This window comes from Lentilactobacillus kosonis (assembly GCF_003864335.1).
Taxonomy (GTDB): domain Bacteria; phylum Bacillota; class Bacilli; order Lactobacillales; family Lactobacillaceae; genus Lentilactobacillus; species Lentilactobacillus kosonis.
The window spans coordinates 173,015-230,685 of record NZ_BEXA01000002.1 but is presented as its reverse complement, the minus strand read 5'-3'; the positions used below and the strand labels follow the sequence as shown (position 1 = coordinate 230,685).

Below are 57,671 nucleotides of genomic sequence, written 5' to 3'. Positions count from 1 at the left end.
CTTTTATAGAAATATTCGTTCTCATATCACATTACTCCTTTACTAATATTATTATGCTTTTAATCTGGCGATAATTCGTTTTTTAAATGGTTGCATAAACTCATGAACTGCTTCGTAGTCATCAACTAAAGACACAATGACACTTTCCCGATACTTGGGTCTTGCCAACGTGACTCCCCACATATGCTTGAGGATAATATCCTTTTCAATCTCATTTAAATCCGTAATCTTTTCAGCATTTCTCAATGCAACTCGAGGGTGAATATATGCGTGAGATCCTAGGTCAAACTTAGTAGTTCGCCAGTCATAAAAGAATAAGTCATGTAGCAATCCCGCTCTAGCAACAGAACGGTAGTCCAAGTCAGCCCGTTTAGCAATTCGATAACTATCAAAAGATACCGATAATGAATGCTCTAAGCGGGTAGAATTATGATGTTGCGTGTAATTAGCCAAACTCTGAACTAAGTCAGTATCTAATAAATCTTTGACAATTGAAACGTATAACTCGTCATTCTTCCACTCATCTCTTTGCATGCAATACCCCTTTTCTTAATGTCTAAGCAGATAATACTAGCATTATACCAAATAATCAATTAAAACGACTAACTTTTTATAAGTTGAAACATTACGATTCCTGCAGCAACGGCCACATTTAATGATTCAGCATTCCCTTTCATAGGAATATAAAGATTCTGGTCGGTTTGAGCAAGGGTCTCATCGCTCATTCCATTTCCTTCATTTCCCATGATTAATGCAAAATCCTCTGGGTGGCCCACCTCTTTATAGGACTTGGCCTCTTCGTTCAATTCAGTTCCAAATACTGGAACTTGTTGCTGTTTAAACGCTAAAATCCATTCGTTAAGATTGCCATTATAAAGCGAAATGTGGAAGTGACTTCCTTGCATTGATCTGATTAACTTAGGATTATAAATATCTACACTGCTTCCACCCAAGACAACCCCATTTATACCTGCTGCGTCAGCCGTTCGAATAATTGTGCCTAAGTTACCAGGATCTTGAACATTATCTAGCAATAGCCACCCACCAGTTAACTGATCAGGAATATCTTCATGGTATGAATCAAGTGGTAATACCGCAAAAATTCCTTGGGGAGTTTTCGTATCCGAAATATGAGCTGCAATTTCCGGGGTAATTTGAAACACTTCAGCTTCTGAATTAAAATTAAGGTCGTCTAAATCTTCAGGATCAACCACCATTACTTCTTTAAATTGCTTGCCACTCTTAAAGGCTTCATCAATTAAGTGCCAACCTTCAATGATGTAGGCATTTGATCGTGTCCTTTGTTTCTTAGTTTGTAATTTTTTCCAATCTTTGACCCGTTGGTTTTGGTTTGAAGTTAAAAATTCCATGTGTGTTTCCTTTCAAATATATCAATTATGACTTGAGGTTATCTTATGAAAAAGACTGTTGACATAGTAGTTTCTGGGTTAGTGCAAGGAGTGGGTTTTAGATACTACACCACTAAATTAGCCAACCAGCTGCTTATCCAAGGCTTTGTTGAAAACGTACCGGACGGAACCGTGCATATTGTAGCTTCAGGTGAAGCAATTGCCTTAAATAACTTTATTCAACAAATTGCTGCATCACCTAGCCCATATAGCAAAGTTACTAATATCAAGACCCATTATACAACCTTAGTTGTAGATAATGGGTTCTATGTTAAATATTAAATTGAAAACCTTAAATAAATCTAGTAATATTTAACCTGTTATGTTATTAAAGCTCAGAAAGGGTCTCAATTAATGAAAAAAACTAAATCACTCACGGTGTTTGGCCTAATCACCACGATGGCAATCTTGCTTAGTGGTTGTGTCCGAACTACCAAATCTGGTAAACCATATGGGTTTGTCTATGATTACTTAGCTAAGCCTGCTCAAGCTGTTATGGAATGGATTGCTGGCTTCACCGGCTCATATGGTTGGGCAATTATTGTATTAACCGTAATCGTGCGGATGTTCTTACTACCTATGATGGTTAGACAAATGAAGAGTTCAACCATCCAGCAGGAAAAGATGCAACTTATTCGACCACAGCTAAATGAAATTCAAAAGCGCCAAAAAGCTGCTAAAACTCCCGAGGAGCAAGCCGCTGTTAGCCAAGCTATGATGTCGGTTTATAAGGAAAACAATATTTCTATGACTGGTGGAATTGGTTGTTTACCATTGCTGATTCAGATGCCTATCTTCGCTGCTTTATATGCTGCCATTAGATATTCACCTGAATTATCTCACGAAGTATTTATGGGTATTAAACTGGGGCAAGCAAGCTGGATCCTAGCTGTGCTTTCCTTTGTAACCTACCTATTACAAAGCTACCTATCACTTTTAGGAATTCCTAAGGATCAAAAGAAGCAAACAGGTGCTATGTTATTAATGAGTCCAATCATGATTCTGCTGTTTACAATTAATTCCCCAGCTGGTTTGGGAATTTACTTCTTTATCGGGGGACTGTTCGCTTGTTTACAAACATTAATCATCAATCTTTACAGACCAAGAATTAGAAAAGATGTTGCTGCTGAAATGAAAGATATTAAGACTGTGAATGTCGATGATCTCATTCCAAAGCAACCAGAAACTCCGGCACAACCTGATGAGGCCAAAACAGATAAACGCCCTAGCAATAATCGTAATAGCCAACGCAATGCTGGCAAACAAAATCGTAACCACAAATAATTAGTTGTTGCGGTGTTTATCACATTGAAAACCAAAAGAAAGCCGTTAGATATTTAAAATATCTAACGGCTTTCTTTTTATTAATCGACAACTACTGATGATCGCCATCGTTGGAATCAGCTTCATCAGCTTGAATGCCACTTCTTAAAATTGGAAATTTAATTTGGAAAATCGATCCATAACCTAATGAACTCTCAATTGAGATGTCACCGTGATATGCTTCTACTAACCTCTGGGCAATTGAAAGTCCTAACCCATTACCACCCTTATCTCGAGATCTTGCTTTATCAACACGATAGAAACGATTAAACACTTTGGCGACATCATCGCTAGCAATGCCTTCACCAAAATCTTGAACGGCGATATTAACGGTTGAATCAGTACTAGAAATCGATGTGTGGATTTCCTTACGATCTTTAGAATATTTAATTGCATTATCAATTAAAATTACAAGAATCTGCTCTAAATGATTCCGATAGATTTGGACGGAAACGTCATTATAAGTATCATTATCAACGATAAACGTAAACTCTGGATGAATCATCTTGAAGTCATTGTTTACTTGATTGAATACTTCGTTAACATTCGTCACTTCATCACTATAATTAATCTCAATTTGCTCAGCCCGAGAAAGATCAAGCATCTCGGCCACTAAGCTTTGCATCCGCTTAGTTTCTTGTAATGAAGCTTTCAATGACTCATCTAGCACCTGCGGATCATCTTTCCCCCACCGTAACAACATTTCCATATGGCCTTGAATAACTGCAACCGGTGTCCTAAGCTCATGAGACACATCTTCAACGAATTGACTCTGTTGATTCATATATCTTTGAGTTTGGTCCAGCATGCTATTAAACAAGTTACCTAAATCAGCAATTTCATCATTTGTGTGTAATTCTGGAACTCGCTCATCAGAATCCGGATTTTCTTTAATCTCTGAAATGGTATTTCGAATTTCCTTCATCGGTTTAAGTAACTCAGCAGCTAGTATATAAGAAACTATCACAGCAATTAAGACTGATAATACTAATAAAATTGCCATAATCGCAACCAATTTTCTAACCGTTTGATGATAGTTGGCCAAAGTATCGGTAACCTGGATATACCCAACTAAAGAGCCATTCTTCTTGGATTGAACTGGCATTCTACCAACTAGAACTTGACTGCCATTTTCTCTCGTGAGAGCAATACTCTTTGTATCAGTTCTTTTAAACTTAAAGTTAGACTCCCTTGATTCAAATAATAAACGTTTATTATTGTCATAAACATTTACCACCATGCTATCTCGAGAAAGATTAACAAATAGTGAATCAGAATAGATACTTTGATGAGTTTGCCGATCAATCGGAACGTTATTATTACTTTTATCATCAATATCTGGTCGCAAAACCGAATTAGCATTTTTTTGATTGATTGGAGAATCAAAATTAGCGAGTCGACCCGAAACCGTCATTAAAGTGTCGTTAATGTAACCACGTTCTTGCTGAATTAACACGTTCGTAAAGCGGTTATAAATTAACATTGAAAATACTAATAAAATAATAAAAACACCAATAGACGTGAAAAAGGACCACTTAATAGTTAAAGAGATCCTTCTTTTTTTAGGACTAGTTTCTTCGATCATGACCGCATCACGTACCCTGTACCACGAACCGTTTGAATATAACTATTCTCACCGGGTCTATCAATCTTGTTACGTAAGTACCGAATATAAACATCCACAACGTTAGTTTCAACTTCGGAATCATAACCCCAAACTTTGGTTAATAACACATCCCGAGCCAATACCACATCAACATTTTCCATCAACGCTAATAATAGTTCGTATTCACGCTTGGTTAGGTTAATAACTTCATCGCCACGACGAACAATGCGACTTTCTTTTTCAATCGTTAGGTCTTTAAAGACAACCGTCTTCTTATTACCCTTTTGTTGATCATTTTCAATTTGGATTCTTCTCAATAATGCCCGAATTCTAGCCAGTAATTCTTCAATGGCAAATGGCTTGACGATGTAGTCATCAGCTCCATGATCAAATCCAGATACCCGATCAATTACAGAATCACGGGCAGTCATCATAATAATTGGCGTATTTTTCTTTTCTCGTAATCGGCGAGCAACTTCCATACCATTAAGTTCTGGAAGCATTAAATCAAGTAAAATTACGTCAAAATTATCATTTAATGCGGCATCTAGGCCCTTACGACCATCTAACTCCACTTGGGTTTCATAACCCTCATGTTGTAGTTCAAGCTCTACAAACCGGGAAAGATTTTTTTCATCTTCAATAATTAAAACTCGACTCATTTTACAATTCTCCTACGTAATCCTGTTAAGGTTCTTTTTTAATAATATTCTAATTTTAACATACTTAAGTAAAATACGAGGTATTTTCGTATAAACTTGTTTGGAAATAATTTTCATGTTTTAGCTATTTGTGCCTTTTTTCACTTGCTAATGCAACAGATTGTTTTATAATGAACAATGATTAGAAAATAAATTTCAATTACATTTTAAAAGGATGGTATTATATGAAAGCAGCTGTTGTACGCGATTCCGTTGATGGATATGTTGATATTAAAGATGTTACTCTTCGCCCAATTAAATATGGTGAAGCCTTAGTTAAAGTTGAATATTGTGGATTATGTCACACAGATCTTCATGTAGCTGCCGGTGATTTTGGTGCCGTTCCAGGTCGGATTATTGGGCACGAAGGTGTTGGTAAAGTTATCCAAGTTGCTGACGACGTTGAAAATTTAAAGATTGGCGACCGTGTGTCAATCGCTTGGTTCTTTAAGGGTTGTGGTCATTGTGAATACTGTAACACTGGTCGCGAAACTCTTTGTCGTAATGTTCAAAACTCAGGCTTCACTGTTGATGGTGCCATGGCCGAAGAAGTAATCGTTGATGCCAACTACGCTGTTAAAGTGCCTGAAGGTCTTGACCCAATTGAAGCAACCTCATTAACTTGTGCCGGAGTTACTATGTACAAGGCACTAAAAGTTGGTGACACTCGCCCAGGTCAATGGGTTGAAGTTGTTGGTGCTGGTGGTCTTGGTAACCTTGCTGTTCAATTCGCTCACAATGTTTTTGGTGCTCACGTCGTTGCCGTTGATGGTAATGAACAAAAGCTACAAGCTGCTAAAGAAAATGGTGCTGAAATCGGAATTGACCGTCATGATCCAGACGTTGCGGAACAAATTCAAGCAAAAGTTGGTGGCGTTCACAATGCACAAGTTACTGCCGTTAATGCTGCAGCTTTCACAACTTCAGTTAATGCTCTTCGTCCAGATGGTAAATTAGTTGCGGTCGCCCTTCCAAAGGGTGACATGGCTCTTAACATTGATAAAACTGTTCTAGACGGTATTCAAGTTGCTGGTTCACTTGTGGGTACCCGCCAAGACTTAGCTGAAACTTTCCAATTTGGTGCTGAAGGCAAAGTTAAGCCAATCGTTCAAACTAGAAAGCTTGAAGAAATTAACGATATCATTGATGAAATGAAAGCCGGCAAGATTGTTGGTCGGATGGTTGTTGATTTCACTAAGTAATTCTAAATAATATCAACTAATTTTAATTAGCTAGCGGGCATAAATGTTCGTTAGCTTTTTTATTAACTTTAATTCACCATATAAATCATCGTTATTATATTAATTACATGAATGCATATCTTGTATAACACTTTTAAGTCCACAAAATTATGGTAAACATTAAAGATTGCGAATACTGTGTTAACCACCCTATATTTGAAATTGTCGTAATTTATCAAGAATCCCACTAGGTTTAATAATTAACTCTACCAACTTAATTACAGCATAATAAAACGCTCTAAGCATTCGCTTAGAGCGTTTTAACAAACCGTTAAGAATCCATGGCGTTCTTAATAGTTTACAGACAATTACTTGTCGATAACCTTACGGCCATTGTAGTAGCCAGATGGTGACACGTGGTGTGGCATTCTGTACTCGCCAGTCTTAGGATCAAAACTAAGATTTGGTGTTTGTAACTTGATGTGACCACGGCGCATACCTTTTTTCGCCTTAGAGGTTCTACGTGCTGGTGTAGCCATTAAAAATCCCTCCTCTACTTTAAAATATCCACTAGTGAATTATTAATGTCCCACTAATCCTCTTGATTATCCTCAGGGAATAAATCTTTTAGTTTAGCAAGACGTGGATCAACAGTTTCTAATTCTGCCTTGTTCTTGTCAAAATCATCCGCCGTCATGACTTCCCAATCGTCTCCGCTAGGCATGTCTTCTTGGCCTTCTAGCTCAGATTCTGCAAGAACCTGCATTGGAATGTTTAAAATAACGTTGTCGATAACTGAATCAGTAATTTCAACTTTATCCTCTTCATCGAGAACAAACACGACCGTATCCTTAGGATACCTCGATTCAGCTGCTTTAGAAGGAACATAAAATTCCTCAACGTCAAATTCCATAGGCAGATCGACAGGCATTAATGATCTGGATGATGGCACGACAAGTTTACCAGTAACGTGATAATTCACGATTACATCTCCTTGATCAGCAAAAGCAGATCCTGAGACAGTAAACTTTTCGGCATCAATAACTTGATCAGCATACCTATCAAGAAGCTCTTGTTTTATATCAAGAGTTTCTTCAAATTTAAAAGGTGCATTTTCGGGATACTTTTGAAGTTCCCTAAAAAACATTTCCATGTTATTCCTCCAATGCAACACGACTTATTATACCGGCATCAAAATACCTTGTCAAGGCTAATTCCTTGATAGGCCCAGCTTTTATAAAATGATTTTGGGATAACGATGAACATCCTGGTTCTCGCCACTAATTAATTCTAGCATCATCGATGATTGGTAGTCTAAGACCAGCCAATCATCGACAACCTGATCAGTTACTTTAGTGATAATTGGCCATTCTGTATCGTGCTTAATTTGATTCAAATACCTTTGTCCCTGACCATTAAAAGCCAACGGTCGTAAATAATTAGGGTCAACCAGCATCTCATCAGAAAAAGCATGCACCAAGACATAGACGCATAACCGTTGAATCCTAGTATAAGTGTATCGCTTTGTCTTAACTGAGTTTAAAAAATCTGAGAATGACTGGGATCTCTTAGCAGCACTCTTTAATCGATGCTCGATTCCCTCAGACATTTGATATATTCGTTGTAATTCTTGAATTGGCGTCTTTATTAATTCATATCTTAAGAAAGGCCAAAACTGTTCCCAACTGTATTGAAAGCTACTGGCTACCATATGAAAGCTACTGTAAGGCATGAACTTAGTAATCTCACTTGAGTAGTTCACTATCCCATTTCGAATTGATGAAGCACTACTGATCCATGAGTCAGTGGTTAATTGCTGATCATTATGATCAGCTTCAATTCTTTGAATTGGCACTAATTTTAGCGGGTTTCCCAATTCATGATTAGCATTAGCATAACCAAACGCCAAAATATCATTTGGTTCACGTAGGGTAATTCCAGTCTGTCGCTTTAAATAGTTTTGAAAAGTTGATGCGTATGTTTGATTGAATTGCTTAAAAGAATCATCATGCTCAGGCTGATGATTGATCAATAAATCATAGTCCATATCTGGGTGTTCTGCCCCAAAAGCTAATGATTCACATGCAAGCTCTTGAGCAATTCGCACAGCATTTTTTGCAAATAAGTGTGATGGCTGAACTGCACCAAAAAAAGGCAATTCTACCACTAGGTCCACTCCGGCAGCCACTGCTGCTCGAGCCCGATTCCATTTATCGAAATGCTGGTTCGCCTCGTTGCATCCAATTACCGCTCATAATAGCAATAACCGTTGTCGCTCCAGATTGTTTGCGTGCTTGGTCAACTAAATATTGATGTCCGTTATGAAATGGATTAAATTCTGCAATAATCCCAACAGCCGTTTCCATCTAATTACCCCTTTTTACACTCAATGAACCAACGCTTTACCCTTTCTTGGTAAGGTTGATTACCAAAATCAGTAGTTACTTTGATATCTGTGAAACCAGCCTCAGTCAACATACGTTGATAGCTGGTAATATCAAATGACCGCTCATCATGAATCTCATTATAAGCATCGTAGGCATTCTTTTCTTCATTAAATAAGAAGAACACCAAGTCATGCTCAATTGCGTGCTCAGAGTCATCAGTTGAATATGAAGACCACATAAACGCAGAGTCATCAGTTCGATCATTAAACATGTATCCTGGGTAAACCTCATCGGTTTGGTATGGTGTAATCACATCAAACAAGAAGGTTCCCTCAGATTCTAAGTGAGCGTTAACCTGCTGAAAGGCTCTTAAAAGCTGGCCATCTTCCGTTAGATAACAGAGTGAATCGTCAAAACACGAAATCGTATCAAACTTCGTGAGACCATCCATTTCAAGCATATCCATTTGAATCAATGGTAAATTCACTTTAGCCGCTTCAGCATGCTCACTAGCTAGCTTCAACATATCTTCTGAAATGTCGGAACCAGTAACGTTATAACCACGCTTGATTAATTCGATTGCTAACTTTCCGGTACCACAAGCTAAATCCATTACTTTTGCTGACTTAGAGACTCTGTTAGCAAAATAGTCTCCCCATTTTACATACAAATCATCATCAAATAATTCGTCGTAAAACTTGGCAAACTTTTCATAAATCATGCTTCAAGCCAATCCCGCGTGTCAAGGAATGGTGCATCAGACCATAATTTTTCTAAATTATAGAAATCACGTTCATCAGTTTGGAAAATGTGAACAATAACTTCACCAAGATCAATCAAAATCCATTTGGCAGTATCTCTGCCGGATACTTGATAAATTTCAACTTTCGATGCTGACATTTGATCAGCAACTTCATCAGCAATCGCTTTAACCTGACGGTTTGAGTTAGCGTCAGCAATGACAAAGTAGTCGGCCATCAAACTCACATTTTGCATATCTAAAACAACAATATCATTAGCCCGTTTACTATCGGCAGCTCTCACTGCAATTTGGGCAATATCTTTACTATCCATAAATCCTCCTATTAATCCAGTCCACTTTTAGGTACCCAACTGTTGTACGTAACAACTGTTTGGGGAAATACTGGGCGGTTATTATCAACTAAATAAACCAAAGTTTGCTTAGTTTGATAAGCTACCGCTAAAGCTAAATCTTCATTGGTTAACTTTCGGGCTTGTTCCACTCCGGGAAAATTCCGATGGGGTTCAATATAGTCAGCCATGTACACAATTTGTTCCAGTTTAGTCATCGTTTCATGACCAACTGTATGGTATTCGACGGCCTTTAAAATTTCAATATCATTGATTCCTAATTCATTTTTCACTAAAATCCAGCCAACGACACCATGCCAAATTGCGTTACCATAATTTAACAGATTAGGATCTAGATGATACTTATGAATGGTTTCAATAAATTCCTTATCAGATCTTTGCTTGGCATAGTCATGAACCAAGCCAGCTACACTAGCTCTTTCTGGATCAACTCCATAACGTTCAGCTAGGTCAACAGCAGTTTGTTCAACTCGCAACACATGTTGAAAACGTTCATCTGTCAAAGCGGATCTTAGTTTCTCAACTAACTCCAATCGCGTTAATGGCGTGTAATGATGCTGATAAGTTAATTCTTTAGTTTGCATATAAACCATTCTCCTTAATATATTTTTCAACAAAACTTGGCACAAGATATCTAATTGAATGATTAGCTCTAACCTTAGCCCTGATTAATGTTGATGATATATCAATGAATGGTACGTCAACCCAAATGATTGGATACTTTGAAGTTGTCTTATAACCTGATCGTTTAACACCAACAAAAGTTACTAACTTGGCTAACTCATCAATTTTATACCACTTCGGCAAGTATTCAACCATATCCCCACCGATAATGAAATAGTATTCATAATTAGGATTTCGACGTTTTAAAGCCACCATCGTATCATATGAATAACTGGTTCCACCACGAGCAATCTCTTCCATTTCAATTGCAAAACGAGGATTGTCTCTAATTGAACCACTAATCATCGACACCCGTTCTTTGGCGTCAATTGCAAGCTTTCGATCGACGTGAGGTGGAGTGAAATCAGGCATAAACCTGATTTCATCTAACCCTAGTTGATCAATCACCTGCTCCGCGATAATTAAATGACCATTATGAATTGGATTAAATGTCCCACCCAATATGCCAATTTTTTTATGCTGGTTATTAGTATTTAATTGCGTCTTTGCGTAAGTTTGAACCGTACTAGCAACCTTTGCCATGGTTTACCACTCCTAGATCGATGTAACTTCGACTGATACATCACGGTTATCAGGATCGCCAGCTTCTTTAAATAGTAACAGACTACGGCCAATTACTTGAATCACCATGATGTCAGAATTTTCTTGAATATAGTTGCGAACATCTTCAGTCGTAACATCTGCATTTTGCAAAATGTTAATCTTCATAAGTTCACGTTTTTCAATTGCAGTATTTACTTCTTCTAGCCAAACAGGTGACAAACCATTCTTTCCAACTGAAAAGATTGGTTTCATTCTGTTTGCTTTTGACTTTAGTAGTCTTCTTTGTTTTCCTTTTAATTCCATTATTTACCCCTTAAATCATTGCTGGTCTAATTAAGACCGCCACTTGTTTGGTGCCCAACCACGGACAACAATTCCGGCAGGAACGGTAATCCAACCTAATCCCTCAATCACAATATCACTTTTGACAGTCGTTTTAAATTCATGCGGTACTAACTTGCCAAATTGTTCTACATTATCACTTGTGGGCGGAGTTAGTAAGTCCCCAACATGGCCTTCATAAAATTCGTCAGCGTTAGCTAACTTAGTACGGTGCAAGTAAAGACCGTTCTCTGCATAGACTGTAAAGCCGTGCTTCTTATCACCAGAGACGTAGTCAAACCGGCCTAAGCCACCTAAAAACAGTGTTTGTTCTGGATTTAATTGGTAAACTTTGGGCTTAATCGTCTTTTGTGGGGTAACTAATTTAAGTTCCTCACCAGAAAGCAAGTGCGCCATCTGTTCTGGTTGAATAATCCCTGGGGTATCGGTCAGAGTTTGACCATCAGCCAACGGAATCTCAATTTTGTCCAATGTAGTCCCTGGGAACCGTGATGTGGTAATTAAATTCTTAACTCCGGTTGACTGACTAATAATTTGGTTAATTAAAGTTGATTTTCCAACATTGGTTACCCCAACAACATAAACATCTTTACCATTTCGATACTTTTCGATACTTGCAAGTAAACTGTCCACATCTTCATTAGTCTTTCCAGATACTAATTGAACCCCAATTGGTCGAATACCAGCTCCGTTAGCTTGTTGACGTAACCAGTCAGCAACCTTCTTATGCTTGAAAGAAGTTGGTAAGATATCAACTTTGTTTCCAACCAAAAGTACTTTATTATCACCGACTAATCGATGAAGCCCTGGAATCAAACTACCGTTAACATCAAAAATATCAACGACATAAACAATTAAAGAATCAGTAGCCGAAATACTTGATAATAATTTCAAAAAGTCATCATCAGTTAGGCCAACTGGAACAATTTCATTATAGTGCCGTAATCTAAAGCATCGCTGACAATATACCTCGCCAGATTCCAATCCCTTGTTTAAAGCTGATTCAGGGGTATATCCTGGTTTAGTTTTATCCTCAGTTTGAATTGCTGCTCCACAACCAATACAGTGAACAACTTCTCCATCAATTATAATTTCGCTTTCAGCCATATATTTCCTCCTATTGCCAATGAATATCAGAATATTTTTTCTTTAGTAATTGAAACACAAATCGTTCAAGAAATCTATTAAACCACGTTGTCCAACCATCATTATTAACTAACGGCTTGACTAGAATGCTATTAACCCCACTATTATTAGCGGAAAAAACATCTGTTAGCAACTGATCACCAATCATCACAGTTTCTTTACGACTAAGTGAATATTGGTTAATTGCTCGATTAATTCCAAATGTTAGTGGTTTTAAAGCCCTAGAAACAAATGCAACATCATAATCAGTAAGTGCTTGACTAATCCGTGAATAACTATTATTTGAGACAACGATTACTTTGATACCATACTTTTTCATTTCCCGTAACCAATCTGCAAGCTTCGCGCTTCCATCACTTTGGTTCCATGGAATCAGGGTGTTATCAAGGTCAGTTAAAATATACTTAATGTGATTTCCCGCCAGAAATTCTGGGGACACGTGGTAAATATCCTGGAACATCCAGCTTGGTTTGAACTTAGAAATCATTGGGAAACTCCCTTTTACTAAATTATTTAAAAAGACTTTCACCGTTAACCAGTGAAAGTCTTGTTTAAGTCAAAAATTACTTGAGAGCCTTCTTGGCTTCATCTGTAAGTGCTTTGAATGCGTCTGCATCGTTAACTGCAAGATCAGCAAGCATCTTTCTGTTCATGTCAATGTTAGCAAGTTTCAAACCATGCATAAATTGGCTGTAACTCAAACCATTGATTCTTGATGCAGCGTTAATACGGGCAATCCATAATTTACGGAAATTACCTTTGTTAGCGCGACGATCACGGAATGCATAAGTTTGTGACTTCATTACTTGATCTTTAGCGGTCTTGAACAAACGGTGCTTAGCACCACGGTAACCCTTAGCTAATTTTAAAACACGTTTACGACGTGCGCGTGTGACTGTTCCACCTTTTACTCGTGGCATATCGAATTCCTCCTAATTATTGGCGATTAATTTTTTAATTGATTAGTGTGCTAATAACTTCTTGTATGTCTTCACATTAGTGCTGTCCATCATGTGAGTGCCACGAAGTTGGCGACGTTGCTTCTTAGTCTTACCATGGAAACGGTGACTAGTATAAGCGGCTCCACTCTTGAAACCACCGTTAGCAGTCTTTTTAAAACGCTTAGCAGCAGCGCGGTTTGTTTTTTGTTTAGGCATTATGTTTCCTCCTCAAAAATTTTAACTAATTTTTATCTGAATCTTTTGGTGTTAACACTAAGAACATGCTTCGGCCATCCATCTTAGCCTTTTGTTCGACATTGGCAACATCAGCAGTTTCCTTTGCCATTCGATCAAGAACTTCACGACCGATATCCTTATGTGTAATTGCTCGTCCCTTAAATCTAATTGACACTCTAACTTTTTCACCCTTAGCTAAGAACTTTTTAGCGTTCTTTAACTTAGTGTTGAAATCATTAACATCAATTGTAGGGCTCAAGCGAACTTCTTTGACACTGATGACTTTTTGCTTTTTACGAGATTCTCGTTCCTTCTTTTGAAGTTCAAAGCGGTACTTCCCGTAATCCAGAATCTTTGCTACTGGCGGCTTTGCTTTAGGAGCAACCAAAACTAAATCTAACTCTGCGTCTTCAGCGAGCTTTAAAGCATCTTCTTTAGACTTAACACCAAGTTGATCGCCATTGCACCAATCAGACGTACCTCACGAGCGCGAATTCCGTCATTAACCATCATATCTTTTGCTATGGTACTTCACCTCCGAAATTGATAAAAGCAGAATAAAAAGCGGGCGCAATATTTGCGCCCGCTCAATTACAAGACTATATCACATAGTGATAAGTCCTGACTCGATATCGTGCCCAGCAAACATTTTTACTTAGGCGAGAAGCGGGTCGCTTCTGCTTTACTTTCTTGTCAACTTTAATAGAATATCATCTATCAAATTAGGTGTCAAGGGTTTAACCTTAATCTTCGTTTCTTGAGTAAGTATCGATATCATGTCTGATTTCATCAACGAATGTATCGACTGATTCGGATTTAGAATCATCCTCACCATACTTACGAACTGAAACTGCTCCAGAATTGACCTCTTCATCCCCAACAACCAAAGTATAAGGAATCTTGTGAGTTTGAGCATCTCGAATTAAATAACCCATCTTTTCTGGACGATCATCAACATCCGCACGAATATTGAACTCTCTTAATTTTTCGCTAACTTCTTGTGCAAAAGCCCCATGTTTTTCTTCACTAACTGGAATAACACGAACTTGATGAGGAGCTAACCAAGTTGGAAAGGCACCCTTATAAATTTCAGTTAAGTAAGCAGTGAATCGTTCCATAGTTGAAACCAAACCACGGTGAATCATAACTGGACGATGTTCTTGACCATCTTCACCAACGTAATGAAGGTCAAATCTTTCTGGCAACATAAAGTCTAATTGGATAGTTGATAATGTTTCTTCGTTACCCAAAGCCGTCTTAGTTTGAACATCAAGCTTAGGGCCGTAAAATGCAGCCTCGCCTTCAGCTTCAACATAGTCTAAGCCTAATTCATCCATGGCACCCTTCAACATACCTTGCGCACGGTTCCACATTTCATCATCATCAAAGTACTTTTCAGTATTCTTTGGATCACGATAACTCAAACGGAATGTGTAATCGTTAATATCGAAGTCATGATATACAGAAACCATTAACTTAAGGATTTTTTGGAATTCTTCTTGAATTTGATCAAGGGTTACAAATGTGTGACCATCATTAAGTGTCATTTCACGAACTCGTTGTAATCCAGAAAGGGCTCCAGACTTTTCATAACGATGCATCATACCTAATTCAGCAATTCTAAGTGGTAATTCACGGTATGAGCGAATGTGATGCTTGTAAACTTGAATATGTGAAGGACAGTTCATTGGACGTAATTCAAGCATTTCGCCATCACCCATGTCCATCGGCGGGAACATGTCTTCACGGTAGTGATCCCAATGTCCTGATTGCTTGTATAAGTCAAGGTTAGCAAGAACTGGCGTATAAACATGTTGGTAACCATTAGCAACTTCGCGGTCAATAATGTAACGTTCAATGGTTCTTCTGATAGTGGCACCGTTTGGCATCCAGTATGGTAATCCGGCTCCAACCTTGGGATCAACAAAGAATAAGTCAAGTTGGTTTCCGATTACTCGGTGATCACGATCACGAGCTTCTTGACGTTGTTTCAAATCTTCGTCAAGTTCAGCTTGTTTGTTAAATGCGGTTGCGTAAATTCTTTGTAGCATTGGGTTTGATGACTTACCTTCCCAGTATGCTCCGGCAACTGAAAGCAACTTGAAGATTTTAACAGCGCCGGTCTTTGGTAATACGGCACCTTCTGAGATTCCCTTAAAATCGCCAATTTGGTTATATAGCACTTGACCATCAACTGCTAACTTGTCGATTAATGATAATTGATATTGGTCATCGCCAGCTAATTTCTTAGCATCATCAACTGATAACTCTAACGAATCGATTTCCAAGTTATCTGAAACGATTTTTTCATTGAATCTGCTAAACCGTCAAGTTCATCAACTGTAATTTGAGTATCAGGTTTATCAGTATCAACATAGAAGCCATCAACATCAGCAACACTTTCGCCAAATTGAATGTTCTTAAAATCTTGAGCAATTGCCATCTTTAAAATTTGAGCAGCAGTTTGTCTAAGAACTGTTAGGCCTTCTACACTATCCTTAGTGACGATTTCTAACTTGCCACCCTTATGTAAAGGTTCGTTAATTGAATGTAATTTGCCATCAACTTTTGCAGCAACGGCTTTTTTAGCTAAACTAATTGAAATTGACTTTGCAATATCTTCACCAACAACTGCATCAGCAAATTCTTTGATACTGCCATCTGGAAATTCGAATGATAGATCTGCCATATTATTATCTCCTCTTTTATTGAATTGAAACCACAAAAAAGTCCCTGGTGCACAAATATACACCAGGGACGCATTTAGCGCGGTTCCACCCATATTACTTTATTAATTAAAGCTCTCAAGTGGTTGCTAACGGTAACCTACCGGGATAGCATTATCCGCAATCCGTAGTTGAAAAGTGGTAATCGTTACAATCTTAACAGGTTTTCTTTCAGCATATGAAAACCCTCCCTGGGATGAGTCGTAACAATCATGTCTTTTCATCAATGTTTAAAGTATAAGATTACCAATAATTAATGTCAAATTAAATTTTACTGTAATCTGCGATTGGGACCATCCATTTCAACCGGCCGAGACAAAAATTTAATTCGTTCCATCAAGCGACTGGCTTTCAATGGCTCATCGTCTCCACGTTGAGTAACTCGTAAATGCTCATCCTCAAGTTGTTCCATTGAAAATTGGATGAGAAGAACGTTGGCAATTGTTGCTGCATACGATACTCCAGAATTACTCCTAAAATGTCGTCTCGCACCCAACTCGACATCGAATCAGCACCGATATCATCAATCATCAAAACTGGTGACTTTTTAATGGAGTCAATTTTACCGGCAACAGAGTTGTCAGAAATTGCGGACTTCATTTCCACCGCTAAACTAGGAAAATGCACTAGTGTAGTCTGAATACCAGACAATGACAACTGTTTGGCAATCGCTCCTAATAGATAAGTTTTGCCGACTCCAAAGGGTCCATAAACATACAATCCTTGATGAAATCCCTTGGGATTATTTTCCATCCCTGAAACGAAATCCACTGCTGCAGCTAAAGCGTTACTCTTATTGCCATCACGATAGTAATCACTGAAACTAGCATTCTGAATATCCTTTGGCATCAAAATATTAGTAACCAATCTTTTTTGTGCTAATTCTTTTTGTCGCGCCTGAACTTCTGGTGACGCACTGTAGGCGATATCAATTAAGCGATCATTTACTACCAAATGAGGTAAGTATCCCGGAGCAAAGGTCTTCTCTTGGCGAGCATTCTTTTGCTTCACATTATAAAATTCATAAAGTTTGGCAATTGAACGTTCAACTGCATCATCAGCCAGATCTGCTTGATGTTCCTTCACAAAATTAGTGATTTCAGGATCCTGCTTGACGGTTGTAACTAGTGCATCAAAGTTTTCGTTAAGATGCTTACTGGTCAAAATTTTTTTCATCGACTCAGATACATTTTCCACCTAGTTCACCTACTTCTTCTTTTTTTAAATTTTTCAGTTTATCATTCAAAGCTTTTTCTTGCTCCGGTGTTAAGGAACTTTTAGGTTTAGCTGCTGCTGATTTATTCTTACGTTTAGCCCAGTCTGGCAAAGTCTCTTTAACCGTATGCCGGCCGTTAGTCCGGCGATTTGACTTAGCAGGCTGCGATTGCTTTTCTTCTCGTCGCTTAATTGCCACAATTGCATCTGCTGCCGTAGCAACTTTCTTTTGAGCCCAATCATTAGCGATTGCTTCAAGTAATCCTTTATTAATAGTTGCATTGCCTAAACTCACTAACACATAGTACGTCATAATATTGATCACTTGCACTGGTAATATGTCTCTAGCCACTAAATCTCTGATTGCCCGCTGTTCATTGCTAGAAACAAAACCGCCCTTTTGCTTTTTTAATTGGCTTAGAAATGCAACTGGCGCCGTCTTCTCAGCAATTGAAATAATTTGCTTAGTTTGTTGATCAAATGACGATTGGGTAGTCTCGACCTTGACAGGTACAGAAGCCGACTGAACATTTGATTTCACAGGTTTATTATTCTGATAACTATTAGCAATCACCTGACTTAACCGGTTAGTATCAAGTTGGTTAGTCTTTAAATCAACCGCCTTTAAAATTAGTTTGCCCATGGTTACTTCGTCAATACTATACAGTAAATGTTCAGCAATAATTGCTTCATATGCTGACTTAACACTACTTATATCAACAAACGAATTCTGCAAAATTTCCACCAACAGCTCAAAATCGAAGGGATTCTGAGTCAAAGCTGCCTGATTAGCTGATAATTTTTGATGATCAGCCTTTCGTTGTTTTAATTTAATCACTTTTTTCTGGAGGATTTTGAATAGCTGCCTTAGTCACTGTGAACACATCCAACAAGGAAGCTGAAATATTATCCATTTGTTCAAAATCATTTCGAGGTTGATCAATCCGACTAATTAATTGATTAAAGGTGGCGTCACCAACTCGCCCTAACAACAGTGTGGTTAGTAAATCAGTTTGCAAAAATTCAGCCGATGATAATGGCAACTGGATTGCAAAACGATATGCGCCATCATTATTTTTAAATGTTGCTAATAAGTCAACGCCCTCCAATTTTCTTTGTGCAGTTCCAATATCAGACAGCGATAAGCTTAACGTTGACTGAAGTTCATAAAAGGAATGGGCTTTAAATTGATGCTTATCCTCACGAGCAATGCTAAATAACAGCATATATAACGAAAAAGCGTTCGTTCCAATCAACGGTAAATAAAGATTGGTTAAAACGCTAAGATTTGGTTCTTGGTTTCCATTTCGACTTGAGACAGCGAATCGGCTGTCAGGAGACAGCCTTTCCTCATCTATCATTTACTTATCACCACTATTGTCTGTCGGATTACTCCCACTTTTTTCCATCATTTCTTTTAATTCTTTATAAAACACCGACATATCTTTGAATTGACGATATACCGAGGCGAACCTAATGTACGCAATTTGATCTAAAGAAGCAAGATCCTCCATGACATATTCGCCAATTTCATTACTAGTAACTTCGCTCTCGCCACTTGATCGTAATCGATTTTCGACCCGGTCAACAAGATCTGTAATTGCATTCATTGATACCGGACGTTTTTCAGCCGAGCGAACAATACCTTTCATCAACTTTTCTCGATTAAATTCTTCGCGATTCCCATTCTTCTTAATCACCAGCAATGGGGTAACTTCAACTCGTTCAAAAGTTGTGAATCTGAAGCCACAATTTTCACATTCGCGTCGTCGCCGAATAACTCTGCCGTCATCGGTTGGTCGACTATCAATAACTTTGGAACTATTGTGACCACAATGAGGACACTGCATGAACTATCACTCCTTAAATTTTTCTTTTTTTAACCAATCATTTATTTGTTGTTTTGTTAATTCAAACTTACCTGAATTATAAAATACGATATCGGCAAGTTCTTGCTTAATTGTCATTGGCCACTGACTAGCAATTCTCTTGGTAGCATCAGCAATCGAAAGTTGATTTCGCTTCATTAATCTTGCAAGTTGCGTAGTGGGATCAGCATACACCACCACTATTTCATCAACTATACTATTGTAACCATTTTCAAACAACGTTGGCGCATCGATTACAACTAATTCTTTAGCTGAGTAATAATCAATTTGACGATAAATTTCCGCTTCAATAAAGGGATTAATTACCCGAATCAATTTAGACAGTTCAATCTTTGAACTAAATACTAGATTACCTAACTTACGCCGATTTAATTCACCATTTGCATCTAAAAAGTCGCTTCCGAAATTATCGATAATTGCCGCCAATCCAGCTTGATCTTTAGACTCAACATCTCGGGCCACTAAATCTGCGTCAATAATGGGAATTTTCAACGATTTAAGGTAATTGGAAACTTGCGTCTTGCCGGTGGCAATCCCACCGGTCAACCCAATAATCTTAGTCACTTTATTCCTCCTCAGGCAATACCTGACAATGAGGACAGAAGTGAGTACCCCTTTGAGCTAGTTTAATCTTAACTATGGGCGTACCACAACGTAAACAAGGTTCTCCTTGTCGGCCATATACATTTAATTGGTTTTGAAAACTACCAGCCTCGCCGTATGCATTAGAGTAGGAGTGAACCGTAGTTCCATGCCCCGCAATGGCTTTTTGAAGTTCTAAAATAATGTTTTTTCTTAACTCAGCCAATTCAGCCTTAGTCAATGAATTGGCCTGTCGTTCTGGATGGATTTTACTCATCCAAAGAACTTCATCAGCATAGATATTACCTAGACCAGCAATATTGCTTTGATCGAGCAAGAATGGTTTAACTACTTTTCTACTCTTACCAAAAATTTTAATCATATATTCTAGAGTTAAAGTTTCTTCAGTTGGTTCTGGGCCAATCGTTCTTAAGCCAGCAACATCATATTCATCGCCAGTATTTACTACTGACATGCGACCAAATTTACGGGTGTCATTATACCTTAGTTCTCGGCCATCGTCTAAATGAAAAATAATATGAGTATGTTTATGTGGTTTCTCACCCTCGGGAACAACATCGTAATTACCTTCCATTCTTAGATGAGAAACGATTGTTAGTCCGCCCGACAACCGAATCAGCAAATATTTTCCTCGGCGATCAACTTTTTCTAGCTCACGACCTTTAAGGGTAGCGATAAATTGGTCACCAGTAACGTTACTGATCATCTTCGGATACAACACTTCAATATCCTTAATTTTACTTCCCGCAACTAATTCATTTAGTCCTCTACGAACAGTTTCTACTTCAGGTAATTCTGGCATCTAAAAACCCTCACTAACATAATTAATTATTTTGCTTCATACCATGTTTGACCATAATGACTTTCAACCTTTAAGGGTACCGCTAAATCAATTGCTTCATCCATCACCTTAGGAATTAAAGTTTTAATTTCAGCTAATTCTTCTTCAGGAACTTCAAAAATCAATTCATCGTGGACCTGTAATAACATCCGGGTATCCATATTCTTTAATGCTTCATCCATTTTAATCATTGCGATTTTAATAATATCTGCAGCACTCCCTTGAATTGGGGTGTTCATCGCCGTTCTTTCTGCGAATGAACGCAAATTAAAGCTCTTAGAATTGATGTCTGGTAAATATCGGCGACGATGTGCAATAGTTTCAACATATCCATGTTCACGAGCAAATTTTACCACATCTTCAGTATATTTCTTAACCCCAGGATATTCTTCAAAGTACCGATCAATAAATTCATGGGCTTGTTTTCTAGTAATTCCTGTATTATTGGCTAACCCATAATCAGAAATTCCGTACACAATTCCAAAGTTAACTGCTTTGGCTTGGCGCCGAAGATTAGAAGTAACATCATCATTAGATGCGAGGCCGAAAATTCGCCGGGCTGTTTCAGCATGAATGTCCTCGCCAGACTTAAAGGCTGCTTGCATATTCTCATCACCAGATAAAGATGCTAATACTCGTAATTCAATTTGGGAGTAGTCAGATGAAAAGATTTGCCATCCTTCATGGCTAGGCACAAAGCCTCGCGAATTCGTTTACCTTCTTCGGTTCTGATGGGAATATTTTGTAAATTAGGATCAACCGATGATAAACGTCCGGTGGCCGTCAATGTTTGTAGGTATCGCGTATGAACTTTTGAGTCTTCTGGGTGAATTACTTTTAGTAATCCTTCAATGTATGTCGATAATAGCTTACTGATTTGACGATAATCTAGCACATTTTGAACAATTGGCGCATCCGGAGCTAGCTTTTCAAGAACATCGACAGCAGTTGAATAACCAGTCTTAGTCTTTTTAATAACTGGTAATTGAAGCTTTTCAAAAAGAATTTTGCCTAACTGTTTAGGCGATCCAATGTTGAACTCCTCACCTGCTTGATTAAAGATTTGTTGTTCAATCTCACTTTGACGTTCCTTGAATTTACTACCCATTTCTTCGAGGGTTTGAGGTAACACTTTGATTCCCGCAATTTCCATCCGTGATAGCACAAAAGCAATTTTAATTTCCATATCCCGGTATAAATTAGTCTGGTCATGTTCCTCTAGCTCAGCAAACATTTTTTCGTGTAGCTGATCAATCGCACAAACTTTATGAATCAAATGAGCTAAAAACTCTGGTTGATCAATTGGAATGGAGCGTTTTGCGCCTTTGCCATAAACATCTTCATCAGTCTGAATATTCCGATAGCCTTGACTTCTAGCAATCGTGGCTACATCGTTACTATTATTGCTAGTATCCAATAGATAAGAAACTAACAACATATCAAAATCAACGGCCGATAACCTAATATCTAGTCGATTTAAAGCAACGTAGGTCCGTTTAGCATCAAAACATTAACTTTAACCGTCTGTGATTCAATTAATCGCTTAATTGGTTGGCTAGTTAGTAATTCAACCTCGTTCGTTGCAAACCACTTGTCACCACTACCGATCGCGAAACCAATGATATCGGCCAAATGATAATTTTCATCACTTAGTTCAATTTGAAGTGAGAATTCTTTATCAATTGCAGCACTAACATCGGCAACGTTATCCTTGGTTAACACAACGTAGTTGATTTCTGTACTTTGATTTTCTTCAGTACTTGGTGCCAATTTATCCAAAAATGATTTAAAACTCATTTTTTCATAAAAGGCAGTTAAAGCTTCCGTATTATCGCCTTGATAAACCAAGTCATCCAAACCAATCATGAGCGGTGCATCACGATTAATAGTTGCTAGCGTTCTTGCCATTAACGCTTTATCTTGATCGTTGATTAAATGTTCTTTAAGCTTTTTACCTGATACTTCATCAATATTCGCATAAATATTGTCAATCGTTCCAAATTGTTGGATCAACTTAACGGCCGTTTTTCACCGACTTTTTCAACTCCAGGATAGTTATCTGATGTATCCCCTCGGAGACCCTTAATTTCAATAATTTGGTCTGGTTTTAACCCCTAATTTTTCTTTAACATAGTCCGGAGTGTACGACTCTAAATCCGTAACTCCTTTTTTAGACACCTGAACTGTCGTGGTAGCTGAAGTTAATTGGGTTAAGTCACGATCCCCCGTCACAATTACTGTCTGATAATCGCCAGACTCATCAGCCTGTTTTGATAAAGTTCCAATAATGTCATCAGCCTCGTAATCCGCTAATTCATACGTTTTAATTCCACGAGCAGCAAGCATTTCTCGTAAATATGGAAATTGTTCTGATAATTCACTGGGAGTCTTACTTCTGCCTCCCTTATAATCATCGAACATTTTGGTTCTAAAAGTTGTCTTGCCAGCGTCAAAAGCAACCAACACATCCGTTGGTTGTTCATCTTCTAATACCTTATTCAACATTAAGTTAAAACCGTACATCGCACTGGTATGCAATCCCTCGGAGTTAACAAATCTTTCCATCGAAGTATAAAGCGCATAGAAAGCTTTGAATGCGACACTATTTCCATCAATTAATAATAATTTTCTTGGCATTAGAATCTCCTAACAATTTGTATTGTGCGTAATTCTTCTTACATAATTTTACCACGAAGGCGGCAGTTATTACCTGGGTTACCTAAGAATAATTCTAATTAATCTAATTTAAATCAACCCTTTTAATATAAAAACAAGGTATACGAAGAATTTTAAGATAAATTCCTCATATACCTTGTTTAACTTGACCAAACTTAAATTATTTACTATCAGTTACCCCAATAATATTTAATAATTGAATGAATAAGTTAACAAAATCTAAGTATAGTTGTAATGCGCCGAATACCGCAATTCCATTAACTGAAACCTGGCCAGTACTACCATATTGCATGTACATCTTGGTGAGTCGGTTAGAATCATACATTGTTAAAATTGAGAAAATAACAACTGCAGCAAGTGACAAAAAGAATCCAATCGCTGAACTTCGTAAGAAAATGTTGATTACCATAGCAACCATCAACGCAATTAATGCTCCAGTCACTTGAGTCCCAAGCTTATTTAAATTACGTTTAGTAACAACACCCATAATCGCCATTGTAACGAAGATGGCAGCAGCGCTTAGGAAGGCTGAAAATACTGAGGCACCTGTGTAAACCAGTAGCAGTGACGAGAACACTAGCCCCGTCAATACTGCATAAACCATTAACATCACGAAACTAGCTGTGGGTCGCTTCATTGATTGAACCGAAATGACCATCGGAATAATAATCCAAGCAATTAATGAACCCCATCTGATTAATGGGTTTGCAGCCATTGCCATCGCTACAGTTCCGTTACCGGCTTCAACAACTAAATAAGCCGTAATCGCTGAAACAAGAACAGCTAATGACATCCAGCCATACATCTTGGTTAAGAATTTATTCAACCCTGCATCGGCGTTAACTACTCGCCGGGCATTTTGGTTTGAAAAGTTATCCAATTAAATCGCTCCCTTTTTATTGTTTTAAGTAATTCTAGCAAACAAAAACCATTAATCAAGGAATTATACTCAATCAATGGTCTTCATAATGGAAAATTAATTAATTAACTTTTTTACTTAAGTGACTAAGCAATTCTTCATAAGCTTGTTCGTATTTTTGAATATCTCCGGCACCCATAAAAATCACAACGTCATTATCATAATCAAGCAATGGTGACATGTTTTCGACTTTTAGGATTTCGCCACCTTTAGTAATTTTAGCACCAAGGTCTTGAGAAGAAACATTTCCCGACTTCTCACGTGGTGAACTGTAAATATCAGTTAGATATACTTTGTCGGCTAAGTTCAAACTTTTAGCAAAATCATCCATTAAAGCAATAGTTCGACTAAATGTATGTGGTTGGAATACTACAATAATTTCCTTACTAGGGTACTCCTGACGAGCAGCATCTAGCGTTGCTTTGATTTCTGATGGATGGTGGGCATAGTCATCAATGATTGTCATATCAGCAACTTTTCTTTCTGAGAAACGGCGCTTAACTCCTGAGAAACTAAGGAGTTCTCGCCGAATTTCATCAAGATCAACTTTTCAAAGTATGATACTGCAATCACTGCAAGTGAGTTCAATACGTTATGTTCACCATACAATGGCACTTCAAATTCACCCAATGATTCACCATGATACATTACCGTAAACGTTGAACCACTAGTAGTTCGCTTAACGTCAACCGCTTGGAAATCATCAGTGTCTTTTAGACCATAGTAATAAACAGGAACATCCGCTTTAAGCTGACGTAAATTCTCATCATCGCCCCATGCAAAGATGCCTTTTTTGACGTGACTAGCAAATGACGTAAAAGCATCAACCACATCATCAATACTTTCATAATAATCTGGATGATCAAAATCAATGTTAGTCATGATTGCGTAGTCAGGATATGTAGCTAAGAAATGGCGGCGATATTCGTCCGCCTCATATACGAAGAACCGAGCATCGGGAACCCCTTTACCTGAACCATCACCAATTAGGTAATCAGTAGGTGAAATTCCTGACAATACGTGGGCTAACAAGCCAGTAGTACTAGTCTTACCGTGAGCACCGGCAACACCAATACTAGTCTTACCTTCAATCATTTTGCCTAAGAAGTCATGGTAGCGATATACAGTTAAGCCCATATCGCGCGCCTTTTTAATTTCTGGATGATCATCGTTAAATGAGTTACCAGCAATGATTGTTAAGCCTTCGTGAATATTTTCCGGGTCAAAGGGCATTACTTTGATGCCCACCTTTTCTAATCCCCGTTGTGTAAATGTATATTGTTCAATGTCTGAACCTTGGACCTTCATGCCACGATCATGCAAGATCAGTGCCATGGCACTCATCCCTGTTCCCTTAATTCCTACAAAATGATAAGTTGTATCTGAATCCATATCTCTCTTCCTAACTAAAGTTATTTTTTATTCCTGCTCACTATTCTTACGATAGTAGATTTCTCTTGGTTTAGAACCATGCTGCTCTGAAATATAATGCTGATCTTCTAAATCATCAATAATCGTCGCAGCTCTATTATACCCGATTGAAAAGACTCGTTGAAGCTTTGAAGTAGAAATTGAGTCTTCTTCCGCAATATAATTTAGTACGTCGCCCATAATCGGATCGCTTTGTTCTGCTTCCTCATATGATTTTTTTAGTTGTTCCGGTGAAAATTGATATTGAGGTGATCCAGTTTGTCTAACATAATCAATCACCCGATGGATCTCATCATTCTTAACGAACGCCCCTTGTAATCTGGCAGGTTTTGATGAGCCGCTTTGCAAGTATAGCATGTCACCTTTACCAAGTAGCTTTTCAGCCCCGGAAGTGTCCAAAATTGTTCGAGAATCAATTTGACTTGATACTGCAAACGCAATTCTCGTGGGAATATTATTTTTGATGGTTCCGGTTACTACGTCTACACTTGGTCGCTGCGTAGCAACAATCAAGTGGATTCCAGCTGCTCGAGCCTTTTGCGTAATTCTAGCAATATACATTTCAGTATCTTGAGAAGAAACCATCATCAAATCAGCTAATTCATCAATCACGATTAAGATATATGGCATTTTTAATCCATATTCACCAGAATCCGCAACCTTTTGATTAAATTGCTTAATATTTTGAACCGAAGCAGCTGCTAACTTCTCATAACGTTCATCCATTTCCTTAGTGACCCACTTCAATGCCTGAGTTGCAGTCTGCGGATCAGAAATAACCGGCGCTAGTAGATGTGGAATTCCACTATACATTGATAATTCAACCGCCTTTGGATCGATTAACAACAACTTTAAATCAGCTGGACTGGCTTTATACATCAACGAAGTTAGTAACCCGTTAATAAAGACACTTTTACCAGAACCTGTTGCTCCAGCAATTAAAGCATGGGGCATTTTAGCAATGTCTCCGACTACTGGAGTCCCCGAAATATCTTCACCAATGGCTGCAACCAAAGAGGCTGGTTCATTAATAAACTCTGGCGAATCAATAATTTCAGCTAGATTGACTGGCCGAGAATGCGGATTAGGAACTTCAATTCCAACAGTTGATTTACCAGGAATGGGAGCTTCAATTCGAATATCTTTAGCGGCTAATGCTAATTTAAGATCATCAGACAAGTTGGTTATCCGACTGACCTTAACTCCCAAAGCTAATTTGATTTCAAACTGAGTAATTGTTGGACCCACAGTATAGTTAACTACCTCAGCATTGACTTTAAATGCTGATAATGTTTGATTCAATTTTGTAATTTGATCAGTTACAAATGAATCATTCAACTGCGTATTATTAGTTTGTTCCTTATCCAATAACGTAATTGAAGGCCGCCAATGGTCACTAACGGCCATAGCTTGTTTATCACCCATATCCTTAGAAGCTATCCGCTGGTCATCTGCCTGCTTAAAATCAGCTTCTGACGATAAACCATCAGCAAAAGAATTAGTAGCTAAATCTTGACCAGTCTGAGATGGTCGCTCAACCGAGTGATAATTAGCTTCACTAGAACCACCACTCTTGCGATTAAGCATTGATTTGAATGACTTACTAAGCCCCTTACGGACCTTAACCTTTTTCATCGGTTTAGTAATCTGATGACTTGAGTCGTCATCGCTTGATTCATCTTCACTATTGTCTGAAATAGCTTCATCACTATCTGGATTTTTTTCATAAACAATTGCCTCTGGTTCAACATCGTCAACGTTATCCGCTTGCTGTTCCATATCGGCCTTACTAGATAAAAATGAATCCATTTCATTAGTTGTCTGATCAGCAGCGTCCCTATTATCAAGATTCATTAATGATTTTTGATCATTATCAATTAGTGATGATTCATGCTCATCTGAATTTTCTTCAGTCTGAGTCCCATCAAGCCATTGGTTACTTGGCATTGGTGATGTGACTGTACCTGATTCACCATCAACTGATTTATTAATGGTTAGATCCGTCGCGACATTTACCATATCATCGCGTCTATCTAGATCAAAATCATATCCTGAATTATCGTTACTAAACAAAATTAATTGGTCAGAGTCAACTGATAATTCTCGCTTAAATAAATCATACAGTCCTCGCCGCCTAGTTTCCGGAACGGCAACTTGACCCTTCACAGCTGATTTTCGCGCAATTTTTCACTTGGCAAATCATAAAACGAACGAACAGAATCCAATGTCCGTTGCCGACGCTGAGGTTTATTTGAAGTCGGTGTCTTAGCAGCAGGCTGACGATGCAAATCGCTGGCTTCAGATTGGCGTTCACTGGCTTCGGTATTTAGTTTTTCTTTATTTTCCTGCCGTTTTCCGCGTTTTCTGCGAAAAAAAGCAGGGCCATCATAATGATTCATTGCAATCCCCTGCGTTTTTTCTTTTTAATCAAAAATATGTTGACCTTTTGCAAAATCGAAGGTGTCTCCAACTTCGCCAAAATCATCTGGTAAAATCAATGCTCCTTTTTTCTGTGGAGCATTAGCTAAGCGTAATTCACGGCCGGAAACAATCATCCCATCACTTTCAACACCGCGAAGCTTACCTGGCCAAATTATTAATCCATCAGGCATCATTGCACCAACCTTAGCCACAACTACTTTAATATTATCTGTAATATTTGGTGAACCACTAACGATTTGAAGTTCTTTACCACCATCAACTACAGTAGTTGTTACTTTTAAATGATCAGAATCAGGATGATCTGCGATTGCTTTAACGTAACCAATAACGAATTTTGGTTCTGGATCAAATTCAATATCACCATCAAAGCCAGCATCAGACAATACTGAATTCAATTTATCAACATCATTGGCCGTTAGTGGCATTTGCCCGTTAACGCCTGTTAAATCATCAAGAATTTCACTAGCATTAAAAAAGTTGTATCCTAATGTTTCATTGGTGTTAGCGTCTGAGATTCGCGCAATACCATTGTTAACCTGTTGATTTTGCTCTTTAGTATCTGGGCGTAAAATAACGATTAATGTATCGCCTGTTCCCTTTGGATTATAACTTGCAATTAACATTTAAAAAACCTTTCCATACATCAATTTAATTAATTAAGTGAGTTAATGAAATCTTCGACTTCTTTTTGGTCTTCCGGTCACCATTATTGTACCGGCCGATTTCGTCACCATTTGAAAATGCAACGAAGCTTGGGATTCCCATGATTCCCATTTCTGCAGCTAAATCAATGTTTTCATCACGATCAACTGTTAGAAATTTGTACTCGGAAAATTCCGCTTCAATTTCTGGCATAGCTGGCTTAATAAAACGGCAATCTGGGCACCAGTCAGCAGTGAAGAATAGCATATACTTACCATCCTTAATCTGATCGATCATGTTCGCGTAATTTGTTTTTTCAAGTACTTCCATTTGAAATCCCTTTTCTTTCCACTGATTGTATCAGTTGATTTACAAAGAGCAAGCTTGCTATATAATATAACCAATAATTAAAAATGTTAATTACCGGAGGAAATACTATGCAAGCTAAATCTCTTCTATATAGTTTATCACTTACTACCATTTCTATGGCATTTTTTTGTCGCTAAAAAACTAAGTGATACCAAAAAAAAACATGCACTAATGCGGTCACTCAAGCACCGCTTAATCAATAAAGTTAAACCGACGATTGACGACTCTGGATTAACATTTTTGGGTAGCTGGTTTGAACAAAATGATAATGACGGTAACCAAGTATTTCACTTTGGTTTAGATTATAAAGATGCTGCCGCCAACGTTTTAATTCACGAATACTATGCTGACAAATCTGGCGTAATTACCAGTCACCAAGTTACTTTGAACTAAACTTGGCAACTAATTTATAAATTGGTCCTTTAGGGCTAAATTTTTGTTCATATTCAGTTTCAACGTTCGTTATTGCTTCTGGTGAATTATGAAGGTCTAAACTAACGTACTCATAGTTCATTCCATAATTATTAAAACTAATTAATGAATATTCAAATAGTCCCCGGTTATCTGTCTTAAATTCAATGGATCCGTCTTCTTGCAGAACCGCTTGATAACTTTTAAGGAATCCAGGAGAAGTTAGTCGTCGCTTAGCATGTCTTGATTTTGGCCATGGATCTGAAAAATTAAGGTAAATTTTTTCAATTTCGTGTTGATTGAAAAATTCATCAACATCCCCACCATCAGTCAAAACAAATTGAAGGTTAGGCGTTGGTTTTTCAAGAAATGTTCTTAATGCAGTTGCAATTACCGATTCTTGAAGTTCAATTCCAATAAAATTAACTTCTGGATGCTGTCTAGCCATTTCAATAATAAATTGGCCTTTTCCGGTTCCAATTTCTACATGTAATGGCTGCTCTTGAGCAAAACGAGATTGCCACTTCCCCAGATAATTTTTTGGCTCTAATACAATATATTCTTGATGCTCCTGGATATAAGATGCTGCCCAGGGCTTTTTTCTTACTCTCATTTTTATGGCCTACTTTCTTTTTATACATAACTAAAGCTGGGGTTAATTCACCTCAGCTTTTTAATTAACGTTTTGTAGCAGCTCGTCTTAGTCTACTTGGAACATACCAATAAATAAACCCAACCAACTCAACTACCTCAGCAATAATCACTGATATAATTGTAAGCCAATTATTAAAATTGGCAACTGCCACTGCAATTACAAATAATCCGGCCGTAACGACTAACATATTCCTAATTACAATTTGAAAACTACGCAATTGATTCTTTTGATCAATTGGATAGATGTGAACAAAAGCATTGTTATCAAAGTGATAATAAAATGGGACTAGCTGAAAGCCAATCAAATAGATAAATAATACCGCTAAGATAACTGGTAACCACGTGCCACTGACAAATAACAATAGTGCCAAACCAATTACCGTTAACCTAACAAACAGGCCACTCATTTCCGTATCTCTAATAATACCATGTGCATACAGGTACAAGTAAGTATTTTCTGATTTCAACTGAATTCGATTTACTAACCAGTCAAGGTAACGACGTCGTTTGACTGAACCGTTCATCGACTTAACATCTGTAAATAAATTAAAGAATGAATAAATTGTATGCATTCGACTATTTTCATCGGCAATCGTGGTTTGCCAATTAACGGCAACATTGCGAGCTAATTTTCGAGAATACCATGCCAATCCAAGCAGACATATCGCACTAATTACCGTCCCAAATATTGCATTAGTATAAAAGCTTACTAATAATGCGATTAATGGCAATCCTAACCTAAGTGCCATTCGATTGCCCAAAACACTGGTTACTTTAAACTTACGGATAAAGTCACTTAACAACCATGTGATTTTGAGCAAAATCAAAGTAGCCAACAAAAATCCGGCTTGCACATGTATTGTCCGATCCATGAACGGAATACTGATAAACCAAGCTATCACCTGCACCACAATCGCAATTATCAAACTATATCTAAAGCCCGCTCTGAAATAGCGATACATTTCAGCTTCTTTAGGTAACCAAAAGACATAGTCTGGGTCTTCAATCAACGTCGCCAACCGACCTAATTGTAAACTGGCCGTGAACACGATTATCATTAATAACGGCGCCCACCAAGTTCCTTGACGAAGGTCATTTAAAATACCTGAATAGTAATAACCCAAACCACCGACCATAAACATTAATGCAAGGACGAAATAATCATTAAAAACGAGACGCAGGTACTTCAGCATTTCTGTTAAGTGGGTTGATAATCTGGTTCGGAATAAACTATTCATCCCGCTCACCCTGCTGTTTTGCTAGTGTTAGGTAAATATCATTCAATGAATCTCCCGCCTCTGGAAATTCATGTTTCAATTCATCAAGGGTGCCTTCTGTTCTAACTTGTCCTTCGTGCACCAAAACAAACCGGTCACAATACTTCTCTGCGGTATCTAGCACATGAGTAGACATTAAGATGCTAGCGCCTTCTCGCTTCCGTTCTGTAATTAATTTTAATAAATCACTAACCGCAAGTGGATCTAGGCCCAAGAATGGTTCATCAATAATAAATAGTTTGGCATTGGTCATGAACGCGCAAACAATCATCACTTTTTGACGCATTCCTTTCGAAAAATTGTCTGGGAACCAATCAAGTTTATTATCTAATCTAAATGTCCTTAATAGCTCATGTGCTCGGTTCCAGGCCTCATCTTTGTTTAAGCCATAGGCCATGATAGTCATTTCAATATGTTCTTTTAACGTAAGTTCTTTATAAACAATCGGGGATTCAGGAATATATGCAATTTGTTCTTTATATTTTTTTAGATCTTCATTAATTGTTGTACCATTGATTTCAATTGAACCAGAAAACGGTGTTAACAATCCAATAATATGATTAATTGTCGTTGATTTTCCGGCACCATTAAGCCCAATAAGCCCAACAAGCTCACCATCCTTGATGTCGAAGGTAATATCTTTTAATACGGGGACCGAAGAATAGCCACCAACTAACTTATTGATTTTTAAAGCCAACACGCCACTTCCAATCGTATAAATTTACATCGACGATTATAACATAGGTCACAAAACTTTGAATTAGTCTTAGGACTAAGCAATGTTATAATCAGAGTATAATGCTTTAGAAAGAAGGTTATTCACAATGAAAGATTGTATTTTTTGCAAAATTGTTGCTGGCGAAATTCCTAGTTATACTATCTATGAAGATGATGTTGTCAAAGCATTCTTAGACATTTCCCAAGGGACACCAGGCCATACACTAGTCATCCCTAAGAAACATGTGCCGAACATCTTTGAATATGATCCTGAATTGGCAGGTGAAGTTTTTTCAAGAATCCCTAAGATTGCGCGAGCTATTAAGGCCTCGAATCCTGAGATTCAAGGAATGAACATTGTTAATAATAATGGCCAAATTGCTTATCAATCAGTGTTCCATTCACATTTCCATTTAATTCCCCGCTATACAGATCATGATGATTTTAGTATGACATTTAAGGATAATTCTAATAAATACGCTCCCGAACAACTAGAAACTATCCAAAATTCAATTATTAAGGAATTGGGCAATTAATATGAAGACATGGCTTAAAGTAGTTGGCGGTTCTGCCCTCTTAGCTGGAATCTACTTATATTCCCGGGAAGAAACCCCTCAAGAATTTATTGTAAATGCCAAAGAAAAATTCACACAAAAAAAGACCGATGTGGCGAATTTTAAGACGGCGGTCGACAATTTCAAAGATTCACTTAATAATTTCACTGAGAAATCAGCAATTATTAACAACGTAATGAATGACTTACAACGAAACATTGATGAAGCAATGTTTCAAATTGAACCACGCCTTGAAGAAATTCAAAAACATTCTGACAATCTGAACGATTTGAATTAATCATAACTTTTAAGGTTCATTTAATGTTTTTGAATATTTGTTTAAGTTTGAGCATCACTAGTGCATATTGGCGTTTGTATGTTATCATTTTTAAGAACGTTTGCTTTTAAACGCAAAAATCTGTAGAAATGGATGTGTTTGTATATGAAAAAATGGCTAATCGCTTTAGCCGGAGTATTACTTAGTTTTACTCTTGTCGCTTGTGGTAGTAAATCAGTTGCCACAACTAATGGTGGAAAGATTACCGAAAGTGCTTATTACAGTAGCTTGAAAGGTACTTCAAGTGGTAAACAAGTGCTTCAACAAATGATTTTGAACAAAGTATTGCAAAAGCAATATGGTGACAAAGTTAAGGACTCTGAAGTAAACAGTGACTTTAACAAGTATAAGAAACAATACGGTTCATCATTCAATGAAGTCTTACGACAAAATGGTATGACTGCTTCAGGTCTTAAAGATGATATTCGTTCTAACCTTCTTCTTCAAGCAGCCGTTAAGGATAACATCAAGATTACTGATGCTCAACTACAAAAGCAATTTAAGTCTTACCAACCAAAGGTTACAGTTAACCAAATTTTGGTCGCTAAGAAATCTACTGCTGAAAAAGTTATTAGTGAACTTAAAGATGGTAAGAGCTTCTCTAGCTTAGCTAAGAAGTACTCAACAGATTCTGCTACTAAGAACAAGGGTGGTCGAATTGCTGCCTTTGATAACACTAATACTTCACTTGATTCTAACTTCAAGAAAGCTGCTTTCAAGTTGAACAACGGTGAATACACTAAGACACCTGTTAAGACTCAATACGGTTACCAAGTAATCCAAATGGTTAACCACCCTAAGAAGGGTTCATACAAAGATCACGAAAGTGAATTGAAGGACCAAATTGTTCAAAGCAAGCTCCAAGACAGTGCTACTGTTAAATCAGTTGTATCAAAAGTCTTGAAGAAGGGTAATGTTCAAATTCAAGATAAAGATCTTCAAAACGTCTTATCTGACTACCTCACAACTTCATCAAGCAAAAAGAAATAAATTAAATAAAAAAGAGGTTCACTTCGTATCGAAGTGAACCTCTTTTTTATTAATCAAATATCAAGATTATTCCGTTTTTGTTGGGCGGTAAACCGTCGATTATCCAAGCCAAAGATTTTATCTGAAAACTCTCCCGGTTTGGTTTGTCCAATAGCACGTTTCATCATCATTATTGAAGCATCTAATTCATCTAAATCGTGTAAGATTTCGGCTTCTAAAAGTTGTGGCCGCTCTGGTGAACCATATTCTTTTAATCCATGGTGAGATAACACCATGTGCCTTAATAATAACAAGTCTTCTGAATCCTGAGCAATCCCTAAACTGTCAGCTGCTTCGACAATTTCAGCATCAATAATACTTAAATGGCCTAATAAATTGCCGGCTAATGTGTACGTTGTGCCAATTGGTCCAGAAAGCTCAATTGTTTTTCCTAAATCATGCAGAACTGCTCCAGCATATAGTAACGGAGCATCAATACCACTGTATTGATCAACAATATGTTCAGCTAGTCGAACGATTGAAATCGTATGAAAGGCTAATCCACCTTCAAAATCATGATGATTAGACTTTGCAGCAGGGAATTCAAAAAACGCCTCTCCGTGCTTTTGTAATAAGAAACGGACAATTCGACTATAAGTTGCATTCGTAATTGAAAAGACAATTTTATCGATTTCAGCCTTCATATCGTCTTCCTTCATCGGTGCCGCTTGAACAAAATCCTCACGAACCAAGTGTTGATCATTATTTGGCAAATTCATTGAAACAATTTTAATTTGAGGACTGTTTAGATAACTTTCTCGTTTTCCAGTTAAATGAACAATTGTCCCGGCAGTGAATTTAGCAACATCTTCATCACTAGCATCCCAATACATTCCGTTGATTTCACCTGATTTATCTTGGAAAGTCATTGCTAAGAACTGTTTACCGTTCTTGGCCACCCGTTTTTCAGCCTTCTTCAACATCACAAACATTTCAAAATCTTCATTTTCAACTAAATCCATTAATTGCTTTGCCATATTTGTTCTCCTTCACGTGGACCAATTTCAATTAAATTTTTAATTGGGCTAATTCAACATTATCCTCTGGTTGGTTAGCAGTTAAATAGATAACTTGGGTTCGCTCAGCAACTTTAGTCAGTAATTGGTAAGCATTTTGGCGGCGTTGCTGATCAAAATTAACAAATCCGTCATCAATAATAATCGGCATCGCATACGTATCAGCGAAATTAACCGCCATTGAAAGTACTAGTGCTAGATAAAGTTGTTCCAACGTTCCCCGGGATAATTCATTAATATCAAAACTATAGTCATTATCAGACATCACTGTAATTACGTCATTAAAATCGATTTTTTATACTTACCATCCGTTAACAAGCCAAAATATTCAGTTGCCTGATTAAGGATCTTAGGCAGCCGTCCTTTGGACGCAATATCTAAAACCCGACTAATAAATTCGGAGCTAGTAGATAACGCCACATAACTATGCACATCAGCAATAATTTCTGCCTGCATATTTGCTAGCTGTTGATTTAACTGCTGATATTCACCATCTCTAACCAAGTGGTTCAACCGAATTTGTGCTTCAGTCGCCGCTTGCTCATCGCGATTTAGCGCTGTCTGTAGCTCAGCAATCGCTTGTTTGGCCTCATCAATAGTTTTTTGCACAGTCATTAAATTAGTATCCGGATTTATTTTAACGTTAGTTGATTGAATTTGCTCAGTTAATTGCTGCTTTTTACTCAATTGACGCGTGATAATCTGTTGGCTAGCATATTCTTCATCAAACTCCGTAATGTTCTTTAAGGAGCGTTCATTCAAGAATTGATCAAGGGTCGTGTTTATCTTAGCCAATGCTGATTGTTGTTCAGTTAACATGTTTTGCAGCATGGTCAACTTATTCTCGATTGCTAAGGCATCATTAGATTCCCTTTGCCACCGACTGACACTTTGTCGAATTACTTCTAGTCGTTCAGAATACCCTGCATTTGGGGAAATTGCTAACCAATCATTAGCAAATTGCCACTGATTGAAATAGGCCTTAACTTCAGTATCAAACACTTTCGTGTCTGCATCAAGAGTATTAATTTCAGACTGCAAATCATCTATTTGAGTCAATACTGACTGAATTGTCAACCAATTTTCTTCAGCAAGATTTCCCATTGAAAATTGCTGCCGAATTGCTTCAAAACTCGATTTAATTGATTCTTCATCAACCACCTGGTCAGTTGTTGATTGAGCCCGACCTAAGCCGAAATAATACCCAATTGCCACGCCAGCAGCAATTCCGATCAGTTTAACAAAGACTGAATTAATCAATAGTCCAATAATTGCCACTGCAGCCCCAACACCTAACATCAATGGGCTCTTAATTGTAACTGACTGCTGATTGCTACTTCGGCGTTGCTGGTTAACTGATGCTGCTTGGGCTTGGTCGGCCAATAGTGATGCTACCCGTTGCTTAGTCATATCATCAAATGGTTTTGGTAACGGTTCAAATAATTGATGTTCATCCATCAACGCTTGAATTTTATCACTGTCAGCAAGGCGACTTGCTTGATTATATGCTAAGTGTGACACCTTGTCTTGAACTGAGACAGCATCGGCTACTAGGTCATTAATTTGCTCATCATTTTGCCGATAAAAATTTACTGCTGGTGACATGCTGACCGTCAATTGAGGGTCAACTAATTGATCTTTAATTTTAGTGATTTCTTTTTCAATTTGATTTTTCTCTGCCAAATATTCAGCCAACTGACTCTTATCGCGATCCGCGAAGCCTTCTTTCAGATCTTCCTCATTAACTGGCGGTAACTGTTTCAATTCTGTTAAGAGTGGCACAATTCTAGCTTGAGATTCTAAATCAGCTAACGCGGCCTGCTTGTTCTCAAGTTCTGCCTGATGCTGAGTATTAACAGTACTTAGCCGTTTAACATCCATAGTTAATTGCTGGTAGTCACTAAAATTAGCTTTTGCTTCTTGAACTCGCTCACTCAATTGATCATAGTCTCGTAATTCTTGATTAATTTTTCGTTTAGTTCCTTTTTTAGCAAACATTCCTGATGCTTGGCTCTCAAAGTCAGCACTTAAGTCAAATAGCTGAGACGCTCCAGTAACGCCTAGTTCTTGAATTCGTTGTCGGAGCTCATCAATATCCATTTTATATAGATCACTTTGCGAATATTCACCAAAGTAAAAAAGATTGTCGTAAATATTTCGATCAATCGGCGCAATCAGTTCTTCAAAGTCAGTTTTTGTCAGTTCAGTTTCATTAGTCAGATTAAAGAATTTAACCTTCCCGCCATGCGTTCCTTTAGTTCTAATCACTCGATAACGTTGGCCATTTTCTTCAAAATATAGTTCCCCACCATACTTACTGCCGTCCTTGGGGATATACTTTCCATGCACGGCTTGCCGACTAGATTGAAAGCCGAATAAAATTGATTTAATGAAATCAACGATCGTTGACTTACCAGCCTCGTTAGCCCCGACAATTATTTGAATTGGTGCATTTAATTCAATGGTTTGATCTGACCACTTACCATAACCATAAATTTCCAACTTTTGAATTATCAATTGTCATTATCCCCCTGGTCATAATTAATCTTCTCACTGATCAGTTGCCTACTAGTTTGAATAATCTCATCAACTGATTCCGGATCATTTAAATCATCTAAAATAAATTTATATGCGCTAAACAAGTTTTGATATTCATCAATAGCTTGTGGATTAAGAACATCAATTGCGGCCTGATCAAAAAATTGCTGATCAAGAGGCGTATCAATTTGAGAGTTTATAACTTGATATTTAAGTGACACCACAAACGCATTAAGTGTTGCAAGCTCCTTGGCATTAGTTGATTGAATCACGGCCAATAGATCTCCATTATTGATATTCGCACTGATGTCAGTATTTGGTTGTTCTGTCTTAAATACTACTCTAACCAAAGTGGTGGTGATTAACTGCAAGTCAGCCAATTGCGCCATCGTCTTAGTAACAATTTGATTAATATCAAGATCATCAATATCCACGACTAACAACCGCCAATCAATAACATCCGTCTTTTTGAATTCTGGAATCAGTTGATTTCCTTCACTTGAAACCATCAAATATCCTTTGTCTCCGGCTTCGTTAATACTTCGACCTTGGGAGTTTCCAGCATAATTGATGGTATGGGCATCATTCAAAGATTGTCGTTTATGGATATGACCTAGTGCCCAATAGTCATAATGTTTGGCTTCTAATTGACTAACTGAGAATGGCGCATAATTAGCTTCTGGTGAATCAATCGAATCTGCGCTGCCATGCATGATGCCAATCGCCCAATCACTACTTCCCTTAACCGGAAAACTATCAGCATAACTTTCATGGATCCACTGGTTTTTAAAACTAAATCCAGATAAAGCAACTGTTTGACCGTTATCAAGCGTAATCTCAGTTGTCGATACATCGTTATTAAATACATGCACATTTTCTGGATAACTAACTGACTTATTATCAAAATTAAAGAAGTCATGATTTCCAAAAATTAGAAATACCGGAATCTGATGGGCAGCTAATAAATTAAATTGATCATTAATAAATACATCAGCAGCGATGCTCCGCCCATTTCGATCAAATAAATCGCCAGCAATAATCACAAAATCCACTGAATTAGAAATCGCATCTGTAATAATCTGCTCAAATGAACTAAACGTTGATTTGGTAATTGCTGATTCCAAGTCAGCAGGCAAGTTGTTTTTTTGAATCAATCCAGAAAACGGGCTGTCTAAGTGGATATCTGCGGCATGAATAAACTTCATTATTATCTCCTTTTAATCATTAAATTAATTATGTACAAAAAACACCTCAATTAGCGAATTACTCACTAACCTTGGTGCTGTTTTTAATTGCGATATAAATCAACAATTGGTTGCGTGACAACTTTGTTAATATCATTTAACAAGTTGTTAAGGCCTTGTTCTTTGTTCATTAAATCAGTGATTTTTTCGTTAGTACTCATTTGTTGAGCCATTGTTTGAGCTTGTGTTAACTCATCTTCGCTTGGCTGTTGACCGCTAGCTTGCTTTTGTTGTAATCCCATTTGCAAATTTTGAAAATTTTCAAATAATTCAAATGTTTCCTTGTCAGCCTTTAAAGTTGCGTAGGCCTCGGCTAATTGTTTAAATTCTGGTGCTTCTGTTACTTGCGCTTGTAATGCACTTGCGGCATTTTTAATATCATCAGTCATAAGTATCCACCTTAATTATTTGTTAGTACTAGTTTAACATAGAATGTATTGACCTCAGCCGTTTTTTTAATTTCCGCCAAGCCAATTTTTAGCGTCATCTATCAGATCCTTGGCCTTATCCTCCAAGCTGCTACCAACTTCATTAGCCTTATCTTGGATGGTGTTCCAAACTGAACTGCTGGATTCTTTTGACTTATCCTTAGCCAAAGTGGCTGCATCCTCAGTGTTAAAACTAGAATTCTTAGTATATGGCAACATCGTTTGCATTTCATTTCTAAACAATGCTCCCACGCCCGTGCCACTTAAATTTTCCAGGTGATGAGTTGAATTGGTACTATCGAATCCTTCCCAGGTAGCAACAACTAAATCTGGAGTATAGCCAATAATCCACTTATCTTTGGTGGCATCACTTGAACCAGTATTATCAGCCTCGGTACTACCGGTTTTTCCAGCCACTGAGTAACCATACGGTTTCGCTTCTACCCCAGTTCCGTTGTTAAACACCCCCAGCATCATACTAGTCATTTGTTTGGCAACCCCTGAAGACATGATTTGCCGACCATTTTGTTGCTCTGTATTATCAACAATTACCTTACCAGTCGAATCAACAATTTTCCGAATGTAAAACGGCTTCATAACCTTACCACCATTTGCAAAGGCGGTATATGCTCCGGCCATTTGTTGAGGAGATACTCCAGAGGTTAATCCTCCGAGCGCTAACGCTAAGTTCTTATCACTCTTGGTTACTGGAATATTGAAATTTTTAACCGAATCATATCCCCGATTGACACCAATTTGGTTTAGTAACCAAACAGCTGGAGCATTCATTGATTGGGCTAAAGCTTCATACATTGGCACACTGCCTTGGTACTGATTATCATAGTTCTTTGGCGTATATTTATTTGATCCATATGATTTTTCTTATCAACTAAGCTTGAGTCATACTTATACCCCGCTTGAAGTGCTGGGGTATAAACCGCCAGTGGTTTCATTGTTGAACCAGGCTGCCGCTTAATCTGGTTAGCCCGGTTAAATCCTCGGAAAACGTGTTGTCCTCGACCACCAACCACAGCACTAACCCCACCGCTGCTTGGTGAAACTGCGATTGAAGCTGCCTGAACCTGAGTTCCATCAGCCGCATTAGCAGGAAACAGTAGATTATTATCGAAGTTCTGTTGCATGGCTGCTTGTTGATTTTGATTCAAGTTAGTATAAATTCGGTAACCTTTATTCATAATTTCAGACTCAGTTAATCCATACTTATCAATGGCTTCATCAATGACCGAGTCAAAGTAATAAGGATATTTATAGCCATCTTTGCGAACATAGGTATCGTTCAACGTGATTGGAGTTGCTTTATAATAGTCGGCTTGGCTTTGAGTAAGCTGATTATTTTCAACCATTAATTGTAAAACCACATTTCGCCGCTCTCTGGCAGCTTTAGGATGATCAATTGGATTAAATGCACTTGGAGAGGTCAGCATTCCGGCCAACACCGCCGATTCAGCGGCATTCAATTGAGAAGCATCCTTACCAAAATACTTTTGCGAAGCATCTTGAACGCCCCAAACTCCATTACCAAAGTAAGCGTTATTCAAATACATCGTTAAAATCTGATGCTTGCTATAATCATTTTCAACCTGAATTGATAAAAATAATTCCTTTAACTTCCGACTAAAGGTTTGTTCCTGTGACAAATAAGCATTTTTCACTAGTTGTTGGGTTAGCGTACTTCCACCACCACTAATATAATCCCGACCTAGCAATTTATTTTTAATTAATAATAAGACGGCTCTGGCTGTTCCCTTTACCGAAAATCCATATTCGTGATAAAAATTTCGGTCTTCTGTCGATAAAACGGCCTTAGGAATATTACTAGAAATTCGATTTAATTTTACGTAAGTACCCTTCTGAGCGTAAAGCTCACCTGCCTTTTTATTATTAACATCAAAAATTTCTGTCGTCTTAGACAATGATGACTCTAAATTATCAACATGAGCTGTTTTAGCCATGTAAGTTAGATAAGTGCTCAAACAAAGAATAAGCATCAAAACAACAACCATAATCCATTTTAACAAGTGAAATTTTTTATTTACTCGTCGCCATCGTTGATGAATTGGTTTTATCTTGGCTTTTAATCTGTGAAAAAAGCCCGAAGAATTGTTATTCATACATGATCTCCTTTTTAATTACTTGGATATTGTATCACAACCAATCCATTTGGCCTCAACACAGGCCAAAACTTAAATGACCTTTTAAGAAATTTAACCAATCTGTTAATAAATAAAAAAGCCTGCCAAATGGCAGGCTTTTAATAAATTACATTTCGTCTGGTGCTTTAACTCCAAGCAAGTTAAGGGATTCTTTCAAGACAATTGAAACAGCTTTAACTAATGATAATCTTCCAGCTAAGCCGTCATCATCACCCAAAATGGTTGAGTGAGCATAGTACTTATTAAATGCCTTGGCAAGTCTTAATGAGTACTTAGCGATTTCTGATGGTTCAAAATCAACACAAGCACTCTTAACAACTTCCGGAAAGTCTTGAAGTGTTCTAATAGTTTCCCAGGCGTTTTCATCAGTAATTGATTTGTCAGCGGCGCGTAAGTCGATATCGCCAGCCTTCTTCAAAATACTTTCAGCACGAGCGTGTGAGTATTGAACGTAAGGTCCAGTTTCTCCTTCAAATCTAAGTTGATCTTCAAGCACAAAGTCAATATTGTTTGTTCGTTCGTTCTTCAAATCACCAAAGATAATTGCTCCTACCCCAACTTCTTTAGCAACTTCTTCTTTGTTAGGTAAATCTGGGTTTTTAGATTCAATTTGCTTTTGAGCAAGATCGATTGCTTCGTCCAAAACTTCATCTAACAGAATGATCCGACCTGAACGGGTTGAAAGTTTCTTACCATTAACGGTAATTAAGCCAAATGGGATATGGTGTAGGTCTTCAGCAGACTTTAAGCCCATTTCAAGCAATACGGCTTTCAATTGTTGGAAATAATATGTTTGTTCTGAACCAACTACATATAAATTCATTGCTGGTTTGTATGTTTGATCACGATAAATTGCAGTTGCAATATCCCGAGTAATGTATAAGGTAGCGCCATCACTCTTTAAGATCAAAGCTGGATTCAAATCATATTTATCAAGTTTAACAACTTGAGCTCCTTGAGACTCTTCTAGAAGCCCTTTGTCCTTCAAGATATCAATACCTGCTTGCATCTTATCATTATAAAATGCTTCACCGTTGTAGGTATCAAAATCAACGCCCAACTTATCATAGATTTGATTGAAGGCTTTCAATGATTCATCACGGAACCACTGCCATAAGTATGTGGCTTCTTCGTCACCATCTTCCAGCTTCTTAAACCATTCACGAGCCTCATCATCCAATTCAGGATGTTCTTTATCTTCTTTATGGAACTTAACATAGTACTTAACCAAGTTGTTGATTGGGTCAGCTTTAACGTCATCTTCGTTACCCCACTTCTTGTAGGCAACAATTAGCTTACCAAATTGGGTTCCCCAGTCACCCAAGTGATTATCTTTAATTGGATGGTAACCGTTCTTAACTAAGATCTTAGCGATTGAATTACCGATAACGGTTGAACGTAAATGGCCCATTGAAATTGGTTTAGCAATGTTAGGAGATGACATATCAATAGGAACATTGCCGCCCTTACCAGAATCGTTTTGACCGTAAGCGGCGCCTTCTTCTAGGACGTCAGTAATTACTTCATTACTCATGTGGGCCTTGTTAAGGAAGAAGTTAATGTAAGCTCCTTTAACTTCAACCTTGTCATAAGAAGCTGCATCGATTTTTGAAATTAATTCTTCAGCAATCATGTTTGGGGACTTATGCATTGATTTTGCCAGAGTAAAGGCTGGAAATGCTAAGTCACCCATTGCGAAGTCTTTTGGTGTCTCTAACTTTTGGTAAACTTCGGCTGAAGTTAGTTCACCGTCTAATGCACCTAAAATTGAGTTTGTAACTTGTGCTTTATAATCCATTTTCATAACCTCCAAAAAATTGTATAAAAAAGTCTCTTGCAACATTAATATGATTGCAAGAGACGAGACTTAACCCGCGGTACCACTCTAATTGATATAAATATATCCGCTTAATTATTAACTTTAAATTCTAAGAGCGCGCTTCACTAAGAATTACTATTCGGCTTCCATCATCCCGAACTCGCTAAAAGTAAATCTCCTAGTTACTTTTCTCTTATTATTGAACTGTACTTACGGCACACTTGCATAATACCTATATTAACCTATAAATGTCAATAAAATAGTTTATTGACTCAACTAATTAATTTGCAACACACAGCACGTAAGTCGAGCAGATCTAATTTGTTTAACCCATAGCTCGCAGAACAACCATTATAATATCATATCCCTGAATTATTGTCAGTAACTAAGTGAGATTTTCCTAAAAATCGCCTTCGTATTAGATGCGTTAGTCAAAATGACGCCAATCTCGATCTAATAAGAACCTAGCAACAAATAATCCTAATGGAAGGAACATGATAATCAGCATCGCTTTGGTCAACCATAGCGAGCCTAATCCGATAGTATTTAGGCCAATATAATAAACGCCCCGGTAAATATATAGTCCAGGTACCATAATTACAATAGATGGTACGGTTAAGGAAATTCGAGGATAACCATTGTATTTGTTAATGGCTGACGCAAGAAGGCCTGCCACTAATGCCCCTGTAAAGGCCGCTGCACTTGCTGGAATATTAGTTAAGTCAACTAGTTCCAACCGCAGTGTATTGGCCACAGCACCGATTAAACCGGCAGTAATCGCCATCCGTTGACTGCTGTTAAACATCATAGAGAAACCATATACCCCACAAAAGCTTGCTGGAATTCTGAGTAACATCAATGGTAAAACCCCTAATCCAAGCGGAGCAAAGTTTTCAGGTTGAAAGTGCACCATTAAAGCTACTAGCCACCCAACCAAACTAGCGATTCCCGTAATCATAATCGCATAGGCTAAACGTTCCAATCCAGATCTCATATCTAACTTAGTAATATCAAGGATACTGGTAATAAATGGAAATCCTGGAACTACAAACAACATCGCTCCAATATACCCCGCTTCATGATGACCACCGATATGTAATCCATATTCTAATCCTTTAAAAATAACAAAATATGCTAAGCAGGCAACTGCAACCCCAATTGCAGTGTCGGCAACCGTAGTTAAGTGATGGTCAATCATCTTCCGTCGAACATAGTTTCCGATTCCAGCTCCAAAAAAACAACACAACATTTCAACTGGTCCTCCGCCTAGTAAAAGGATGAAGGCGGCACACGCCATAGCAGCTGCTCCACCAGCGACAAGTGCTGAATAATGGCCTGGACGATGCTGAATTTTATCGAGAAATTTATGAATTTCTTGAGTCGACAACTGGGAAAAATCATGCTCAAAGTCATTTACAAAATGTTCCATAGTATTTAACTTATCTGTGTTAACCCCAGTGCTTGGCAAAGCTAATGTTTGTGAATAACTGTCATTTTGATTAAAACAAGTATATTCAATTGATGTCAAACCAATATCAGCGGAACAGGTTAGTCCCAATGCCCTAGCAATCTTGTTCATACCATCTCGAACTCGCCAAGCCCCAGTTCCGCAAGACAGCATTTGAATTCCCACGCGACCAACAATTGAAGATTTATCCTTAACTGAAGCTTCAGTAACCGCCACATCTTCGCCACCAACAAAATTTCCCCACTGAATTGCCATATGATGGTTTTTAGACAAATGATAAGTCCCATTTGATTTTATCTTATTTGATTTATCCATTGATTCACTGCCACTCCCAATCAATCTATTCTCTCTATTGCAACATTATTAATAATAGAATTAATTTTTATAATTCGCAACATGGATTAAGTTAGCCTTATTATTGGTTAAACTAAGATTAAAAATATGCAACAGTAATTATCAGTTGTCCAAGTCAACAACTGATTTCATTTCAAAAACTTTCTTAAACGAATCATATCCCTTAAAATCAAATGATTCTCAATAATTTCTTCCTCGTAGTGTGTTGTAAAAAAGTCTAAATCAACACCAACTACTCGAAAACCACATTTTTGATACAGATAAAGTTGACCAAAGCTAGTGGACCCAGTTCCGATTTCAAGCCAAGCGTATTTGTTTTCTCTAGCATATTTTCTGCAAAAGTGAGCAACTGGCGACCAATTCCATTATTTCTTTTGGTTGCAGTTACTGAAATGTTAACAATTTCTAATGTCTCGGGGCGCGTGGGTAGCAGAACCACTATTCCTAATAATTCATTATTATTAACGGCCTCAAAGCTAACTGCCCGCTGCATATAATTATTAATCACTCCTTCACTAGGATCGGCGTCAAGAAGCAGTTCATAGTGTTGATGTGTTAATTTATTTAGCGGCCTAATACTTAGATTCATCTTACAAACTCCTTTATAATTAAAAACCACCGCTCAAATTTAAGCGGTGGCTAACTGTAATTCAATTATTAAGCGGGTAACGGGAATCGGACCCGCGACACAAGCTTGGGAAGCTTGATTTTACCACTAAACTATACCCGCAATACAATAAGTATTATAGCACTAGAAATTTTACTTGACCATGTAATTTTTTCACAATTGATTTTTGATACTAAATAACTAATACTATTAAAGTAAAGGGGTGAAACATTGTGTGGATTATCATTAATTATTTTTGTTGGCTGGGAACCATTATTTCTGTTTTGGTTGGTGTTACTAGACAAACTAAAAAACGGGTTATCCAATCACTTGTGTACTCTCGCTTATTTTATTTAGGGATCATTGTTTCACAAGTAGTAATCGATATTAGATCATTCAATCGCCATCCAGTGCTAATCGTCATTTCAGCGCTAATAACCTTACTAATCATTGCCCTAATTGAAACCATTTTAGGGAGAAAACAGGACGGAATTTTAAAAATAAAAACGACGGTTACATTTGTCGTAGCCGCCGTCATTGCAATCATTTGTCAATCAGCTGTTAACTTTTAGGCTGATTTTTTCTTGCATATTCAATTGTTTTATCTGCTAAAACCGTTTGTGCATCAAGAACTGGATAGTTATGATCACTGGCCCGTTCTTCCGCAACTGATAATTCTGTACAACCAAGAATTACCACATCGCTGTGTAACTCATCAACCATCTCACTCAAAATCTTATGATATAAATCAGCATCAACGTGGTTTTTTTCCTTGATGTTATCGTAGATCAATTCCATTGTCTCATCCGCAATTTTCTCAGTTGGTTTGACTAATTCATAGCCTGCATCTAAGATTTCATGATCATAAATACCATCATGTAGGGTCCCCCGAGTGGCAATTAAACCAATTTTTTTAGCATTTGGAAAGTCAGTTTTAATTTGTTCCACCGTTAATCGGGGCATATGCAAAATCGGAATGTTAGTCAATGCTTGCAAATCATCATAGAAATAATGAGCCGTATTACATGGAATCGCAAAGAAGTCCGGTTCAAGCTTAGCTTGAGTTAGAATATCTTCCTTTAACGGTATGAATGGATTTGGCTTACTATGATCTAAAATGTAATCTGTACGATCAGGAACCGTTGCGTGATTAACCAGGATATAGTTCAAATAATCCTGATCCTTATCAGCATCTGTCTTATCATTTAAGATATGAATAAACGTCTCGGTGGCTTCAGTTCCCATTCCACCAATGATTGAAAAGAAATGATTCATAAACCCATCTCCCACTGACTATTTAGCCATAAAATAACGTTTGAAGTTCTTAGTGTAGTTATGCATCATCCATTTGTACAATGCGTAACGCTTAGGGCTCCGATCACGGTCATACCAGAAAGTATCACCATAGCGACCTTCGTCTAATAATTGTAGTGCATGATCCTTAACTTCGTTTTCCTTAGCATATTCCTTAAATACCTTAGGAGATACTCCTAACCATAAGAAATATTTGCTAGGATCTTGATTAGCAAATAATGTTTTTGATCTTTAAGTGAATCAAAAACGTAATCCTGAACCACCCAGTCGGCTAATCGATAGCCATTTAAAGTAACGAAGAAACTGCTTCGACCAGTTCGCAAGTTAATTTCAAATAACTTGTATGAATTATCCCGAGTATCAAACTTCAAATCAAAGTTAGCGTAACCCGTAAATTCAATTTCTTCAAGGAATGTCTTCACCTTATCATAAATCTCTTGGTTAAATTCAGGAATAATCGCCACATAGTTTCCAATTGCTGCAGGTGCCGGATCTTCCAATAAGGGATGTCCTAAACACATAAACTTAACTTGATGGTTTTTATCAACATACGCATTTAACACCCGCATGTTACTATCATCACCTGGAATGAAGTCCTGCAAAATTAAATCTGACGTATAGCCATTGTCATAAATTTTAGCGACAATATCGTAAAATTCGCCTTCTGACTTAATGATGAAGGCTTTTTTTCGGCCTTCAAAGTGAATATCTAACCATTCCACACTGTTAGCGGGCTTTAGAGCAACTGGGTAACTAAATGGTTGTTCAACTTGTTGGCCAGATTCATATTCAGACTTAGTGATAATTCGAGTCTTAGGATAAGGCAAATCATACTTATCACACATCTTGTAAAAGTTCTCTTTATCATTCAGTTGCTTAATCAAGTCGTAATCAATGTATGGACAAACAAAGACATCCTCTAATTCAGCCTTATGTTTAGAAATTAATTCAGCATAACCGTCACCACAACCAATTAAAATAACTGGTTCTTCATGATCAGCATACCGTTCCTTAATTTTCATCATCTCATTAATCCATACAGGATCCTCTGCGAAGCCCTCGATTAATTCAACATCAACGATTTTAGTAAATCTAGTTGGTGCCAACTGAGCTTGAGCAAATGCCTTAACTGGCTGCCCATAAATTTCATATAAACTTCTTGCCATTCCGTATGCGTTAAAGTCACTACCTAACAGCACCGGGGTGAATTTTTTTGAATTGGTTTGCACATCTATACCCCCTTAGTATATTCTGCAACGATTTGAGCATCACCATCGTAAGGTATGTCAACGCCACTAATTTTTTGATAAGGGTCTCTTCCCTTACCAGCAATCAAGACAACATCGCCAACGGCGCTTTCGTTAATGGCGGTCGTAATTGCTTCTTTACGATCTTCAATATACCGAACATCAACAGCATCATTATTGATGTTATCAGCAATGGTATCCGCAATATCTTTAGGATTTTCATAGCCAGGATCATCAGACGTTAAAATTGCCACATCTGCCGATATGCCAATCGCTTTACCCAGTCCAGGACGGCGATCAATTCCTTTATCCCCAGCACTTCCAGTAACCACAAAAACTTTGCTACTTGGATTTTGTGATTTCAAAAATGATAGTACTGAATCCATACTAGCGTAATTGTGAGCATAATCAACATAGACCGTACCATGGTGGCTAGTGGTAAAGTGTTCCATTCTTCCAGGAATAACAATTCTACTCAAACCAACTTTAATGTTTTCTTGAGTTGCACCAACTAGTGAAGAGGCAATTGCCGTTGCCACCGCGTTAGATTCATTGTAATCACCTGGTAAACCAATCTCATACTTACCAGCGATGGCTAATGTGGCAGCTTTATCACTGACAGCAACCAAATTTATCTTATTTTGTTCTAATGTATCAGATAAAGTTTCGTACACGAAATCAATTGGAAAACCGTCGATTTGGTTCGAATCTTTTTTCGCAAACAAGTAAATATCCTCAGGTTCCGTGGTTGCCTTAGCAGTCATATATGTATCAAGCAGATGAGATCCATCTGCATTAATAACAACTTGGCTAGAATTGACTAATAATTGCTCTTTACAGTGTAAGTAATCAGCAAATGTTGGGTGTTCGTTGCGACCAATGTGATCAGGAGAAATATTCAAGAACACACCAACGTCATAATGCAACCCATACACCCGATTTTTCTTATATGCTTGCGAAGAGACTTCCATTACCAAGTGATCCAACCCATTATTGACCACTTGATTCATATTAGTAAACAAGTCCAACGATTCCGGCGTTGTTAGGCTTGATTTAAATTTGTCATTAGCAGTTCTACCAACAATTGTATCAATTGTTGAGAATAAGCCAACTGAATATTGATGATCCAAAATATTTTTCGTAAAGTATGCTGACGTTGTTTTACCTTTAGTACCAGTATACGCAATTGTCGTTAAATTATTTTGTGGAAAGCCAAAAAATGCCGCACTAACGAGCGACATTGTTTTTTGGACATTATTCACGATAATTGCGGGTAACTCAACATCAGCGTATTCAACTTCTGAAACATAAGCACTTGCACCTTTATCCTTGGCATCCTTTAAATACTCAGGCTTGAAATTCCCTTTGCAAAAGAATAACGCACCAGGCTTAACCATCTGGGAATTATAAGTAATTCCTGTATATCCCACAGTTAAATCTAAATTCAAAGTGTTAACAAGTAATTTATGTTCAGAGAGTAATTGCAGTATTTCACCGTTTATTAAATTCGCCAACAGTTGTACCCTCCGTTAAATTTATTAAATCTGTGTTCTTCTTACTAATTCAACAGTCTTTTCACTAGTATCTTCTGGGAAATAAACTTGGTACCAGAGAATAAATGTGTAAACTGTGAAGATCTTTTGCATGTTAGATTTACCACCAGCATGTTCTTCTAGTAAGCGATCCAATTCTTGAACATTGAAGTACTTTTGAGCAGTATCAGAATGGAATGCACGAACAATTCTTTCGTGATACTTAGGATCATTAATCCAACTAGCAATTGGTGATGGGAAACCAAGCTTTTCTTTCAATGCGTTTTCTTTTGGCATATGACGTTCAGCAGCCGTTCTCAAAGAAATTTTAGTTTCTTCAGGAGTAATTCTGGTATTAACGGGCATAGTAGCAGCAAATGCAGCGACTTCCTTATCAACCAATGGTACTCGAACTTCAAGTGAGTTAGCCATACTCATTCGGTCAGCTTTATGCAAGATATCATATGGTAGCCAAGTATTGATATCAAAGTATTGCATTTGAGTCATCTCGTCCTTACCCTTAACATCATCAAAGATGTGCTTAGTGTAATCACCAGAATCTCGGTTAATACTTGGATCCTTAAGTACTCGGTTACGATCATCGTAATTATAAACATAGTTTACACGGTAATAACGTTCACTTAATGGTTGAGCACCACGAATCAAGAAACGCTTACCATGGAATCTTGGCATCTTTCGAGCAATTGAAGCAAGTCCCTTACGAACTGGGCTTGGAACAAATTTTTGATATCTTTCAAATGGAAGTGCTTCAAGATAAGTGTTATAACCACCAAAGAACTCATCGGCACCTTCACCTGAAAGAGCAACTTTAACACTTTCAGATGTTCGTTTAGTCAAGTAATACAACTGAACTGCAGCTGGGTTTGAAAGAGGTTCATCCATGTAGTACATCATAGTTGGTAAGATATCGAAGTAATCGTCACCATCCATGTAAATTTGGGTGTTTTTTTGCTTAATAGCTTTAGCAAATTCAGTTGACCAGCCCAATTCACTATATTTAGAATTATGGAACCCAAGTGAGAAAGATTGGATTGGTTTCAGCTTTGAAGCTTCATTCAACACATAGCTTGAATCAATACCACTAGAAAGGAAACTACCAACTTCAACGTCAGCAATCATATGTGCTTTAACTGAGTCATCAACAAGTTGTTCAATTTTCTTTGAATCTTCTTCAACAGTTTGAGAATTATCAATGTGATCGTAGTTAAACTTGAAGTAATGATGAGTTTCAGTTTTGCCATCTTTGTGCAAGAAATATTGTCCAGGAAGAAGTTTGTATACATCTTTGAACATGGTTTCTCTGGAAGGGATAAATTCAAAACTCAAGTGAATTGGTAATAATTCAACATTTAATCGTTTATTAAAGTTTGGGTGTTCCAAGAATGCTTTGATTTCTGATGCCCATAGGAATGTCTTACCATCATCATAGTAATAAAGTGGCTTAATTCCAAAGTGATCACGAGCACCAAAGACTTCATTTGTCTTGCTATCGTAGATAACAAAAGCAAACATTCCACGGAGTTTTTGTAACAATTCTGGGCCCCAAGCATCATAACCATGAATCAATACTTCTGAATCGACGTCAGTCTTGAATTCATAGCCAAGGTCTTGAAGTTCTTTTCTAATATCTTTATAGTTGTAAATTTCACCATTAAAAGTTAGGACTTTTGACCCATCACGATTCTTCATTGGTTGAGCACCATGGGCCAAGTCAATGATTGAAAGTCGTCTGAATCCCATTGAAGCATTCTCATCACTGAAGTAAGCTTCATCATCAGGGCCACGATGTTTGATACGATCGGCCATATTATTAATTGTGTCGGTTGGGACATCTTTTTGGTTTACAAAACCAACAAATCCACACATAAGTCTTTCCCCTTTTTCTCTTTACATTAAATCCTAAAACATAACGTTATTATTCTAGCAGATAACCGCATGTCCTACCAGTAGAATAACGTTTTCTTAATAACTAGTAACATCAAATCCTTTCGGGCTTGATGTTTTGAATTATTGGTAATCTAGATTATACTTAAAATAAGATAAATTTAGAAGGGAATGGTATTTATGGACGACATCGTATTTTTTAATCCTGGGGACTCAATCGGTAACTTTCATGATTATAATGAGGCGGTAAAAACTGCTCAGATTTACAAAGAAAAAGAGGATCGCAGCAAAAACTTTTTGGTAGTCCATGGCCCTGATAATGAAACGTTCGACGTCTTCTTTGAAGATGATAAAGTATTTCATGATAATGAAAATGATACTAATACTAAGAAATATACTGTTTCAGATAAATTTTAAATTGTTAAATAAAAAAGGCCTTGAAGCAAATGCTTCAAGGCCTTTTTTATTTAACAATTACCCAACGACCATAACGGTGGTCGTGGCATTTCGAACAACGTACGCCGTGGTCGATCCCATTAGTACTCGACTGATAGCATCTGTCCCTGATTTACCAATTACCAATAAATCGTAGCCTTTTTCCCTACTGTAAGCATCGACGATTACTCGTTTAGGAATTCCTTCTTCAACCTTCATTGATGCAGTAACTCCTTGTCCCATACAATATGCTTGCGATTTATCTAATATTTTTTGAGCAGCATTACGTTGAGCATTTTTCATATCAGTAGGTAACGGGGTTGCCCCAACCGTTACCGCATTCCCCATATAATAGTAACTAGTTTCATTAACAACTGACACTAAAGTTAGATTTGCATTGTTGGTTTTCGCAATATCCACAGCTTGAATAAGAGCATCATTAGAATTTTCACTACCATCTAAAGTCACAGCAATATTTTTAAACATATAATTAACCTCCCAACTAAAAACTAATCAGCAAAAGATCTTGTATCTACTTATATAATGGAAGAAAACCACAATACAATCAAACTTTATGCTTATAAGATTATGTAGGCACGAAAATTTATGATTTATGCTTAATTTGATACAATACATAGTAGTTAGAGATCCCCCGAATTTGACGTTAGGAGGAATAAATTATGAAACGAACAACTGGATTTTGGTCAAAATTTTCTTTATTACTTGGTGCCGGTCAACTGTTATGGTCACTATACTCAATGATTAAACAGTATCGCCGTGATCAACAACCAACTAACCGGAAATAATAATATTCAATAAAATAAGCAGCCACCAATTCACTTATTGTTAGTGAATTGGGTGGCTGCTTATTTTATCTGCCCCGAGCAGGATTCGAACCTGTACTTGATTACTCAAACAGCGACCTGAACGCTGCGCGTCTGCCAGTTCCGCCATCGGGGCAACAACAATCATCAGTTTACACTAAAAATGGATTGTTGAAAAGCCCTGCTTACGCTTTGATTGAAAAACTAAGTATTTACTACTATTGGGATTGTTTTTAATCATTAAATAACCAATTAATGCCATTATTAAGGCTCCCGTGACATCCGCAAATAAATCACCCATGGTATCCATTAAAGCGGCTCTACCAACTAATAGATGAGAACCAGCCGCGTATCTTTGCAAGTTTAAATTAGCTAAACTGTCAGCTGTAAATTCATAAAACTCCCAGAAAACCCCACAAGTTATCCCGAATGTAAATGAAAACAAGCTCATTAATCCAGGATGAGTTCGTGCACTTGACCTAACGTGAGCTAAGCTATTAAAAATTGGATAGCCAATTCCAGCCAACATAATCCCTGCAAGCACGTGTTCATATTTGTCCCAATATGGCACACCATACATCTGTAATCCTGATCCTAAGAAGATCGACAGGTAAAGAAAAAACAAAATAAAAAACTAGTTCAATCTGTGGAAAATAAAATTTACCAATTAATTCAATCGCAAACGGGAGCGCCAATAAAACAATTCCTGATGCAACCTCGATTAAAAGCAACCGCTGACCAGAAAACTTTGGTTGTTTTTGAAAATACCAGTAACCAAAATATCCTAAATAGCCAATGATTGAAACGAGATTAACCAAGCTGAGCCATGTACTAAATCTAATTTTGTTTACTTTCATTGAATCACCTCGTAAAATAAATTGTGTAAAGTTAAATTGCTTGCCATTATGTTTGGCTTTTAAGTAAAAGTCATTTACAATAATATTATAATACAAGGAACGAGGTTGAAACCATGTCAAATGTTGAACCAGTTTTATTAGAAGACCAATTATGTTTTAAACTTTATACAGCTAATAAAAAATTCAACCACTTCTATCAAATCGCGTTAAAGCCATACAAGCTAACATACCCTCAATATATTGCTATGTTGACTCTTTGGGAATACGCACCACTTTCCGTTAAAGAACTTGGTAAGTATTTAGAGTTAGATAGTGGTACCCTAACGCCGCTATTAAAGCGCCTAGAAAGTAGCGGTTGGATTACTCGTGAACGTAGCTCAGTTGATGAACGTTCAGTCACAATCGGATTAACCGATATGGCCAAAGAAAAGCGCGATGACATCTATGAACATGTTTCAGGATGTATGTCTTCACTTGGATTTGCTGATGGTGAAAGAGCTGATTATATTCAACGAATCGCCAAAGTTGAAGACAAGTTGGACAATTTCAATAATTAATTTAGTCGTTGTTATCTAAACACTTCTTAGCGAAATATTTGCTAAGAAGTGTTTTTTTATTTCAACATGATAATTATTTTAACGTTGAAACAACAAAATGATGATTACCTGTTAGAACAAAATTAATCAATTAAGTCTAGATTTGAATCCTGCTTGGGGATTAAGCCATTTGACTAAATCGTTATAATATTTAACTTACCCCGCAATTGCAGTTTTATTATTTTAATAATTATCATAAGCGTTGTATAATGAAAACGCTTGATAGGACATTTAAAATAAGGAGGTTAATCATGAGTCCGAGTGATCAAAAAAGAAAATTCATCTTAGAATTTTTAATACCTTATAATCATGAAGTATCAATGAAAGTTTTTAATAAGCTAATTAATGCTAGTCAGATAATGGGTTACAGTATTGAACAAATTATTAATGAAGTCGTTACCATGGATAGCCGCCACGACAGTCTCTTGAACATCAGTTACATACCTTCGCCTGATGGTCAAGACTGCCTCGATGGCACGAATGAAACATCCTTAATCTCAGATAAGGGCTTAGAAGTTTTAGATGTGCTTCGCCAGATTTAACCATCCTAAATTTATTAAAGCAGGTGAATATTATGACTTACAGACAAGCAATTGCAGAAGAAATCGTGAAACTTAGCAAAACCAATCACTATATTGGTGGCATGATCAACAATGGAAATATCATTAATCATGATAATCAAGAAGATGTATTTGATACGGCTGCTGAATTAATTAGTTCTGGAGAAATCCGCGCCAGCTTACGTAAATTAATCAATGGTGAAACTAATATCATCTGGGAACGTAACTCAATTAGTTAAATCAATGAGCTGTATTAGTCTTTAATACAAAAATCACCCATCTCTATTGAGATGAGTGATTTTTATTATATTAAATACCGCTTTGTTGTAATACTGATGATTCTAAGTTGTTGACTACCGTTGTATTACCAGCACCCTTTACAAGTTTTGCAGGAGTAACTGAACTGTTTACGTATACAGTTGTGTTGTCAGTAGCAGTAAATGCAACGTAAGCATATGGATCAGTAGTTAGATTACCAACTTCTTGTACATCCTTGATTGGTAAGTTGCTGTAATCGTTAAATGTTGTCTTAGTAGCACCTAACCCAATGGTGGTAATGTTACCACCATCATACTGGTCTTTTCTCAATTGATCAGCGCTTACTCGAACAATGTAATGCTTTCCCTTTTCGGCTTCAATTGTTCTCGAGTATGTGACTGCACCGTTATTCAAGATATCAGCTTGAGCAAGCTTCTTATCCTGACGATCAATCCAAGTTTCTTTAGCAGTTGTGCTTGTTTCATCTTGTTTTCCAGCTTGGGAACAATTAATCCACCGATGAGGGCATTAATTGGCGCTGTGAACACTCCAGTTATTGTTGCAAGTAAAACATCAAAAATTGGGACAAATATTGCAATTGTTGGAATCAAAATAGAGAATAAAAATCCACCGAATATCAGAACTATCGGTCCAATCAGTGGAATTAGTCCTAAAGCTCCGAAAATTCCTGCAAGAATTGGTGCTGCCATTGCTAAAATTACAACTTGTATTGTTACCCAACCAGCGTAATTAATAGCTGGTGACAATAATCCCCCTGCAGCAACCCCAGCAATAGTTGACGCAAGTGTATCTTTTGAACTAGTGGAAGTTGCTGTTGTATTCTGATCCTTATTAGGATTTTCAGCTAACTGTTCTGCCTTCTTAGCTTGTTGTAACAAAATTTGCTTAAATTCAGTATCATTAGCAGTTTTAACCTTCTGCAATAATGACTGAGCCTCTGATTTTTGTGTTGGTGCTTGCTTAATTGCATCATTCATTGAATCAGTGATTTTTTGAAGATCAGTTTGATTCATTGATGACACGTAATTATTGTAATCAGTTTGAGTCATGTTATTTAAATCTTGAGCAAAGTTTGTTAGCTTGTTAACGGCAGTTGCTTTGTCTTCATCGTTCAGACTGCTGTTGTTAAGTGAACTAAGGACGGTTTGCTTTTGATTGTTAAACTCTGTTCTAAATTGAGAGACGCTCATCTTTTGCATTGCGCTTTTAACTTGAGTGGTTGTGACCGGTGTTTTCCGGGTATCATCAAGTATTGAGATTTCTTTTTGCAAACTATCTTTCAATTGAGTTTTGGCTTGTTGTAATTGATCCCCATACAATACTTCAATTTTATTATATGCATCTCGCCAATTACTGGTTGAATCAACTGAAGCCATCGAACTCGTCTTGTTGCTTGAATTAGCAATTGACATTGCTGAAGGAATAGCAACTGTTTTAGATTGAGAAACCCTTTTAATCTTAGTTGCTTTCTTGGCCTTAGTAGTCTTTTTAGTTGTTTTAGCAACTTTCTTAGACTTTGCAACTTGTGTGTGTGCTTCAGCAGCATACACAACTTGTGGTACAGAAGATCCGGCAAACATTAATGCCGTACTTGCTAATATAGCAAATTTTCCAAAATTCTTCCCCATATTCATTACCTCTTTAATTTTTTTGGGACCCCCATCAAAACATAGACATACTGTGTCCCATTCATTACTGAACAAGCATATTGTAACCTAACTAAATTAAATTTTCCACCATTTAATTTCACAATATTTTAATTTGATCTCCCATTATAATAGCTGTTTTTAGTTATTGGCATTAACAATTCACATTTATAAAAGCATAGTCAATGACTTTAATTAACTGTTTAGTTATACTAGGAACAACGAATAAATTGATTTCACCATGATTTTTTATACGTCCTGTTGCTTTATATATATTGCTACCTACTTATGGTTTTCAAAGTTAAGCTAGTTAGTTTAAAACACACAAAAAAACTCATAAACTAATTCACATGCATAAGCAATTGAAAGTTTATGAGTCAATCTATTTTAATTATTTAAAATAAATTACTAAAGAAATCCACCACTGCTTGCCAGATTCTAGCAAGAAAGCCCTCAGCTTTTTTAGCATCGGCACTATTTGCA

General features: G+C 37.3%; 57 protein-coding genes, 2 tRNA genes, 10 pseudogenes and 2 other annotated features (2 of these 71 running past the window's edge). Of the genes and pseudogenes, 13 read left to right on the top strand and 56 right to left on the bottom strand.

The genetic code is table 11. The features are described 5' to 3' along the window. The 3 genes from NBRC111893_RS04060 to NBRC111893_RS04050 form a co-directional block, all read right to left on the bottom strand. Positions 1–25 carry the start of a winged helix-turn-helix transcriptional regulator gene (locus tag NBRC111893_RS04060; RefSeq protein WP_125008094.1) on the bottom strand. Its footprint begins 326 nt before the window's first position, so only the first 25 of its 351 coding nucleotides appear in the window; it begins with the start codon at positions 23–25; the stop codon falls past the left edge of the window. Between the two features lie 26 nt (positions 26–51). Further along, a complete protein-coding gene (locus NBRC111893_RS04055) occupies positions 52–534 on the bottom strand; it encodes an HD domain-containing protein (protein ID WP_125008093.1) in 483 nt (160 codons plus the stop codon). A gap of 68 nt (positions 535–602) precedes the next feature. Next, positions 603–1,370 carry a TrmH family RNA methyltransferase gene (locus NBRC111893_RS04050; protein WP_125008092.1) on the bottom strand — a complete coding sequence of 256 codons (768 nt, stop codon included), beginning with the start codon at positions 1,368–1,370 and terminating at the stop codon, positions 603–605. Positions 1,371–1,415: 45 nt separating this feature from the next. Between NBRC111893_RS04050 and NBRC111893_RS04045 the strand changes: the two genes are divergently transcribed. Then, the gene (locus tag NBRC111893_RS04045) at positions 1,416–1,691 is read left to right on the top strand and encodes an acylphosphatase (protein WP_125008091.1); all 276 of its coding nucleotides are present in this window, start codon (positions 1,416–1,418) and stop codon (positions 1,689–1,691) included. 72 nt (positions 1,692–1,763) lie between these two features. Then, the gene (yidC, locus tag NBRC111893_RS04040) at positions 1,764–2,693 is read left to right on the top strand and encodes a membrane protein insertase YidC (RefSeq protein ID WP_125008090.1); all 930 of its coding nucleotides are present in this window, start codon (positions 1,764–1,766) and stop codon (positions 2,691–2,693) included. A 91-nt stretch (positions 2,694–2,784) separates the two neighbouring features. Here yidC and NBRC111893_RS04035 read toward each other — a convergent pair whose 3' ends face one another. Both NBRC111893_RS04035 and NBRC111893_RS04030 read right to left on the bottom strand, forming a co-directional pair. Beyond that, positions 2,785–4,317, bottom strand: a complete 1,533-nt coding sequence (locus tag NBRC111893_RS04035) for a HAMP domain-containing sensor histidine kinase (protein WP_125008089.1) — start codon at positions 4,315–4,317, stop codon at positions 2,785–2,787. Continuing rightward, positions 4,314–5,000 (bottom strand): response regulator transcription factor, encoded by a 687-nt coding sequence (locus tag NBRC111893_RS04030; protein WP_125008088.1) that lies wholly within the window; start codon positions 4,998–5,000, stop codon positions 4,314–4,316. Before NBRC111893_RS04030 ends, NBRC111893_RS04035 begins: the two co-directional genes overlap by 4 nt. 224 nt (positions 5,001–5,224) lie before the next feature. On the opposite strand from NBRC111893_RS04030, the gene adhP reads away from it, so the two are divergent. Then, a complete protein-coding gene (gene adhP, locus NBRC111893_RS04025; protein WP_125008087.1) occupies positions 5,225–6,241 on the top strand; it encodes an alcohol dehydrogenase AdhP in 1,017 nt (338 codons plus the stop codon). A gap of 347 nt (positions 6,242–6,588) precedes the next feature. On the opposite strand, the gene rpmF is transcribed toward adhP, so the two are convergent. The 27 genes and pseudogenes from rpmF to NBRC111893_RS03890 form a co-directional block, all read right to left on the bottom strand. Further along, positions 6,589–6,759 carry a 50S ribosomal protein L32 gene (gene rpmF / locus NBRC111893_RS04020; RefSeq protein WP_125008086.1) on the bottom strand — a complete coding sequence of 57 codons (171 nt, stop codon included), beginning with the start codon at positions 6,757–6,759 and terminating at the stop codon, positions 6,589–6,591. A 53-nt stretch (positions 6,760–6,812) separates the two neighbouring features. Beyond that, positions 6,813–7,373, bottom strand: coding sequence for a DUF177 domain-containing protein (locus NBRC111893_RS04015; protein ID WP_125008085.1), 561 nt, complete (start codon positions 7,371–7,373; stop codon positions 6,813–6,815). 81 nt (positions 7,374–7,454) lie between these two features. Continuing rightward, positions 7,455–8,586 (bottom strand): annotated as a pseudogene (locus NBRC111893_RS04010) (nucleotidyltransferase). A gap of 4 nt (positions 8,587–8,590) precedes the next feature. Continuing rightward, the gene (locus NBRC111893_RS04005; protein ID WP_125008084.1) at positions 8,591–9,328 is read right to left on the bottom strand and encodes a class I SAM-dependent DNA methyltransferase; all 738 of its coding nucleotides are present in this window, start codon (positions 9,326–9,328) and stop codon (positions 8,591–8,593) included. Next, positions 9,325–9,681, bottom strand: coding sequence for a ribosome silencing factor (rsfS, locus tag NBRC111893_RS04000; protein ID WP_125008083.1), 357 nt, complete (start codon positions 9,679–9,681; stop codon positions 9,325–9,327). Before rsfS ends, NBRC111893_RS04005 begins: the two co-directional genes overlap by 4 nt. A gap of 11 nt (positions 9,682–9,692) precedes the next feature. Next, positions 9,693–10,304 (bottom strand): bis(5'-nucleosyl)-tetraphosphatase (symmetrical) YqeK, encoded by a 612-nt coding sequence (yqeK, locus tag NBRC111893_RS03995; protein WP_125008082.1) that lies wholly within the window; start codon positions 10,302–10,304, stop codon positions 9,693–9,695. Then, positions 10,294–10,926, bottom strand: a complete 633-nt coding sequence (locus NBRC111893_RS03990) for a nicotinate-nucleotide adenylyltransferase (RefSeq protein WP_125008081.1) — start codon at positions 10,924–10,926, stop codon at positions 10,294–10,296. The genes yqeK and NBRC111893_RS03990 overlap by 11 nt, the downstream gene beginning before the upstream one ends. Positions 10,927–10,938: 12 nt before the next feature. Further along, positions 10,939–11,250, bottom strand: a complete 312-nt coding sequence (locus tag NBRC111893_RS03985; protein ID WP_125008080.1) for a YhbY family RNA-binding protein — start codon at positions 11,248–11,250, stop codon at positions 10,939–10,941. Between the two features lie 10 nt (positions 11,251–11,260). After that, a pseudogene (gene yqeH, locus NBRC111893_RS03980) lies at positions 11,261–12,396 on the bottom strand (ribosome biogenesis GTPase YqeH). 10 nt (positions 12,397–12,406) lie between these two features. Next, positions 12,407–12,922, bottom strand: a complete 516-nt coding sequence (locus NBRC111893_RS03975) for a YqeG family HAD IIIA-type phosphatase (protein WP_125008078.1) — start codon at positions 12,920–12,922, stop codon at positions 12,407–12,409. Between the two features lie 76 nt (positions 12,923–12,998). Then, on the bottom strand, positions 12,999–13,355 hold the full coding sequence (rplT, locus tag NBRC111893_RS03970) for a 50S ribosomal protein L20 (RefSeq protein ID WP_125008077.1): 357 nt from the start codon (positions 13,353–13,355) through the stop codon (positions 12,999–13,001). A gap of 42 nt (positions 13,356–13,397) precedes the next feature. Next, the gene (rpmI, locus tag NBRC111893_RS03965; RefSeq protein ID WP_125008076.1) at positions 13,398–13,592 is read right to left on the bottom strand and encodes a 50S ribosomal protein L35; all 195 of its coding nucleotides are present in this window, start codon (positions 13,590–13,592) and stop codon (positions 13,398–13,400) included. 25 nt (positions 13,593–13,617) lie between these two features. Beyond that, positions 13,618–14,126, bottom strand: a pseudogene (infC, locus tag NBRC111893_RS03960) (translation initiation factor IF-3). Positions 14,127–14,163: 37 nt separating this feature from the next. Then, positions 14,164–14,302: a sequence feature (ribosomal protein L20 leader region), on the bottom strand. Between the two features lie 54 nt (positions 14,303–14,356). Next, positions 14,357–16,302, bottom strand: a pseudogene (thrS, locus tag NBRC111893_RS03955) (threonine--tRNA ligase). Between the two features lie 308 nt (positions 16,303–16,610). Further along, positions 16,611–17,536 (bottom strand): annotated as a pseudogene (dnaI, locus tag NBRC111893_RS03950) (primosomal protein DnaI). After that, on the bottom strand, positions 17,520–18,392 hold the full coding sequence (locus NBRC111893_RS03945; RefSeq protein ID WP_125008075.1) for a DnaD domain protein: 873 nt from the start codon (positions 18,390–18,392) through the stop codon (positions 17,520–17,522). Before NBRC111893_RS03945 ends, dnaI begins: the two are co-directional and overlap by 17 nt. After that, complete coding sequence (locus NBRC111893_RS03940; RefSeq protein ID WP_125008074.1) at positions 18,385–18,915, bottom strand: replication initiation and membrane attachment family protein; 531 nt, start codon at positions 18,913–18,915, stop codon at positions 18,385–18,387. The genes NBRC111893_RS03945 and NBRC111893_RS03940 overlap by 8 nt, the downstream gene beginning before the upstream one ends. Then, positions 18,916–19,404 carry a transcriptional regulator NrdR gene (gene nrdR, locus NBRC111893_RS03935; RefSeq protein WP_125008073.1) on the bottom strand — a complete coding sequence of 163 codons (489 nt, stop codon included), beginning with the start codon at positions 19,402–19,404 and terminating at the stop codon, positions 18,916–18,918. 6 nt (positions 19,405–19,410) lie between these two features. Further along, complete coding sequence (gene coaE / locus NBRC111893_RS03930) at positions 19,411–20,007, bottom strand: dephospho-CoA kinase (RefSeq protein ID WP_125008072.1); 597 nt, start codon at positions 20,005–20,007, stop codon at positions 19,411–19,413. 1 nt (position 20,008) lies between these two features. After that, entirely contained in the window at positions 20,009–20,848 is an 840-nt protein-coding gene (gene mutM / locus NBRC111893_RS03925; protein ID WP_125008071.1) for a DNA-formamidopyrimidine glycosylase, read from the bottom strand. A gap of 26 nt (positions 20,849–20,874) precedes the next feature. Beyond that, a pseudogene (gene polA / locus NBRC111893_RS03920) lies at positions 20,875–23,524 on the bottom strand (DNA polymerase I). A gap of 199 nt (positions 23,525–23,723) precedes the next feature. Further along, positions 23,724–24,443 carry a Bax inhibitor-1/YccA family protein gene (locus NBRC111893_RS03915; RefSeq protein WP_125008070.1) on the bottom strand — a complete coding sequence of 240 codons (720 nt, stop codon included), beginning with the start codon at positions 24,441–24,443 and terminating at the stop codon, positions 23,724–23,726. Positions 24,444–24,543: 100 nt separating this feature from the next. Continuing rightward, positions 24,544–25,874, bottom strand: a pseudogene (murC, locus tag NBRC111893_RS03910) (UDP-N-acetylmuramate--L-alanine ligase). A gap of 27 nt (positions 25,875–25,901) precedes the next feature. Continuing rightward, positions 25,902–28,079 (bottom strand): DNA translocase FtsK, encoded by a 2,178-nt coding sequence (locus NBRC111893_RS03905; protein ID WP_225417560.1) that lies wholly within the window; start codon positions 28,077–28,079, stop codon positions 25,902–25,904. Next, positions 28,076–28,312 (bottom strand): hypothetical protein, encoded by a 237-nt coding sequence (locus NBRC111893_RS03900; RefSeq protein WP_125008069.1) that lies wholly within the window; start codon positions 28,310–28,312, stop codon positions 28,076–28,078. The genes NBRC111893_RS03905 and NBRC111893_RS03900 overlap by 4 nt, the downstream gene beginning before the upstream one ends. Positions 28,313–28,336: 24 nt before the next feature. Then, entirely contained in the window at positions 28,337–28,978 is a 642-nt protein-coding gene (gene ytpR / locus NBRC111893_RS03895; protein WP_125008068.1) for a YtpR family tRNA-binding protein, read from the bottom strand. A 29-nt stretch (positions 28,979–29,007) separates the two neighbouring features. Next, a pseudogene (locus tag NBRC111893_RS03890) lies at positions 29,008–29,327 on the bottom strand (thioredoxin family protein). A gap of 210 nt (positions 29,328–29,537) precedes the next feature. Here NBRC111893_RS03890 and NBRC111893_RS03885 point away from each other — a divergent pair. Then, entirely contained in the window at positions 29,538–29,759 is a 222-nt protein-coding gene (locus NBRC111893_RS03885; RefSeq protein ID WP_125008066.1) for a hypothetical protein, read from the top strand. On the opposite strand, the gene trmB is transcribed toward NBRC111893_RS03885, so the two are convergent. From trmB to NBRC111893_RS03870, 3 genes are all read right to left on the bottom strand, one after another. After that, a complete protein-coding gene (gene trmB / locus NBRC111893_RS03880) occupies positions 29,746–30,390 on the bottom strand; it encodes a tRNA (guanosine(46)-N7)-methyltransferase TrmB (RefSeq protein WP_125008065.1) in 645 nt (214 codons plus the stop codon). The genes NBRC111893_RS03885 and trmB overlap by 14 nt on opposite strands. 64 nt (positions 30,391–30,454) lie before the next feature. Next, positions 30,455–31,669 (bottom strand): ABC transporter permease, encoded by a 1,215-nt coding sequence (locus NBRC111893_RS03875; RefSeq protein WP_125008064.1) that lies wholly within the window; start codon positions 31,667–31,669, stop codon positions 30,455–30,457. After that, entirely contained in the window at positions 31,662–32,405 is a 744-nt protein-coding gene (locus NBRC111893_RS03870) for an ABC transporter ATP-binding protein (protein ID WP_125008063.1), read from the bottom strand. The genes NBRC111893_RS03875 and NBRC111893_RS03870 overlap by 8 nt, the downstream gene beginning before the upstream one ends. 127 nt (positions 32,406–32,532) lie before the next feature. On the opposite strand from NBRC111893_RS03870, the gene NBRC111893_RS03865 reads away from it, so the two are divergent. The 3 genes from NBRC111893_RS03865 (at position 32,533) to NBRC111893_RS03855 (ending at position 34,306) form a co-directional block, all read left to right on the top strand. Next, on the top strand, positions 32,533–32,961 hold the full coding sequence (locus NBRC111893_RS03865) for an HIT family protein (protein ID WP_125008062.1): 429 nt from the start codon (positions 32,533–32,535) through the stop codon (positions 32,959–32,961). A 1-nt stretch (position 32,962) separates the two neighbouring features. Beyond that, positions 32,963–33,277, top strand: coding sequence for a hypothetical protein (locus tag NBRC111893_RS03860; RefSeq protein WP_125008061.1), 315 nt, complete (start codon positions 32,963–32,965; stop codon positions 33,275–33,277). A gap of 144 nt (positions 33,278–33,421) precedes the next feature. Further along, positions 33,422–34,306, top strand: coding sequence for a peptidylprolyl isomerase PrsA (locus NBRC111893_RS03855; protein WP_125008060.1), 885 nt, complete (start codon positions 33,422–33,424; stop codon positions 34,304–34,306). 53 nt (positions 34,307–34,359) lie between these two features. Here NBRC111893_RS03855 and NBRC111893_RS03850 read toward each other — a convergent pair whose 3' ends face one another. From NBRC111893_RS03850 to NBRC111893_RS03805, 10 genes and pseudogenes are all read right to left on the bottom strand, one after another. Beyond that, complete coding sequence (locus tag NBRC111893_RS03850) at positions 34,360–35,322, bottom strand: 3'-5' exoribonuclease YhaM family protein (protein ID WP_125008059.1); 963 nt, start codon at positions 35,320–35,322, stop codon at positions 34,360–34,362. 31 nt (positions 35,323–35,353) lie between these two features. Further along, positions 35,354–35,626, bottom strand: a complete 273-nt coding sequence (locus tag NBRC111893_RS03845; protein WP_125008058.1) for an ATP-binding protein — start codon at positions 35,624–35,626, stop codon at positions 35,354–35,356. An 8-nt stretch (positions 35,627–35,634) separates the two neighbouring features. Beyond that, a complete protein-coding gene (locus tag NBRC111893_RS03840) occupies positions 35,635–37,878 on the bottom strand; it encodes an ATP-binding protein (RefSeq protein ID WP_125008057.1) in 2,244 nt (747 codons plus the stop codon). Beyond that, positions 37,875–39,104 carry a metallophosphoesterase family protein gene (locus NBRC111893_RS03835; RefSeq protein ID WP_125008056.1) on the bottom strand — a complete coding sequence of 410 codons (1,230 nt, stop codon included), beginning with the start codon at positions 39,102–39,104 and terminating at the stop codon, positions 37,875–37,877. The genes NBRC111893_RS03840 and NBRC111893_RS03835 overlap by 4 nt, the downstream gene beginning before the upstream one ends. An 83-nt stretch (positions 39,105–39,187) precedes the next feature. Further along, entirely contained in the window at positions 39,188–39,532 is a 345-nt protein-coding gene (locus NBRC111893_RS03830; protein ID WP_125008055.1) for a YlbF family regulator, read from the bottom strand. A gap of 66 nt (positions 39,533–39,598) precedes the next feature. After that, positions 39,599–41,703, bottom strand: a pseudogene (locus NBRC111893_RS03825) (PBP1A family penicillin-binding protein). A gap of 148 nt (positions 41,704–41,851) precedes the next feature. Further along, the gene (gene argS / locus NBRC111893_RS03820; protein WP_125008054.1) at positions 41,852–43,543 is read right to left on the bottom strand and encodes an arginine--tRNA ligase; all 1,692 of its coding nucleotides are present in this window, start codon (positions 43,541–43,543) and stop codon (positions 41,852–41,854) included. Between the two features lie 55 nt (positions 43,544–43,598). Continuing rightward, positions 43,599–43,767 (bottom strand) — a binding site (T-box leader). A 224-nt stretch (positions 43,768–43,991) separates the two neighbouring features. Beyond that, a complete protein-coding gene (locus tag NBRC111893_RS03815; protein ID WP_125008053.1) occupies positions 43,992–45,347 on the bottom strand; it encodes a threonine/serine exporter family protein in 1,356 nt (451 codons plus the stop codon). Between the two features lie 271 nt (positions 45,348–45,618). Then, a complete protein-coding gene (locus NBRC111893_RS03810) occupies positions 45,619–45,975 on the bottom strand; it encodes a GNAT family N-acetyltransferase (protein WP_439957172.1) in 357 nt (118 codons plus the stop codon). A gap of 71 nt (positions 45,976–46,046) precedes the next feature. Further along, a tRNA-Gly gene (locus NBRC111893_RS03805) sits at positions 46,047–46,116 on the bottom strand. Positions 46,117–46,226: 110 nt separating this feature from the next. Here NBRC111893_RS03805 and NBRC111893_RS03800 point away from each other — a divergent pair. After that, on the top strand, positions 46,227–46,565 hold the full coding sequence (locus tag NBRC111893_RS03800; protein WP_125008052.1) for a DUF1516 family protein: 339 nt from the start codon (positions 46,227–46,229) through the stop codon (positions 46,563–46,565). Here the strand turns inward: NBRC111893_RS03800 and NBRC111893_RS03795 are convergent. From NBRC111893_RS03795 to asnB, 4 genes and pseudogenes are all read right to left on the bottom strand, one after another. Continuing rightward, positions 46,555–47,268: an aspartate/glutamate racemase family protein gene (locus NBRC111893_RS03795; protein WP_125008051.1), complete on the bottom strand. Its 714-nt coding sequence runs from the start codon at positions 47,266–47,268 to the stop codon at positions 46,555–46,557. The two genes, NBRC111893_RS03800 and NBRC111893_RS03795, sit on opposite strands and share 11 nt — an antisense overlap. Positions 47,269–47,286: 18 nt before the next feature. After that, positions 47,287–48,473, bottom strand: a pseudogene (locus NBRC111893_RS03790) (carboxylate--amine ligase). Between the two features lie 65 nt (positions 48,474–48,538). Continuing rightward, positions 48,539–50,068 (bottom strand): UDP-N-acetylmuramoyl-L-alanyl-D-glutamate--2,6-diaminopimelate ligase, encoded by a 1,530-nt coding sequence (locus NBRC111893_RS03785; RefSeq protein WP_125008050.1) that lies wholly within the window; start codon positions 50,066–50,068, stop codon positions 48,539–48,541. Between the two features lie 24 nt (positions 50,069–50,092). After that, a complete protein-coding gene (gene asnB, locus NBRC111893_RS03780) occupies positions 50,093–51,973 on the bottom strand; it encodes an asparagine synthase (glutamine-hydrolyzing) (protein WP_125008049.1) in 1,881 nt (626 codons plus the stop codon). A gap of 198 nt (positions 51,974–52,171) precedes the next feature. On the opposite strand from asnB, the gene NBRC111893_RS03775 reads away from it, so the two are divergent. After that, the gene (locus NBRC111893_RS03775) at positions 52,172–52,408 is read left to right on the top strand and encodes a hypothetical protein (protein WP_125008048.1); all 237 of its coding nucleotides are present in this window, start codon (positions 52,172–52,174) and stop codon (positions 52,406–52,408) included. Between the two features lie 57 nt (positions 52,409–52,465). Here the strand turns inward: NBRC111893_RS03775 and NBRC111893_RS03770 are convergent, their stop codons facing one another. Further along, positions 52,466–52,912, bottom strand: coding sequence for a universal stress protein (locus NBRC111893_RS03770; RefSeq protein ID WP_125008047.1), 447 nt, complete (start codon positions 52,910–52,912; stop codon positions 52,466–52,468). A gap of 194 nt (positions 52,913–53,106) precedes the next feature. On the opposite strand from NBRC111893_RS03770, the gene NBRC111893_RS11800 reads away from it, so the two are divergent. Continuing rightward, entirely contained in the window at positions 53,107–53,232 is a 126-nt protein-coding gene (locus tag NBRC111893_RS11800) for a hypothetical protein (RefSeq protein WP_261341425.1), read from the top strand. 70 nt (positions 53,233–53,302) lie between these two features. Here NBRC111893_RS11800 and NBRC111893_RS03765 read toward each other — a convergent pair. The 3 genes from NBRC111893_RS03765 to NBRC111893_RS11135 all read right to left on the bottom strand — a co-directional run bounded on the left by NBRC111893_RS03765 (position 53,303) and on the right by NBRC111893_RS11135 (position 54,107). After that, positions 53,303–53,386: transfer RNA gene (locus NBRC111893_RS03765), tRNA-Leu, on the bottom strand. A gap of 21 nt (positions 53,387–53,407) precedes the next feature. After that, positions 53,408–53,830: a DUF2238 domain-containing protein gene (locus NBRC111893_RS11140; protein ID WP_225417558.1), complete on the bottom strand. Its 423-nt coding sequence runs from the start codon at positions 53,828–53,830 to the stop codon at positions 53,408–53,410. Further along, complete coding sequence (locus NBRC111893_RS11135; protein WP_225417557.1) at positions 53,799–54,107, bottom strand: hypothetical protein; 309 nt, start codon at positions 54,105–54,107, stop codon at positions 53,799–53,801. Before NBRC111893_RS11135 ends, NBRC111893_RS11140 begins: the two co-directional genes overlap by 32 nt. Positions 54,108–54,220: 113 nt before the next feature. On the opposite strand from NBRC111893_RS11135, the gene NBRC111893_RS03755 reads away from it, so the two are divergent. From NBRC111893_RS03755 to NBRC111893_RS03745, 3 genes are all read left to right on the top strand, one after another. Beyond that, positions 54,221–54,664 (top strand): MarR family winged helix-turn-helix transcriptional regulator, encoded by a 444-nt coding sequence (locus NBRC111893_RS03755; RefSeq protein WP_125008046.1) that lies wholly within the window; start codon positions 54,221–54,223, stop codon positions 54,662–54,664. A 290-nt stretch (positions 54,665–54,954) separates the two neighbouring features. Next, a complete protein-coding gene (locus NBRC111893_RS03750; protein WP_125008045.1) occupies positions 54,955–55,245 on the top strand; it encodes a hypothetical protein in 291 nt (96 codons plus the stop codon). 32 nt (positions 55,246–55,277) lie between these two features. Then, a complete protein-coding gene (locus NBRC111893_RS03745) occupies positions 55,278–55,502 on the top strand; it encodes a hypothetical protein (RefSeq protein WP_125008044.1) in 225 nt (74 codons plus the stop codon). Positions 55,503–55,572: 70 nt separating this feature from the next. Here the strand turns inward: NBRC111893_RS03745 and NBRC111893_RS03740 are convergent, their stop codons facing one another. The 3 genes from NBRC111893_RS03740 to NBRC111893_RS03730 all read right to left on the bottom strand — a co-directional run. Next, positions 55,573–55,935 carry a hypothetical protein gene (locus NBRC111893_RS03740; RefSeq protein WP_125008043.1) on the bottom strand — a complete coding sequence of 121 codons (363 nt, stop codon included), beginning with the start codon at positions 55,933–55,935 and terminating at the stop codon, positions 55,573–55,575. Continuing rightward, positions 55,932–57,170 carry an MraY family glycosyltransferase gene (locus tag NBRC111893_RS03735; RefSeq protein WP_125008042.1) on the bottom strand — a complete coding sequence of 413 codons (1,239 nt, stop codon included), beginning with the start codon at positions 57,168–57,170 and terminating at the stop codon, positions 55,932–55,934. The genes NBRC111893_RS03740 and NBRC111893_RS03735 overlap by 4 nt, the downstream gene beginning before the upstream one ends. A 413-nt stretch (positions 57,171–57,583) precedes the next feature. Further along, positions 57,584–57,671, bottom strand: the end of a protein-coding gene (locus NBRC111893_RS03730) for a DUF1002 domain-containing protein (protein WP_439957174.1). It continues 824 nt past the right edge of the window; 88 of the gene's 912 nt are visible here — the last part of the coding sequence; its start codon lies off the right edge, out of view; the stop codon is at positions 57,584–57,586.

Bases quoted from the DNA above. Each gene is read 5' to 3' on its own strand.
- NBRC111893_RS03860 (WP_125008061.1), top strand. From the start codon at position 32,963: ATGAAGACATGGCTTAAAGTAGTTGGCGGTTCTGCCCTCTTAGCTGGA.
- NBRC111893_RS11800 (WP_261341425.1), top strand. From the start codon at position 53,107: ATGAAACGAACAACTGGATTTTGGTCAAAATTTTCTTTATTACTTGGT.
- NBRC111893_RS04055 (WP_125008093.1), bottom strand. From the start codon at position 534: ATGCAAAGAGATGAGTGGAAGAATGACGAGTTATACGTTTCAATTGTC.
- argS (WP_125008054.1), bottom strand. From the start codon at position 43,543: ATGGATTATAAAGCACAAGTTACAAACTCAATTTTAGGTGCATTAGAC.
- rpmI (WP_125008076.1), bottom strand. From the start codon at position 13,592: ATGCCTAAACAAAAAACAAACCGCGCTGCTGCTAAGCGTTTTAAAAAG.
- rsfS (WP_125008083.1), bottom strand. From the start codon at position 9,681: ATGGATAGTAAAGATATTGCCCAAATTGCAGTGAGAGCTGCCGATAGT.
- NBRC111893_RS03815 (WP_125008053.1), bottom strand. From the start codon at position 45,347: ATGGATAAATCAAATAAGATAAAATCAAATGGGACTTATCATTTGTCT.
- NBRC111893_RS03795 (WP_125008051.1), bottom strand. From the start codon at position 47,268: ATGAATCATTTCTTTTCAATCATTGGTGGAATGGGAACTGAAGCCACC.
- ytpR (WP_125008068.1), bottom strand. From the start codon at position 28,978: ATGTTAATTGCAAGTTATAATCCAAAGGGAACAGGCGATACATTAATC.
- NBRC111893_RS03900 (WP_125008069.1), bottom strand. From the start codon at position 28,312: ATGAATCATTATGATGGCCCTGCTTTTTTTCGCAGAAAACGCGGAAAA.
- NBRC111893_RS03770 (WP_125008047.1), bottom strand. From the start codon at position 52,912: ATGTTTAAAAATATTGCTGTGACTTTAGATGGTAGTGAAAATTCTAAT.
- NBRC111893_RS04030 (WP_125008088.1), bottom strand. From the start codon at position 5,000: ATGAGTCGAGTTTTAATTATTGAAGATGAAAAAAATCTTTCCCGGTTT.
- NBRC111893_RS11140 (WP_225417558.1), bottom strand. From the start codon at position 53,830: ATGTATGGTGTGCCATATTGGGACAAATATGAACACGTGCTTGCAGGG.
- NBRC111893_RS03845 (WP_125008058.1), bottom strand. From the start codon at position 35,626: ATGTCTGATAATGACTATAGTTTTGATATTAATGAATTATCCCGGGGA.
- NBRC111893_RS03750 (WP_125008045.1), top strand. From the start codon at position 54,955: ATGAGTCCGAGTGATCAAAAAAGAAAATTCATCTTAGAATTTTTAATA.
- NBRC111893_RS03985 (WP_125008080.1), bottom strand. From the start codon at position 11,250: ATGGAATTAAAAGGAAAACAAAGAAGACTACTAAAGTCAAAAGCAAAC.
- NBRC111893_RS03975 (WP_125008078.1), bottom strand. From the start codon at position 12,922: ATGATTTCTAAGTTCAAACCAAGCTGGATGTTCCAGGATATTTACCAC.
- yidC (WP_125008090.1), top strand. From the start codon at position 1,764: ATGAAAAAAACTAAATCACTCACGGTGTTTGGCCTAATCACCACGATG.
- asnB (WP_125008049.1), bottom strand. From the start codon at position 51,973: ATGTGTGGATTTGTTGGTTTTGTAAACCAAAAAGATGTCCCAACCGAC.
- rplT (WP_125008077.1), bottom strand. From the start codon at position 13,355: ATGCCACGAGTAAAAGGTGGAACAGTCACACGCGCACGTCGTAAACGT.
- NBRC111893_RS03745 (WP_125008044.1), top strand. From the start codon at position 55,278: ATGACTTACAGACAAGCAATTGCAGAAGAAATCGTGAAACTTAGCAAA.
- yqeK (WP_125008082.1), bottom strand. From the start codon at position 10,304: ATGCAAACTAAAGAATTAACTTATCAGCATCATTACACGCCATTAACG.
- NBRC111893_RS03865 (WP_125008062.1), top strand. From the start codon at position 32,533: ATGAAAGATTGTATTTTTTGCAAAATTGTTGCTGGCGAAATTCCTAGT.
- NBRC111893_RS03830 (WP_125008055.1), bottom strand. From the start codon at position 39,532: ATGACTGATGATATTAAAAATGCCGCAAGTGCATTACAAGCGCAAGTA.
- NBRC111893_RS03885 (WP_125008066.1), top strand. From the start codon at position 29,538: ATGCGGTCACTCAAGCACCGCTTAATCAATAAAGTTAAACCGACGATT.
- NBRC111893_RS03990 (WP_125008081.1), bottom strand. From the start codon at position 10,926: ATGGCAAAGGTTGCTAGTACGGTTCAAACTTACGCAAAGACGCAATTA.
- NBRC111893_RS11135 (WP_225417557.1), bottom strand. From the start codon at position 54,107: ATGAAAGTAAACAAAATTAGATTTAGTACATGGCTCAGCTTGGTTAAT.
- rpmF (WP_125008086.1), bottom strand. From the start codon at position 6,759: ATGGCTACACCAGCACGTAGAACCTCTAAGGCGAAAAAAGGTATGCGC.
- NBRC111893_RS03875 (WP_125008064.1), bottom strand. From the start codon at position 31,669: ATGAATAGTTTATTCCGAACCAGATTATCAACCCACTTAACAGAAATG.
- NBRC111893_RS04045 (WP_125008091.1), top strand. From the start codon at position 1,416: ATGAAAAAGACTGTTGACATAGTAGTTTCTGGGTTAGTGCAAGGAGTG.
- NBRC111893_RS03835 (WP_125008056.1), bottom strand. From the start codon at position 39,104: ATGAAGTTTATTCATGCCGCAGATATCCACTTAGACAGCCCGTTTTCT.
- NBRC111893_RS03850 (WP_125008059.1), bottom strand. From the start codon at position 35,322: ATGGCAAAGCAATTAATGGATTTAGTTGAAAATGAAGATTTTGAAATG.
- adhP (WP_125008087.1), top strand. From the start codon at position 5,225: ATGAAAGCAGCTGTTGTACGCGATTCCGTTGATGGATATGTTGATATT.
- NBRC111893_RS03775 (WP_125008048.1), top strand. From the start codon at position 52,172: ATGGACGACATCGTATTTTTTAATCCTGGGGACTCAATCGGTAACTTT.
- NBRC111893_RS04005 (WP_125008084.1), bottom strand. From the start codon at position 9,328: ATGATTTATGAAAAGTTTGCCAAGTTTTACGACGAATTATTTGATGAT.
- NBRC111893_RS03855 (WP_125008060.1), top strand. From the start codon at position 33,422: ATGAAAAAATGGCTAATCGCTTTAGCCGGAGTATTACTTAGTTTTACT.
- NBRC111893_RS04015 (WP_125008085.1), bottom strand. From the start codon at position 7,373: ATGGAAATGTTTTTTAGGGAACTTCAAAAGTATCCCGAAAATGCACCT.
- NBRC111893_RS03735 (WP_125008042.1), bottom strand. From the start codon at position 57,170: ATGGGGAAGAATTTTGGAAAATTTGCTATATTAGCAAGTACGGCATTA.
- NBRC111893_RS04035 (WP_125008089.1), bottom strand. From the start codon at position 4,317: ATGATCGAAGAAACTAGTCCTAAAAAAAGAAGGATCTCTTTAACTATT.
- NBRC111893_RS03755 (WP_125008046.1), top strand. From the start codon at position 54,221: ATGTCAAATGTTGAACCAGTTTTATTAGAAGACCAATTATGTTTTAAA.
- mutM (WP_125008071.1), bottom strand. From the start codon at position 20,848: ATGCCAGAATTACCTGAAGTAGAAACTGTTCGTAGAGGACTAAATGAA.
- nrdR (WP_125008073.1), bottom strand. From the start codon at position 19,404: ATGCAGTGTCCTCATTGTGGTCACAATAGTTCCAAAGTTATTGATAGT.
- trmB (WP_125008065.1), bottom strand. From the start codon at position 30,390: ATGAGAGTAAGAAAAAAGCCCTGGGCAGCATCTTATATCCAGGAGCAT.
- NBRC111893_RS04050 (WP_125008092.1), bottom strand. From the start codon at position 1,370: ATGGAATTTTTAACTTCAAACCAAAACCAACGGGTCAAAGATTGGAAA.
- NBRC111893_RS03940 (WP_125008074.1), bottom strand. From the start codon at position 18,915: ATGATAGATGAGGAAAGGCTGTCTCCTGACAGCCGATTCGCTGTCTCA.
- NBRC111893_RS03810 (WP_439957172.1), bottom strand. From the start codon at position 45,975: ATGAATCTAAGTATTAGGCCGCTAAATAAATTAACACATCAACACTAT.